The organism is Hyphomicrobium sp. B1 (assembly GCF_049532635.1).
Classification (GTDB): domain Bacteria; phylum Pseudomonadota; class Alphaproteobacteria; order Rhizobiales; family Hyphomicrobiaceae; genus Hyphomicrobium_B.
In genome coordinates, this window is record NZ_CP134871.1 from 4,211,012 (window position 1) to 4,266,052 (window position 55,041).

Genomic DNA, 55,041 nt, shown 5'->3' on the forward strand with positions numbered 1-55,041 from the left:
CATGGAGCGCGCGCTCTGCGGCCCCGATGAACGGCCCTATAAACGACGCGGCGCGGGACTGTCATCCCGCGCCGTCGTCACAGTCGTTAAACTTCGCTGAGCAATCTCAAGCCGCCGCCGATTGATCGGACGGCCCCGCCCCGCCGTCGACGTTGACCTGTCGCGGCGCGCCAAACAGCGGTCCCTGCCCTAACAGTATACCGGCGTCCAGCAGCCGCTTTTGCGTTGCTGCGTCTTGAATGCCCGCCGCAATGATCGAAAGCCCTGCCAGCGTCGCCCGCTGCAGAATTTCCTCGGCCGGCACAAGCCGCTCTGGTGTTGCCAGCCCATTGAGCAGTGTCTGAGCGTCAATGCGAACGAAGCGGAAGCCCGATCTCTGCAGCGCAGCGAAATCCGTCCCCACGTGACGAACCTTGTCGAGCGCAAAGCGGAACCCGAACGCGTGCATATCGCGCACGGCCTGCCAAGCCGCCGGTGAGAACGCGTCGACCGCACGCTGCGTAAACGTCAGTACGAGCTGTGCCGAAATTCGCTGCCGCGTTTCGTAGGCGTTCGCGAAGGTTTCAAGAAAAGCCCTGCTCGTCATCGAGGAGCCAAAAAATTCCGCGAGCAGCGAACCTTCTCGATCACGCGCATCCATCCGCGCCGCCAGCGCAGCGGCCCGATTGAGACGCGCAATATCAAATTTCGCATCGCGTTCACCATCGATCAGCGCAAAATCGTCCTCGCTGAAGGTGAGTGTCTCGCCCGTCGGCGAAACGAGGTTCGCCGTCATTTCGTAGTGGCTGACTGAATGCTCCGACAGCGTCACGATCGGCCCAAGCAAGACGTCGATGGTTCCATCGTCAACAGCACTGCTGATCGCAGCCGCACGCGGCGGTAGGGTCGGCCCCAACGGCAGCGAGAAATCGGGAAGCGGCAGCTCAAGGTTGGGAGGTGCCACATCGCGCTCAGCAGCATTTGATAGTTGAGCAGCAGAGGCAGATGCATCGGCATCCGAACCCGCGATTCTTTCTGCCGTCGCCGGAATGACGAGCTCGCCGAAACCCGTTGCGGGGTTCGCCGGAGCAGCAGCTGGCTGCGCAGGCATCGACTGCGGTTGGGAAGCGGGCTTCGGCTCGGCAGCCTGCGTTTCGAACTTCGGAATGAAATCGCCGAGAGACGGCCTACCGCGCATGCTCTTTGCAGCAGCGCGCAGCGCTCCGATGGAGTCTTCCAGCGGGCTCGACGGTCCACTCGGACGAGTCGCAACGAGCTGCGGCTTGGGACGCAATGCTTCTGCCGCGTTCACCTCGTCAGCGAGTTCCTTGATCTTACGCTGCACGAGTTCGAGATCGCCCTCGATGGTCGTCGCGACTGGTGCCTGTGCGTTGCCGTTCATGGCGTTGCTCGCGGCCGACGCGCCCTGCACGGACGCCTGGGCATCGGTACGAGGCCGGAACGACCACTGCTCGCGCGGCGCATCCCCTTGCGGCGGTTGCGGCCCCATGAACTGCGTGTCGGCAGGCGGCGCCGAAACCGGAGGCTTTACAGTCGGTCCCTGCAGAGACGGACCGGCGCCCGCTTCGCTTGCCGACTTCGCCGCTGCTTCACCGATAGATGGTAACGGCGCGCGCTGCGCCTTCCGCGGCCCCTGCTCGGGCGCGAGCGGACCGACGAACGGTTGCGTCGGACCCTGGGCGCCGGCTGGCGCCACATCCGAGCGCGGAACAAGGTTGCCGATGTCACGGCTCAATTCGCGAATCCGAGCTTCGGTCGCGCTCTGCGATGATTGAGGCTGCGCTTGGGCCTGCTGGGTAGCGGGGCCCGGACGCATTCCGCCTTTCGGCCGGCCGGCAAGGCGGCTTTGGGCCAGCTCCGCCTTCAGCTGAGCGATCTGCGCCGACTTCTGCATCTGCTTATGAATAAGCATCAACAGCGCCAGCGTTACGACGCCCACGGCGCCGGCAACAGGAAGCGCCAGCCCGAGCTGGGCAAAGCACATCACCGCCACGGCAACGGAAGCGATGACGATTGACGCCACGATCAGCCCATCCCGCGATTTAACCTCGCGAGGCGAATCCTGGGATGGTGCAGCGGCGCTTGGAGCAGGCGGCCCATTTGCCGGAGCAGGTCCTGGAGCCGGACCAGGTCCAAAAGCGGGACCAGGCACAAGAGCCGGCGATGGTGCAGCCGTGTCGGCAGGCGCGACACTGGCTTGCGGCTTCGAGTTGTCCTGTTTTGTCATCTTATCCAAGCAGCTAGTCGATTCGTCAGTCTCAACCTTCGCAGAGGCGTGAAACGCGGCGCAACGTGCGCGCCTCGAACTATCACCACCTTTTCCACCCTCCGCCCGCACTAAGGGCAGATGGATGCCTGTGCGGGGCGTCAGGGTCACAGCCTTATAACGCGTGGCGCGGTGCATAGTCTCAAAAGCGCCCTTGACCCGTCTCCCCCAAACCCGAATCGGCTGGCTGTTTAGGTCTCGTTAGGCGAATCGGCGTGCTATCATCCTGCCGACGGCGCCTCTCGCGTTCGCCGGTTCAGCGTGTTGTCAGGAGGGGAAGAGCGCCATGTACATGGATCGAGTTGGTACCAGCGTCGAAGAAGAAGTTTCGAGTGAGTTATCGCGGGCGCGCATCCTTATCACCGGCCTCACCGGAAACTCGGGCATCGACGTCGCCCGGACATTTGCCGATCTCAACGTCCGCCTTGTCGCCCATACCGCCGAGTTGTCGCCGGAACTCGTTGAGTTGTTCGCCTTCCTGTCCCAGAGCGCAAGCGAGATACGCCTCCATACTCTCGATATTTCGACTGCAAATTCCGCGGCGCGCTTCGCCCAGACCTCGGCTCAGGCTTTTGGCGGTCTCGACGCCGCCATTAACATGACGTCGATTTCGGCCGACGAGATCGATGCCATCGACGACGATGCCGATCTCGAAGCCCTTATAGAATCAAAGCTTGCACCCCTCGCCCAGCTTACCCGGGTGATCGCCAATCGCATGTGCCTCGTCATGAGCGAAGGCCTCGTCCTCAACGTCGTCAACATGCCAGAACCCCGCGATGCCCGCTCGGCCGCGATCTGCGGCGTCATCCGGACGGCACTCGCCGCGATGATCGCGCAGGAAGCCCGCGCCTGGGCCGATAAGGGCGTTCGCATCAACGGTGTTGGCCCCCGCGCCTTCTTCGACGGCCGCGGCGGAGCCTATCTCGCCAGCGAACCCGACGTCGCTTCTCTCGCGCTGCACCTGGCTTCCCGCCGCGGCCGCACACTTTCAGGCCACGTCTTCGACGCCACCGGAATTGACGTCTGAAATCCGGCCCTCAGTGCGCGATTTGCTTTTGCCCGGCGAAACCCCGATAACCGGCGCTCTCTCAAGCGAGAGCGTCGAAAATGGATATCCGCCAGCTTCAATATCTCGTTGCACTGGCGCGCGAAAAGCATTTCACGCGCGCTGCCCAGGCTTGCAACGTCACGCAGCCGACGCTCTCTGGCCGCATCCGCCAGCTTGAGCTTGAACTCGGCGTGCCCATCGTCGAACGCGGCCAACGCTATCAGGGTCTGACTCAGGAAGGCGAACGTGTCCTCAAGTGGGCGCAGCTCATTCTCAACAATTGGGCTTCGATGCATCAGGAGCTGGCGCAGCTTGCGATCAGCGATTTCGGCCTGACTGGCCGCCTGGTTCTCGGCGCCATTCCGTCGGCGCTGCCGATTCTGCCCTATCTGACGCGCGACGTGCAGCGCCTACATCCGCAGATCAACTTCACGATCATGTCGATGAGTTCCGAGGAAATCCTGCGCGGCCTCAACGAGTATACAATCGATGCCGGGATCAGTTACCTCGACAACGAGCCGATCAATGGCCTCGTCGCCACCCCGCTCTACGTCGAGCGCTACTGTCTTTTTATTCCGGAAGACCATCCGCTGGCCGACCGTGAGGCGGTGAGCTGGCGCGATGCCGCCGAGCTTCCACTCGGCCTGCTGACATCGAACATGCAGAACCGGCGCATCATCGACCATGCTTTCGAGGTCGCCGGCCGCCACCCGGAACCAGCGCTCGAAACCAATTCCGTGATCAATCTCTATTCCAACGTCCGCCTCATGGGGCTGGCGAGCGTCATGCCCCATTATCTGTTGAATCTCTTAGGCGACGATCCCGGCATCCGAGCCATTCCTCTTGTAGATCCTGAGGTGGCGCACAGCGTCGGCATGATCACACAGGATCGTGATCCCGTTGCACCGCTCGTACGGGCCTTCAGAGAGGCCGCGACCGGTCTTTCTGCAAAACGCATTTCCTGAAATTTTCCGGCTACTTAGCCCGAGAAAATGCTCAATACTATGCCATTCGGCCTAGTTTTTGCGCTGCATCATTGACGGCGTCTATAGAGATATCGACTATATCAATTTGAACCGAGGTGCGGATTGAACCACTTAACCGTTTATGCGGCAAAGTGCGCACTGCGGCACGAAAGACCGCCAACAATACCGAGGAAACGCCACGCATGGCGAAGAAAGCCAGTCAAAACAACGGCACTTCGACGGCGCCAACGCCAGTCATGGACCCCGCTGAGGTCGCAGCTTTGGCGGTATGCGCTCGTCACGGCAACAAACCCGACGAGCTCCTGGAGATTTTTCACGAGTTGCAGCATCAGCTTGGCTACGTGCCGGATGCGACGCTGCCGGTGATCGCCAAGGCACTGAATCGCTCCCGCGCCGAGGTCTACGGCGTGTTGACCTTCTATCACGAATTCAAACGCCATCCCGTAGGCCGCCACGTCGTCAAGATCTGCCGCGCCGAAGCCTGCCAATCGATGGGCACTGAGAAGCTCTGTCAGCACGCAGAGCAATCGCTTGGGACCAAACTCGGCGGCACCACCGCCGATGGTTCGGTCACCATCGAACAGGTCTTCTGCCTTGGGAACTGCGCGCTATCGCCGGCCATCATGGTCGGCGAAAAACTTTATGGCATGGTCGATTCTAAGCGTTTCGACGAAATTATCGGCGCCCTCGACAAGGAAGCTGCAGAATGATCAGGGTCTTCGTTCCAAGAGACGCTGCAGCGCTCTCCGTCGGCGCCGATGAAGTCGCAGCTGCGATCACCAAAGAGGCAAATTCTCGCAACCTCGATATTCAGATCGTCCGCAACGGCTCGCGCGGCATGCTCTTTCTTGAGCCGCTCGTTGAGGTCGAGTTGGCGGATGGCCGCGTCGCCTACGGTCCGGTGATGCCGGGCGATGTCGCCGGCCTTTTCGAAGCTGGCTTCCTCGAAGGCAAATCCCATCGTCTCGGCCACGGCCGGACTGAAGAGATTCCCTATTTCAAGAGCCAGGAACGGCTGACGTTTGCGCGTTGCGGCATTACCGATCCGCTTTCCATCGAAGACTATCGTGCCCACGGCGGCTATGAGGGGCTTGCAAAAGCCTTGCAGATGAAGCCGCTGGATGTCGTCACCGAAGTGACGGCGTCGGGTCTTCGCGGCCGCGGCGGCGCAGGCTTCCCGACCGGCATCAAATGGAAGACCGTTCACGACCTTCCGCCGGGCGAAAAGTACGTTGTCTGCAACGCCGACGAAGGCGACAGCGGCACCTTCGCCGACCGCATGCTGATGGAAGGCGACCCCTTCTGCCTGATCGAAGGCATGACCATCGCCGCCGTCGCGGGCGGTGCCCAGAAGGGCTACATCTACGTTCGATCCGAATATCCCCATTCGGTGCACGTGCTGCGCGAAGCCATCGAAATCGCACGCCAGGCCAATTGGCTCGGCAACAACATCCAGGGCACGAACTATTCGTTCGATCTCTTCGTCCGGATGGGTGCCGGCGCTTACATCTGCGGCGAGGAAACGTCGATGCTCGAAAGCATCGAGGGCAAACGCGGCATCGTTCGCTACAAGCCCCCGATCCCCGCCATTGAAGGCCTGTTCGGCAAACCGAGCATCATCAACAACGTGATGAGCTTCGCGGCCGTGCCGATCATCCTGTCGAAGGGCGGCGAGTTTTATAAGAACTACGGCGTCGGCCGCTCGCGCGGCACGCTCGCCTTCCAGCTCGGCGGCAACATCAAGCAGGGCGGCCTCGTCGAGAAAGCGTTCGGCGTCACCACGCGTCAGTTGATCGAAGACTGGGGCGGCGGCACCGCGACGGGACGTCCCGTCCGCGCTGTCCAGGTCGGTGGTCCGCTCGGTGCGTACATCCCAGCATCGAAGTTCGACGTGCCGATGGATTACGAAGAATTCGCCAAAGTCGACGCCATGGTCGGCCACGGCGGCCTGGTCGTTTTCGACGACACGGTCGACATGGCAAAGCAGGCACGTTTCGCGATGGAATTCTGCGCGATCGAAAGCTGCGGCAAGTGCACGCCGTGCCGGATCGGCTCGACGCGCGGCGTCGAGGTGATCGACCGCATCATCGACGACGTCGACCGCGACAAGAACTTGGCGCTGCTTGAAGACTTGTGCGTAACGATGACCGACGGCTCGCTCTGCGCAATGGGCGGCCTCACGCCGTTCCCTGTCATGAGCGCAGTGCGTGGCTTTCCGGAAGACTTCCACAAGCCGTCGCCTAATAAATTTCTCGCAGATGCCGCAGAATAAAGTTTCAGGATCAGCTGACCTCCAAGAGGACGCTCGATGAACCAGCATATCAAGCCGATGACTCTCATCAAAGAGACCGACTTCGGCACGCCTACGCCCGATGTTCACGAAGCCACCAAAATGGTGACGCTCGAAATCGACGGCAGCGAGATCACGGTGCCCGAAGGCACGTCGATCATGAATGCCGCGATGCAGCTCGGCATTCAAATTCCGAAGCTCTGCGCCACAGACAGCCTCGACCCGTGGGGTTCGTGTCGTCTCTGCTTGTGCGAGATCGAGGGCCGCAAGGGAACGCCTGCGTCCTGCACGACGCCCGTCGCGCCCGGCATCAAGGTCACGACGCAAAATGCTCGTCTCGCCAACCTCCGTCGTGGCGTGATGGAGCTTTACATCTCCGACCATCCGCTTGACTGCCTGACCTGCGGCGCCAACGGCGACTGCGAGCTGCAGGACATGGCGGGTGCAGTCGGCCTGCGCGAAGTCCGCTATGGCTACGACGGCGAGAACCACGTTTTCGCCAAAACGAAAGACGGCGAAGCCAACGACCGCTTCAAGGCGAAAGACAAGTCGAATCCCTACTTCCAGTTCGATCCGTCGAAGTGCATCGTCTGCTCGCGTTGCGTTCGCGCTTGCGAGGAAGTGCAGGGCACGTTCGCCCTGACGATTGATGGCCGCGGTTTCGCTTCTCACGTTTCTGCCGGTATGGACGAAGAATTCCTGTCGTCGGAATGCGTCTCCTGTGGCGCCTGCGTCCAGGCCTGCCCGACAGCAACGCTCATCGAGAAGTCCGTTCTTGATCACGGTCAGCCTGAGCATTCGCTCGTCACGACGTGCGCTTATTGCGGCGTCGGCTGCTCGTTCAAGGCCGAAATGCGTGGCGAGGAAGTCGTCCGCATGATGCCCTACAAGGACGGCGGCGCCAACGAAGGCCATTCATGCGTCAAGGGCCGCTTCGCGTTCGGTTACGCGACGCACAAGGATCGCGTGTTGACGCCGATGATCCGCGAAAAGATCACCGATCCGTGGCAGGCCGTGTCGTGGGATGAAGCCATCAGCTATGCCGCGAAGCGTCTCAAGGATACGCAAGAGAAGTACGGCAAGGATTCCATCGGCGGCATCACTTCCTCGCGCACCACGAACGAGGAAGTCTACGCCGTGCAGCGTCTGGTTCGTGGTGCCTTCCGCACCAACAACATCGACACCTGCGCCCGTGTCTGCCACTCGCCGACGGGCTACGGCTTGAAGCAGACGTTCGGTGAATCCGCCGGAACACAAGACTTCAAGAGCGTCGATAAAACGGACGTCATCATGGTCGTCGGCGCCAACCCGACCGACGGTCACCCTGTCTTTGGTTCGCGCATGAAGAAGCGCATCCGCGAAGGCGCCAAGCTGATTGTCGTCGATCCCCGTCGCACAGATATCGTGCGCTCGCCACACGTTGAGGCGGCCTACCATCTTCAGCTTCAACCCTCGACCAACGTCGCGGTCATGAACGCGATCGGTCACGTGATCGCGACCGAAAATCTGATCGACACCAAGTTCGTCAAACGTCGTTGCGAACCCGCTGATTTCTATCGCTGGGAAGAATTCATCAAGCGCCCTGAAAATTCCCCCGAGGCGACCGAGCACATTACTGGCGTTCCGGCGCAAATGGTTCGCGAAGCCGCGCGCCTTTTTGCGACCGGCGGCAACGCTGCGATTTACTACGGCCTCGGCGTCACCGAGCACAGCCAAGGCTCGACGATGGTCATGGCCATGGCCAACATCGCAATGGCGACCGGCAACATCGGCCGCGAAGGCGTTGGCGTGAACCCGTTGCGCGGCCAAAACAACGTGCAAGGCTCATGCGACATGGGCTCGTTCCCGCACGAGTTCCCCGGCTACCGCCACGTCTCGAACGCCGAAGTGCGCACGATCTTCGAAAAGGAATGGAACACCAAGCTTGATCCGGAACCGGGTCTGCGTCTTCCCAACATGTTCGACGCGGCCTCCGACGGCACGTTCATGGGCATGTTCATACAGGGCGAAGACATCGCCCAGTCGGATCCAAACACGCACCACGTCGAGCACGCGCTGGAATCGATGGACATCGTCATCGTGCAGGACTTGTTCCTGAACGAGACGGCCGCCTTCGCGCACGTCTTCCTGCCCGGCACGTCGTTCCTCGAAAAAGACGGCACGTTCACGAACGCTGAGCGGCGCATCAACCGCGTACGTAAGGTCATGCGCGAAAAACAGGGCATGGCGGAATGGGAGGTCATCTCGCGCCTCTCAACGGCGATGGGTCATCCGATGCATTACAATTCGGCGTCGGAAATCATGGACGAGATCGCCCGCGTCACGCCGACCTTCGAAGGCGTCTCGTTCGACCGCATCGACGAACTGGGCTCCATCCAGTGGCCGTGCAACGATGAACATCCGGTCGGCACGCCCGTCATGCACACGGATGAGTTCACGCGTGGCAAGGGCCGCTTCATGCTGACGGGCTTCGTCCCGACCGCCGAGCGCACCAACCGCAACTTCCCGCTGATCCTGACGACCGGACGTATCCTGTCACAGTACAATGTCGGTGCTCAGACCCGGCGCACGGAGAACGTCGCGTGGCACCCGGAGGACATCCTCGAACTTCATCCGCACGACGCGGAGGTGCGTGGCATCAAGAGCGGCATGAAAGTGTCTCTTGCAAGCCGCGTCGGCGCCACCACGTTAACGGCGAAGGTCTCGGATCGCATGCCGCAAGGCGTCGTCTATACGACCTTCCACCACCCCGTGACCGGCGCCAACGTCATCACCACGGAAAACTCGGACTGGGCGACCAACTGCCCCGAGTATAAGGTGACGGCGGTACAGGTTCACGTCTCCAACCACCCGTCCGAGTGGCAGGAGGAATGGCAGGAGCGCGAGTTCGAGAACAAACGCATCTCCAAAGACAAGAAGCTGGAGCCGGCGGAGTAATTTCCTCTCAGCCGACCCTCCCGGAGTTGACTGCAATGAATGTCATGCCCAAAGCCGTATCTCAGCCAGCGAGCGGCGCGGGCCTGTGTTCGCGCCCCGCCTCCGGCGAGCAGACGACGGCGTCAGGCACGCACACGATCACGTGGCAACTGCCGGAGGAAACGCCGGTTGCGTTGCAGATTAACTCGTCGCCGTACACCGTGATGATGTCGACGCCGGCAAACCTGCGCGACTTCGCCATCGGCTTTCTCGTCGGCGAAGGCATCGTGCCGGATCCGAGCAAAATCCAGGGAGTCCTGGTGATGCCGGTCGACGGCGGCATGGCGGTTGATGTCGCCGTGCCGGAAGACGCGATCGACTCGACGCGCCTGTCGCGACGCACGATCGAAGCCCGCACCGGATGCGGCCTTTGCGGCGTCGAAGAAATCGAGTCCGCCGTTCGTCCGCTGAAACCGGTGCATCGCTCATGGTCGCCATCGCCGGATGCCATCTGCCGCGCCGCGCAGAACTTATCGGATCAGCAGCCGATGAACCGCTTCAACCGCTCCGTCCACGGCGCGGCTTGGGTGTCGAAGGACGGGGAGATCAAGCTCGTCCGCGAAGATGTCGGCCGCCACAACGCCCTCGATAAGCTCATCGGCGCGCTTTACACGCAGAACGTCGACCGCAGCGAAGGCTTTGTGCTGATGACCAGCCGCTGCAGCTTCGAGCTTGTGCAGAAAACCGTCACGGCAGGCATCGGTGCGCTCGTCACCGTCTCGGCGCCGACCGCACTCGCCCTCGAACTGGCGACGAACGCCAATCTCTTCCTCGCCGCACTCGGCCCTGGCGGCCCTGTCATCTTTAATCGTTGAACGCTTTCCCATCCAACAACCAGAAAATTACCTGACGATGCAAAGCTCCGACATCATCCGCATGACCAATCAAATTGCCGCTTATTTCGAGTCATATCCGAAGCAGGAAGCGATCGACGGCATCGCGATGCACATCCACAATTTCTGGGAACCGCGGATGCGCAACGAGTTGAAGTCCTACATCGACGCTGGTGGAAAGGACCTTTCGCCTCTCTTCCTCGAAGCCATGGCTGCTTATTACAAAGGCCCGAAATCGCCGGTGAAGCAGGCCGTCGTGCAGAACAAAGACAAAGTCGCGCCGAAAGGCGCTATGCCGAGCACCGCCAGCGGCGGCGGCGACGCGGGCTGAGAAGCCGCGCCACGATTTGGGAAGCGATTATGCCCTCTCCAAGACCCAGCACTAAAAAAGGCGGCGTGGAACGACACGCCGCCTTTTGAGTTTTAAACGTGGCAATTCACTCTGCAGCGGCCCGGCTTGCAGCCAGCACCTGATCGCGCAGCCGCCCGGACACTTCCGCCAGATGATCGAAACCGAACGTGAACGAGCCGACGCCTGCCGTCGCTGACCTCAGGTCGATGATCAGGTTGTCCATTTCCGCTTCCGGAATATGCGCCTCAATCACATCCCATCCCGGCCAGCCCGAACGCGCATCGAACCCCAGGATCTGCCCGCGCCGCTGCGAGATGATGCCGTTGATCCGCGCGTTTGCTTCCGACGGCACCGCAATCGACACGGCCATAATCGGTTCGAGCAGCACGGGATTGCACTTCGGCATGCCTTCCGTCATCGCCAATCGTCCGGCCTGACGAAACGCCATGTCGGAAGAATCGACCGAATGGAATGAGCCGTCAGTTAGCGTCACCGCGACATCGACCACCGGAAACCCGAGCGGCCCTTCGCTCAAATAATCGCGTACGCCAATTTCGACCGAAGGAATGAAGTTCTTCGGAATGACGCCGCCCGTGATCTTGTCGTCGAACGCAACTCCACTTGATCGCGGCATCGGTCGGATGTCGAGTTTCACGTCGCCGAACTGCCCGTGTCCGCCGGATTGCTTTTTGTGCCTCGCCCGCACCTCCGTCGCCGTGCGGATTGTCTCTTTGTAGGCGACGCGTCGCTTCTCGCGCGTAACGTCGATGCCGTACTTGCGCATCAAGCGTTCGAGCGCCACGCGCAGATGCATCTCGCCCTGACCATGCAGCAGGATTTGATGCATGTCGGCGTTGTGTTCGAGCGTTAGTGAGGGATCTTCGTCCGTCAGCTTCGCAACGGCCGATGACAGCTTCACTTCGTCCTTGCGATCCTTGAGTCCGAGACCAATCGCCAATGCCGCCTGTGGAGCTTTCGCAACCGCCACCTGCGCCGCCGCCGACTTCCCAACCGCAATCGTCTCGCCGGACCTGATGGAATCGAGCCGCCCCAGTGCCACCGTTTCTCCGGCTTTCGCCGTACCACGCTTAGAAGTTTCTTCCCCGCGAATGCTGAAGACGCCGGCGACACGCTCCTCCTGCCCTTGCGCACCCGTCACGGTCGCTCCGTCGGCGATCTCACCGGCAAAAACGCGCGCGAACGACAGCTTACCACCCGCCTTCGTATGCACGCTCTTGAACACGTAGGCCGCAGATTTCGCACCATCGAGCTTCAGCCGTTTGGCGGTGTCTTCAACGGTCGGGCATTCGTGCCGCAACACTTTCAAAAGCCGGAGAATGCCGTGCCCATGCTCCGCTGAGCCGAGCAGCACCGGACAGATCAATCCGTCGCGCAATTCCTTCGTCAGATCCTCAAACACCCGATCGTTGGGCGGCGGAATATCAACGAGCAACTGCTCCATCAGCTCATCGTCGTAATCGGCGAGCTTTTCAAGCATCTGGAACCGCGCCTCCTTCTCGCGTGCGGCGACGGCTGACGGCAGTTCGATAATTTTGCTTTCGGCATGCTCGCGATAGACGTAGGCACGCTCGGACGCGAGGTCGACGAACCCCGTCGCGATGCCGTTTTCCCAGATCGGAATCTGGCGCAGAACCAGGGGCTTGGCGCTTGCAGGCTGAAGACTTGGAATGACATCGCGGACCGGCACGCTCGAGGCGTCGATCTTGTTCAGGAACAGCAGATGCGGCACCCCGGCGTCGTCGAGCTGCTTCAGGATCACCTGTAAGGCTGACACGCGCTTCGGGTCCGGCTCGCACACCACGACTGCCATGTCGCAAGCTGGAAGCGCCAGCGCGCCCTCGTAGGCGAATTCGACCGAGCCTGGACAGTCGATGAAAGTGTATTGCTCTCCGAGAAACGAAGCTTCCGCAACATTGAGCCCAACGCTCATTACGTGGTCGCGAGCCTCCGGGGTACTGTCTCCCACCGTCGATTTCGCTGAGATCGATCCGGCCCGAGAAATCGTACCGGTTCGCGCCAGGATCGCTTCGAGAAGTGTGGTCTTACCACTTGCAAAGGGTCCGATGAGCGCCACGCATCGCGCGCCCCGGACCCCGCCTCTGCCACTTTGAGTGCCGTTTCCGCCTTTTGGGCCATCTGAGCTTGTCATGATTGCCTCCGATTGCGAGGCGCGCGACCTTTACCGGCCGCACCCCGCACCTCGGAAGGGAGCGGCTCTGGCGATGCTCGCTCCAAAGATCGGACAGCACAACGATCTTCGCCGCACAGTTTTGTGAAGGCTTCTATTGCAACGCGATATAAAGACAATTCGAGGGAGATTTATTTTGCGCTGCCAAACCTACTTTGCGGCGCATGTTTGTCGAACGGAGTTCGAAAGCGAAAAATAACTTGAATAACTTTATATTCGTCGCATTGTGAACTCTTCCGGTGTTTCGCGCGTTCTAGGGGTACTGGCGAGAGATGCGGGATGGGCCAGAGGGATTTTGGCCCAGAAATGCGAGGCAAGGTTATGAGTATCGAAACACTGATGTCCGCGGCTAACGCCGCCGGATACGTCATGGCCGCCGAGGAACAACTCCCCGAGACCTTCGGCGCCGAGCCGACGGTTTTCGAATTTAAAGCGCAGCCAGCGACAGAAATTGCAATCTGGCGGCCGGTCGTCCCGGCAGTCGATGGCAAACCGATTACGAGCCAGCTCGCCCATGCTTGGGATTGGTTCGCAGAACGGTTCATGCCGCACGGCGCGACTCCGGCGTAAGGCTTCGGCACGCCACCAAGTTGCCGATCGAATTTTCAAGCGCGCGACCGAAATCGCGCGCTTTATGTTTTTTAGCTGAGATTTCCGCAGAACCGCTGGATACGGGTGCAGGCGTCCTTCAAGGACTCGGTCGAAGCCGCGTAAGAAACGCGGAATGATGGCGAGCCTTCAAACGCCGCACCGTGAACCACGGCGACGCCCTCTTCTTCTAAAAGGGCCGTCACGAAAGCTTCATCGTCCTTGATGACCGTGCCGCCCTTGCTGGTCTTGCCGATCGTCGCCTTGATGCTCGGATAGACGTAGAACGCGCCTTGCGGCTTCGGACACTGGATGCCCTTCGCCTGGTTGAGCATGCTGACGACGAGATCCCGTCGCTCGACGAAGATCTTGTTGTTGGCAGCAATGAAGTCCTGCGGCCCGTTCAGAGCTTCGACACCCGCCCACTGCACGATCGACGACGGGTTCGAGGTCGACTGCGACTGCAGCTTGCGCATGGCGTTGATCAGTATTTCCGGACCGGCGGCATAACCGAGACGCCAGCCGGTCATGCAGTAAGCCTTTGACAGGCCATTCATCGTCAGCGTCCGCTCATAAAGCTTCGGCTCGACCTGCGCCGGCGTTGCGAACTCAAGCCCATCATAAAGCAGGTGCTCGTACATATCGTCGGTCAGCACCCAGACGTGCGGGTGACGAAGAAGAACGTCCGTAATGATCTTCAGATCGGCAGCCGAATAGGCGGTGCCGGTCGGGTTCGACGGCGAGTTGAAGATGAACCACTTCGTCTTCGGCGTGATCGCCTTTTCGAGCGCATCCGCCGTCAGCTTGTAGCCGTTTTCGAGCGTCGTCTCGGCAAAAACCGGCTTGCCGCCGCCGAGCAGCACGATATCGGCGTAGGACACCCAGCATGGCGCCGGAATGACGACCTCGTCGCCCGGGTTGAGCGTCGCAAGCAGCGCATTATAGAGCACCTGCTTGCCGCCCGTGCCGACCGAAACTTGGCTCGGCTTGTAGTCGAGACTGTTGTCGCGCTTGAACTTGGCAACGATGGCCGCCTTCAATTCGGGGATACCGTCGACGTCGGTGTACTTTGTTTTACCCTCGTCGAGCGCCCGCTTGGCGGCGTCCTTGATGTTCTGCGGCGTATCGAAATCCGGCTCGCCCGCGGACAGCGAGACAATGTCCCGACCCTGCGCCTTGAGCTGGCGCGCTTTGGTCGAAACGGCGATGGTTGCGGACGGTTGGATGCGGTTCAAACTGTCGGCGATGAAGCCCATGATCGAAGCGACCTGTAAACGAGGTGAGGAAACGGACAAGACTTCCTATTTCGCAGCGGCGAGATAAGCGGCGCGGACCCTAATTGCAATGTATCCGCGCCGCAAGTCGCGCTTTTGCAGGGCTCTTATCGCCATCGTGAGATCATGATGCAGGCGGGACACGAAGTGCGGGCGAATTCGTGAGAACCAACTAATTGATCCACCGGCGCCACAATCCGAACCCACGTCCGCCCAGATGCAAAGGTCAACTTTGCTTTAATGGAATGTCATTACCAAGTTGATGCTGAGCGGGAGGTCTTGAGACAATGAGTGTGAGTGCTGATCCGGAAACGCCTCCGCGCGCGAAAACTCGCGCTCATCCGAAATATCGCCGCCTCGTGCGTCCCCTGGTGGACGCCGTCGCGGCAGGTCTCCTCTTCACGATCGTCAGTTCGACACTGATCTGCAATCACGCCAAGGCCGGGATCGTGCCCGCAGCCTTCACCGGCGTCGCCCAGGCGGCTCAGAAATCCGCGGCTGAAAAGGCCGTCGCCCAGCCTGGTCCGCAGCCCATTGTCCAGATCGCGACCGCAACCTCCTCGGCCGACGCCGTTTATCGCCAAACAAGCGTAATGGCCGCATGGGGCCTACTTGGAGTTGCATTTTCTCTGATGACAGCGCTAAACTTGGCTATTCTGCGGCATCTGAAGCGCGCTTATGCGGTCCCTGCCCGGCGTTTCCCACTCACGAAATAGAGTTATTGGCTGATGAGGCGAGCAGCGCTATTGAATTGCCGTAATCTCGCCTGTACGTCTGAGGATAGCAACAAGGTTGCATTTGGACCGGTTGTTGCCCTGATAGGAATGCTGGAGACGGAAGCATGACGAAGCAGGAAGTAACGCGCCCTCTTTGGTTGGGTTTGGCGGCTGGTTCCACAGTGGCCTTCGCCGGGTTGGCGTTATTTTTCGCTAGCAGCGAGTCGGTCCTCCGCTCGAGCTTTCAAACGGCTCTGAACGACCGCGCCGAAATTCACACCAAACAAGTCAGACAGGTCGCATCTCTCGCACCGACGACGCCGGTTTCTGGCTCCGAAGACTTCTGGCTTTCGGCCATGCGTGACGGCACCACGCCCGTCACCAAGGCGGTCTCGGTCGGGGATCAGATTTCGCTGGATCTTGGCGGCGTCCATCGCACGCTCGAAGTTTCGACCGTCTCCGATTTCACGCCGCAGATCACCCAGATCGACACCTCGACGACGACCCCGACGCACCTCGTTCTCGTCACTGCCCGTGATCTGAACGATTCAGGAGCCCGGCCCGTCCGTTTCGTGATGGAAATTCAGCAGGGCGGATTGCCGGTCGTGGCTGGCGGACGCAGCGGGCGCACGCTCTGATTTTCGTGCTGTAATTCTGACCGCTCAGGTTGGTCGCGAGACAGCGCTTACCAAGCCAACGCCTTCTTATCTTCGAAAAATCCGCCATTCGGGCCGTCGCTCGCAAGCGTCGCCAGCCAGATCGCAGTTTCCGCACCTTCGGCTGGCGAGCGCGGCGCTTCCGCTCCACCCATTCCGGTCCGCACCCATCCCGGCGAGCACGCATTGATCTTCACATCCGCGCCCGACGCAGCCGTTTCAGCCGCTGCAATGCGCGTCAGCGCGTTGAGCGCCGCTTTCGAAACCCGATAAGCGGGAAATCCGGCGCTCATCCCGTTCAGTTGCCCCGCCCTCGACGATATGTTGACAACCCGCCCGAACCCTCGAGCAATCATGCCTGGAACCAGCGCGCGAATGGTTGCTGAAGGCCCCAAGACATTCGTCTCCCACGTTCGCCGAAAAGCATCGTCGGTCATGTCGAACAGGCTGGCGGCAAACCCGCCGGGGCCGTCGATGAGAACGGCGGCGTTGTTGACGAGAATGTCGATCGGACCGTGATCGCGCGCGATGCCGTCAAGCGCCTCTGGAATGCGCCGCGCATCTGCCACGTCGAGCACAGCGGGGGTGACCGCCGCGCCGGCCTTGCGGAACGCGTCGGCTGCCTCGCGGGCTTTCTCAGTGGAACGCACACCCGCCAGCACACGCACCCCGCCCGCCGCAAGCCCGCACGCTATCGCAAAGCCGATGCCGCGATTTGCGCCCGTTACAAGTGCGAGCTTTGCGTCCTTGCCCATCACCATGAGACCTCTGCCCAGCGTTTTCGCAACCGAACATAACGCCGGACGAGCGACCAAACAAAAACCCCGCCGCAAGCGACGGGGTCTCTCACCTAGACGTATCAGAAGAAAAAGCTTTTTTAGCTCTTCTTGGCCTTCTTCATCTCGGCCTTGCAGTGCGCGCGGAACGTCTTGCGCTCTTTGCCGTGCAGACCCTTCGCGTCGGCCTGCTTCGAGCATTCGATCGATTCCGGCGTACGCGTCTTCTCGGCAGCAACCGCTGCGCCTGCGCCAATAACGAATGTGGCCGCAACGGCTGCAGCGATCAAACGTGTGGTGATCATTGTGGTCTCCATGTTTTTTTCAGGGTCGCCCCGATGAACCGACAAAGCCCAGCTTGGCAGGTTCATCGCCCCCCGCCGGACAGACGCGCATGTAACGCCCCTTCCCGGTTTCCGTTTCGCTATCACGCCACTTGGCACGACCGAACATACTGTTCCGTAAGGAGAACATTTTTGCGGACAGCGAGGCTCGCAATTTCGTACTATTGCTTGGCCGTGACACTGTGGCGTGAAAACAGCATTTATGGACCGCTAGGCATTTCCTATATTTACCCCGTGTCGCCCCCATCGAAAGCATCCGGCCGCAAGGCCCCCCGCCCCTCCCGCGGCAAATCGGGAAAACCGACTGCTCCGCCCATCGAGACGGAAGCAGGCACGCCGGGCTTTGCGGAATCGAGCGCCTATTTTGCGCCTGCCGACTTCTCGGGCCACAAATCGGCCAACGGCCTTCCTAGCCTGCCCGCCCTGCGCCAGTCCGGACCGCGTCCGCCCATGGGCAGCGAGAGCCTGACCGACAGCCTGACGGCCCTCCTCACCAAACCCGAGGAGCGAACCGATCGTGCCCGCGAAATCCTCGCCCGCCAGCCGCTCATGGCGACGCATCCGATCGTTTCCGGCGGCATGCCGACGTTCGTTCCGCACCGCCCCGACCGGCCGGAAAAGAGTGAAGGCGGTGTACGCTTCAAAATCGCGTCCGAGTTTCAGCCAAGAGGCGACCAGCCGCAAGCCATCGCCGAACTCGTTGAGGGCGTCAGCAAACACGAGCACAATCAGGTGCTGCTCGGCGTGACGGGCTCCGGCAAAACGTTCACAATGGCACACGTCATCGAAGCGACGCAGCGCCCGGCCCTGATCCTTGCGCCGAACAAAACGCTCGCCGCCCAGCTCTACGGCGAGTTCAAGAGCTTCTTTCCTGACAACGCGGTCGAGTATTTCGTCTCGTATTACGATTACTACCAGCCCGAAGCCTACGTCCCGCGCACTGACACCTACATCGAGAAGGAATCCTCGATCAACGAACAGATCGACCGGATGCGCCACTCCGCGACCCGCGCGCTGCTCGAACGCGACGACGTCATCATCGTCGCGTCCGTCTCATGCATCTACGGTATCGGTTCGGTCGAAACCTACACTGCGATGACGTTCACGGTGCGCCAGGGCGAACAGCTTTCGCGCGATCAATTGCTGGCCGACCTCGTCGCGCTTCACTATCGCCGCAACGATCTCAATTTCGTCCGCGGCTCGTTCCGTGCGCGCGGCGACACCGTTGAAGTCTTTCCCGCCCACTTAGAGGATCGCGCGTGGCGTTTCTCGATGTTCGGTGACGAAATAGAGAGCATCGTCGAATTCGATCCGCTGACCGGCACGAAGACCGACGAGCTTGCGCTCGTGAAGCTTTACGCCAACTCACACTACGTGACGCCGAAGCCGACGCTGCAGCAGGCCATCAAGTCGATCAAGGCTGAGCTGAAGCAGCGCCTCGATGAGCTTTACAATGCCGGCAAGCTGCTCGAAGCCCAGCGCCTCGAACAGCGCACGACCTTCGACATGGAAATGATGGAAGCGACGGGTTCCTGCGCCGGCATCGAAAACTATTCGCGCTATCTGACGGGCCGCAATCCGGGAGATCCGCCGCCGACACTGTTCGAATATCTGCCCGATAACGCCCTCGTCTTCGCCGACGAAAGCCACGTCACGGTCCCACAGATCGGCGGCATGTTCCGCGGCGACTTCCGGCGCAAGGCGACGCTCGCCGAGTACGGCTTCCGCCTGCCGTCCTGCATGGACAATCGCCCGCTCCGCTTCGAAGAATGGGACGCGATGCGCCCGCAGTCGGTGTTCGTCTCGGCGACGCCCGCGAGCTGGGAACTGGAACAGACCGGCGGCACCTTCGCCGAACAGGTCATTCGCCCGACGGGACTGATCGACCCTGTCGTCGAAGTGCGTTCCGCGAAATCGCAGGTCGATGATCTGTTGGATGAAGTGCGCCAGGTTTCGCAAAAGGGCTATCGCACGCTCGTCACGGTGCTGACGAAACGCATGGCCGAAGACCTCACCGAATACATGCACGAGAACGGCGTGCGCGTCCGCTACATGCACTCCGACATCGAAACGCTGGAGCGTATCGAGATCATCCGCGATCTCCGTCTTGGCGCGTTCGATGTGCTCATCGGCATCAACCTGCTACGCGAAGGTCTCGACATTCCAGAGTGTGCGCTCGTCGCTATTCTCGATGCGGATAAGGAAGGCTTTCTACGTTCGGAAACTTCCCTTGTGCAGACCATCGGCCGCGCTGCGCGTAACGTTGACGGCAAAGTCATTCTCTACGCCGATCAGATCACCGGCTCTATGGAGCGCGCGATTGCCGAGACGACGCGCCGTCGCGAAAAGCAGATGGCATGGAACGAAGCCAACGGCATCACGCCGGAAAGCGTGAAGAAGAATATCGCCGACGTGCTGCAGTCTGTTTACGAGCAAGATCATGTGACAGTCGATGCCGGTCTGGCGGACGGCGACAAAGTGCAAACGCTCGGACACAACCTGCAGGCCGTCATCGCCGACATGGAACGGCGCATGAAAGAAGCCGCCGCCGATCTGGAATTCGAAACCGCCGCGCGCTTGCGCGACGAGATCAAACGCCTGCAGCAAACGGAACTCGCAATCTCCGACGACCCGCTCGCGCGCCAGTCGGAGATCGAGGACAAGTCCGGCGGCTTCAAAGGCGAACGAAAATACGGCGCGAAAGCGAATGTGCCGCCGGCGGCCGGTTCTTCACGCGTAAAGAACGAATACGAGCCGGTTCAGCCGACGCATGCTCAGTCCACATCACGCATCAAGAAACCTTCGCTCGACGACATGGGTCCAGGAACAGATCGCCCTGTGCCTGCTCGCGCGCCGACCGTCGACAGCCGCGCGAAAGCTGGCGCATTCGGCGAACGCATTTCCGGGCCGCACAAGCCGACGCTCGACGAGATGGGCCCGCACGCATCGCTGCCCGTGAAGTCCGGAGAGAAGCCGTCGCGCATTACGACGCCGACACGTACGCGGGAATTCGACGACGATAGCGAGAAAAAGAAACGCCGCGGCCGCCCACGTAAAACTGGCCGTCCTGGCCAATAAACACGCGACAATAACGGCGTTCTTCGCACTGCGGGGAACCTCGCCTGATGCACATGGTTGTCCCTCAGTTGTACAGCAATCGAGGAACCTCCAATGCCAAAGATCTCGAAAGCGAAAATTCTCATTCTAGCGACTGATGGCTTCGAGCAATCCGAACTCGACGTGCCGCGCGAGAAGCTGAAAGCCGTCGCGCAGCTTGTGCATGTCGCAGCACCGAAGGAGCGCAAACAGAAAGACTCGATCATCGGTTGGGAGAACAAAGACTGGGGTAAGCCCGTCAAAGTCGACGTCGAACTCAGCGAAGCTTCAACATCGCTCTACGATGCGATCGTACTTCCTGGCGGGCAGATGAATCCCGACACGCTCCGGCAAAATCCTGAGGCAGTAAAACTCATCAAAGCATTTTTGGCGGAAGGCAAAGTCGTCGCTGCGATCTGCCACGCTCCGTGGCTGCTGATCGAAGCCAACGCCGTCCGCGGCCGCAAAGCGACATCTTACGCCTCAATCAAAACCGACATGCTGAATGCTGGAGCACAATGGGTCGACGAACCCGCGGTATCCGACCAAGGCATTGTGACGAGCCGCAACCCCGGTGACCTCGAAGCCTTCGTCGCCAAGATCATCGAGGAAATCGAGGAAGGCAAACACGACCGCGCCGTTCTCGCGGCCTAGCGTCGTCTCAAATTTTGCAAAACGCGATGATACGAAGTGGCCGCTGCGTTAGCGGCCATTTCTACTTTTGCAAACCACCTCACCCCGCGAGTGCGCGCGGCGGCTTCTTCGGCGAAATCTGCAGGCTCTTTAAGATCATCAGCAGCGTCTGGCGCAGCGCTTCGTCCACCGTCTCGACGATGTGACCCGGCTCCGTCAGGTTCGCCGGAACCCAGACGAGCTGCGTATCGACGGTCCGCCAGCTGCCGAAATAGTCCCGGCCCTTGAGAACTGTCACACCGGTGCCAGCCAAGCCTTCCCGGACGGAAAAGCCGCTGAGTGTCACCTCCGGAATATCTGCAAGCTGCTGCAGCAGTTCGCGATCAGGCGTTGCCCATTTCATCGTGCGGTCTCGTTTTCGAATCGAAAAGAACGGTTCGACTGTCGAAATTAGGCAACGAAGGTTGCACAAGGGTTGACGCCATACCGATTTCGGACATGGCCTTTTAGACCGCGCCCGTCCGGCGCATAGCCCCGGCGGCCAAGTCCGGATATTTGTTCAGATGACATTCGTAATGTGACGTCGCGTGCCGGGAAGCCGCGAAACGCTTCAAAAGAGGGGTCGCGGACATGAAAGATGAAAAACCCGACGCCAGCCAGAACCCGACGGCTGCGGATATCACGACGCCGTCTGGCGACCCGGTCATTCGCACGATCGCCATGCCCGCCGACACCAATCCGGCAGGCGACATCTTCGGCGGCTGGATCATGTCGCAGATGGACCTTGCGGCAGGAAACGCCGCCGCCCGGCTCAGCCAGGGTCGCTGCGTGACGGTCGCCGTCGAAGGCATGAGCTTTCACTCCCCCGTCAAAGTCGGTGATGAAGTAACGGTTTGGGCGCTCCTCACGAAGCGCGGCCGCACATCAATGACGTTCGAGGTCCAGGCATGGCGGCGTCCGCGTGACGGCGAAGTTCAAGCCTGCGTGACGCGCGCGCATTTCACGTTCGTCGCGCTCGATGACAACGGCCGGCCGCGCCCCCTGCCCGACCCGCGCAATGGCTCAACCTGGGTCTAATCTCCCGCTGAAGGGAAAAAACATGAGACATGGTCTCGCCTACCGGCACGTACTTCCCGCGGCCGTTTTAATGGCGGCGCTCGCGACAGCAGCATTCGGCACTGACTTTGCCGATATTGCTGATGGCCTTCACGTCGGCCTGCTTGCGCTCGGCTTTCCGAAAACCGACGCGGCACGCGTTTGCAGCGTCTGCACGCCTGCGCGCGAAAAGGCGAGCGACCTTGCGCCGATTGATCACTTCATGGGCGGCCCGAAGCGCATCATCCTGATGCGTCACGCCGACAAGACCGACGACCCCGATAACGAAGACCTTTCGGATGCCGGCGTCGAGCGCGCCAAGCGCCTGGCGACGTACATCCCCGAAACCTTCGGCAAGCCCGACATCATCGTCGCGACTGCGGGATCGAAACATTCCGACCGGCCCCACGAAACGATGGAACCGCTCGCGGACGCACTCGATCTCAAAATCCAGGATTATTTCAACAAAGATGAGTTCGGCGATCTCATCGATGAAATCCTGAATGACCCAGACTTCAAGAACAAGACGGTCGTCATCTGCTGGCACCACAAGGAATTGCCCGCCATCGCCGCGCTGCTCGGCGCACCGGCCGGCAGCTATCCCGATCCTTGGCCGAAAAACGCCTACAACATTGTCCTCGACCTCCAATACGATCCCTTTTCCGGCAAACCTCCGAAGGTGTCGCGCGTCATCGAACCGTTTTGATCGCCGTGCGTAACTGCCGGATTGAAACGCCGGCAGATCGTCGTCGCATTGACGCTTCCGGCATCTCTGACTACACGCGGGCGCATGCTTAGTTGGGGCCGGGCGCCGATGCGGATATGCGCCGCGATGACACCGTTGAGGGACACGACGTGCTGAGTTCTGAGGAAAAAAGTGCCGACGGCAACAGCGGCTGGCTTGGCGCGCTTTGGAAAGCCTGGTGTGGGTACAAGGAAATAACCGCGACGTGCCACCCGGATGGCGGTCCTGGCCGCATCCTGTTGATGCGCCACGCCGAGAAGACCGGCAAAACCGACGACATTTATCTTTCGACAGACGGAATGAAGCGTGCCGAACGGCTGGCGACCTACATTCCGCAAGTCTTCGGTAAACCAGACTATATCTATGCAGCCGCGCGCTCGAAGCGGTCGATCCGCTCGATCGAAACGGTAAAACCGCTCGCCGCCACCCTCGGCATTGAGGTTCAATACCACATCGAAGACAAGCAGTTCCGTTCGCTCGTCACAGAGATTTTCTCGAAGCCCGAGTATCGCAGCAAGACCATCGTCATCTGCTGGCATCACGGCAAGCTGCCGGAGATCGCGTCCCTTCTGGGCGCGCAAAAAGGGTCTTATCCTGATCCCTGGCCTCAGGACTGCTTCAATCTCATCCTGGATTTCCGCTACGACCCCAAAACGGATGCGCCACCGATCGTCGCACAGATCGTCAATCCGTTCTAAAACCGGCATCAAAATGAAACCGGAGTACTGTAGAATCGCCCCCATATACGGGGGGCTGCGCCGGCCATTACCCTTTTAGTGTCGCCTCGCGGCCACACATTTCGGTGTGAACGCGAACTACATGCATACGGCTCGCAAAACGGCGAACATCAGACAATAATGCGCGCCGCTTGTGCAGCCCGCATTCTGGGAAGGAAGGCTTTACGTGATGCGCAATCTGAGACGTGCAACGTCGGTGTCGGCGTGGACCTCCGCCATCGCCGTGGCTTTAGCAGCTTCGGCGGCACCGGCATGGGCCGCATCGGACAACCCATTCGTCACCCTCGCAGGAACGTGGGGCGGCTCTGGCACGGCCCGCTTCGATGACGGCAAGACCGAAAGCCTGCGTTGCAAGGGATACTACACCAACAACGGCAACCCGCATAACCTCGGGCTCTCGATCCGCTGCGCCAACGCGTCTGCCAAATTGGAACTGCGCGCCAATCTCGTCGATACCAACGGCGCCGTCAGCGGCAGTTGGGAAGAGCGGACATACAATCAGTCGGGCACCGTGCAGGGACGCGCGACGGCCAGCCGGATGACGCTCGCCATCAGTGGCGGCATCACCGGTACGATGACCGTCTCGATTTCGGGCGGCACGCATTCAGTGACGGTCGCTTCCAGCGGTCCGTCGTTCAAGGGCGTGCACATTTCCATGTCGCGTTAACGGGAATCTGCCACACTTCCGGAAATTGGAGATTTCGATGCGCGCACGACTGCTGGCTCTCGTACCCGCCCTCGCCGCTATGCTCGGCACGACGGCACTTGTTCCGGTTGCAGATGCCGGCGGCATCGGCCGTCTGAAAACAAACTATAAGCCGGGCCAGATCATCACGGCCTATAGCCGCTACGGCAACGGCTCGATCAGAAGCGTCGTTCGACCGACGCAGGTGGGCTGGCAGGTGAAGCTGCCGAGCGGCAACTGGACCTACTGCCGTCGCAGTTGCGAAGAAACATTGCGCGTGCAGACGATCGACTACTTTTCGGGCGGCAACTCGATCGACGATGGCGGCTATGGCTCGCTTGCCCGCGAATGCGGCATCTTCGGCTGTCTGGGCGGCTCTTACGAATTCTCGTTCTGAGCGGCTTCTGATCTCTAGCGGCAGCGGCCTCAAGCTCTGCCCTATACGAGAAACGGATTGCTCGTCCGCTCGTGCCCGAATTGACTGGGCGAACCGTGCCCACAAATGAAGGCGACATCGTCGCCGAGCGGTAGCAGCTTCGTCTTGATAGCGGAAATCAGCGCCTCATGATCGCCATACGGAAAGTCCGTACGTCCGATTGAGCCGCGAAAGATGACGTCGCCGACGAGCGCAAACCGCTGCGGCTGGTTAAAGAATACGACCGAACCGGGCGAGTGCCCCGGACAGTGAAAAATCTCGAACGTATGCCCGGCGACCGTGACCGTCTCGCCTTCGTCGAGCCAACGGTCCGGCACAACGTTGCGGACACCGGAAAAGCCGTACATCTCGCCCTGCTTTTCCAGTGCATCGAGCAGGATCGAGTCGTTCTTGTGCGGGCCTTCGATCTTGACGCCGAGCCTGTCGCGCAATTCCGCCGCGCCACCCGCATGATCGATGTGCCCATGCGTCAGCAGGATCTTCTCGACCGTCATGCCGGTCTCTTTGATCGCGGCTTCAATACGATCAAGATCACCACCCGGATCGATAACCGCGCCGACCTTCGTCGCCTCGTCCCAGATCAAGGTGCAATTCTGCTCGAACGGCGTGACGCGAACGATCGCGGCCTGCAGCGGGGATGAAACGTTCGCGCGCGGTTCGCTCATGAGATTTGCTCCGTATTGCCGACCTGGGTCTTAGCGCATCTTGCGGTGCAGGTAGCAGCGTCGCATTGGCGCAAATATCGGCACAGCAGCGGCCTCTGCCCAACCACCCCCAGATAATCTGCCTAATTAATAATCATGGTTCATTGCCTTTCGGCATCTCCGCGCCAAAGCCGAATCGCACGATCGTCCGCATACGCTCAATTTTTGCTCAATACGGGAAGAAGCAACAATGCCGAACACAATCAGTATTGCACTAAGCATCGCTGTTTCGGCTGCTGCGTTTGGGCTCGCCTCTCACCCGGCACACGCCAACGACTGGAATGGGTTTTCGGTCGGAATTGGAGGCGGTTACGGGGTCACCAACAATGAAATGAAGATCGGTCCCGGTCCCGACGTGACGGGAATAAGCGGCGGCCTGGATATCAACGGGCTCAGCGGCACCGGCGGTTTTTTCACCCTCGGCGCTGGTTACGACCGCGTTCTCTATAACAAACTGCTCGTCGGCGCATTCGTCGACTACGATTTCGCCGACATCGAGACAAAGGTCTCGCTCGGCATCCCGCCCGCCGACGATCTGAACGCGAGCGCTAAATTCAAGATCGATAACCAGCTCTCGGTCGGTGGCAAGGTCGGATATTTGGTTTCACCGACGACGGTCTTCTTCGCGACGGGCGGCTACGCGCACGCCGAAACGAGCGATGTGGATGCCTCGGTTTCAACGGCCAGCGGCGGCGGCAGCGGAACGCTCGCGAGTGTCGGAAGCTTCAACGGCTATTTCTTCGGCGGCGGCGCCGAGACGCTGATCGGCAAGGGATTCAGCGTCAAGGCCGAGTATCGCTATACCTCACTTGAGGCCGAAAACGCGACGGTCCTGCCTGGCAGTGGTGCCAGCGACTTCATATCCGCGTCGATCAAACCGCAGATTCAAACGGCGCGACTGTCGCTCAATTATCGCTTCGGCGATGACAGCAACGACGCCGCGACCAATCCGCAGCCGCCGATTGTCAACAGCAATTGGACAGGTCCCTATATCGGCATCGGTGCGGGCTACGGCGTCGCGAACAATAAGGCGACGGTTGCAGATCGCTCATCGCCGCCGGGATCCATCTTCAACGTCGCCCTTGATGGCCTCGGAAGCGACGGAGGACTGATATCTGGCACGGTCGGTTACGACCTCCAGCTCCACACACGCTATGTCATCGGCGCATTTTTCGATGCCGACTTTGCCAATCTCAAAAACCGCAACACCCTCAGCCTGACAGACGGCATCGATACTCTTGGCGCCGGCACGATCTCGAAGTTCGACAACATGCTGATGGTCGGCGGCAGGTTCGGATATCTCGTTACCCCCGACACGCTGGTCTTCGGAAGTGTCGGCTATGCCAACGTCGGAATGGATCCGATGACGCTCAACGCGGGGTTCTCCGGAGCGAGCACTGGTATAGTGCTGATCGACGGCCAGCGATTTGACGGCTTCTTCGTCGGCGGCGGTATCGAAACGAAAATCTGGGAGTCGCTGTCGCTTAAGGCCGAATATCGCTATGTCGATCTCAGCCGCGATGAGGTGACGTTATTGCCGAACGACCTTCCTCAAATCAATCAGTTCATCTCGACCAAATTCGATCCCACCATCCAGATGGGCCGCCTCTCGCTCAACTATCGCTTTGGCGCTCGCGAAACGCCCGACGCTCCGTTGAAATAGCGCGGTGGGAAGCTTGCTGCACTCCGCATGCCTCCCAAAAACACGACAAGGGCCGTCATGGCCCCTGTGCGCGTGATCGCAATGACGCTCTGGCCTACGCGGCCTCGGAGCCTTCATCACTCGGATCGCGAAGAACGTAGCCGCGGCCCCACACCGTCTCGATGTAGTGCTTGCCGCCGGTCGCTGCCTGCAGCTTCTTACGAAGTTTGCAGATGAACACGTCGATGATCTTGAGCTCGGGCTCGTCCATGCCGCCGTAGAGATGATTAAGGAACATCTCCTTCGTCAGCGTCGTGCCCTTGCGCAGCGAGAGCAGCTCGAGCATCTGATATTCCTTGCCCGTCAGATGCACGCGCTGATTATTGACGTCGACCGTCTTGGTGTCGAGGTTAACGCGAAGATCGCCCGTCTCGATGACCGATTGCGCATGACCTTTCGAACGGCGAACGATCGCCTGGATTCGCGCGACGAGTTCGTCCTTGTGGAACGGCTTCGTCATATAGTCGTCGGCGCCGAAGCCGAGACCGCGAACTTTGTCGTCGATGCCGGCAAGGCCCGATAGAATGAGAATTGGCGTGCCGACCTTTGCCACGCGCAGCGTCTTCAGAACTTCATAGCCGCTCATGTCGGGAAGGTTCAGGTCGAGGAGAATAATATCGTAATCATAAAGTTTGCCGAGATCGACGCCCTCTTCCCCAAGATCCGTCGTGTAAACGTTAAAACCTTCCGACTGCAGCATAAGCTCAATGCTTTGCGCCGTGGCACTATCATCTTCAATGAGTAGAACCCGCATGACCGTCCCTCTGGTGCCCTATCCGATCCGTGTCCGCGCTATGTCTGCTCTTTGCTCAAAGTGAACGCACTACAGTCGAGCTAAGCGATCGTTAGGAAGTTAGCGACGAGAGGTTAACAAACCCTAATCCGCGTTAGCTATTTCACCATACTGTCGGAATGCCGAAACACGTCAGCGTCCGCAGCCGATGATACGGCTTTCACGATCTCGGGTCACGCGCCGTCGATAACGGGACAAAGTAATCCCGTTCGCGCCGGACAACGGCCCGCCACAAGTTTCGATGTATTAGAACTTGCCCCTCTCGACCCGCTAACAGACCCTAAGCGAAACCTCTCGCTGGGGCGCCCACCCCATTGATTGGCCTATACAATCGCCTCGCAATCCATATACGGCTCGAATCAAGAGCTAACAGAATTCGCGTCATTGCCCTAGATGGGTTATGGCCAAAATCTGCCCCCAAACGAAACGACCGATCAGAATTAGTTACGCGTTGCTTTACCGCAACTTAAGTGCAGAATGTTATTTAGAGTATTGAGGGTCCTAAAGAGCTGTTGCAATGCAGCCTCTTGCCGGATTTAAGGTATTTCTTCCTGGTTGCTGTAGCAGCAAAGCCTTATCAATGATCTGGCATGCTTCTTGGATACCAGGGTTCGAATGTGTTTGGGGTATCGAACGATGAAGTCACGTGACCTGGCCATCCGCCTGAAGCGTCGAGAAGTGGAAGAGAAGTCCAGAAAGGTTGACGATCTCGAGCGCATTATTCGCGAATTTGATCAAATGGCTGCTGATTTGGAACGCCAGATCCAGCTCGAAGAGGATCGCACCGGCATTCGCGATCGCGGGCATTTCTCCTACTCGACCTTTGCGAAGGCCGCCGCCCAGCGCCGCGACAACCTCCGACAGTCGACGGAAGGCCTCCGCGAGAAGCTTACCGCCGCCGTCCGCGAGCGCGATGACACCGTCGAACAGTTTTCCCGGGCCTCCCAGCAGTCCCAGAATATGGACGATCCGCGTCCCGGCCGCCGCGACCGTCCGCTCGGCTTCACGGCCCTTCGCTGAGCCTTGCGCTCCGGGCGAACTTGGGTTGTGTAGGCCGTCAGAAAAAGGCAGGCTTCAAGGCGGTGCCCGAAAGGCGCCGCCTTTTTCATTCCAAATTCTGTTGGCGGTGCGGCTGAAAGTGCTCCGCCCCCTTGCCCAAACGTAACGCGGCGGGCAGGAGTCTGTGCCGTTGCAGTGCTCAGAATGACGATTCGATTGGACTGCACTTTGGGGGAAGATGTCGCTTCGCCGTCCATCATGCATGGCCGCTTCAGCGCTGCTTTTGGCTGCGTCGCTATCGGGTTGCGCAGGCAATACCCCTGAACTGCCGTCGCTCGGCGCGCAATCGACGGCTGCAACAGCACCCACGCCCGTCACGATGCCGACGTCGCCAACGACAGCACCCGGCGACCCTGAAGCACCTCCCGGCACTCCCATTCGCGGCGCTGTTGGATCGGCAACCACGATCTATTCGCACATCGCGACCGGTGCGATGGCCTGCTGGTTCTCGGCGAATGGACCGCTCAAGAAAGATTATATCTTCCATGCCGCGGCCGACGCGCCATCGCGCGGCACCGGCGGCAAGGCCGTGATCACAATCCACGTGCGTGATCCGTCGCAGGCCAACCCGCGTGGGCTCAAAGCCTATCTGGTTCAAATCGAGCCAACCGGCGAAGAAACCGCCAGCGTCACCGTCGAAAACCGCAAGATGTCGGACGCCTACGCCGCCGCCATGACCGACGACATTTCCCGGTGGTCGAAAGGCGAAGAAGGCTGCCACGGCCCGACGACCGTCGCCGCATGGCCTCCGCCACCAGGCGACGCCGTCGCGTCCGCAACAAAACCGGCAAAGACCGCGAAGAAGCCCAAGACAAAGGTCAAGGCTGCGCAGGCGAAACCTGCCGCGCAGTCTGCTTCTCAACCGTAAACACAGTTGGACACGGCCAAACGGCCCGCAAGCGCGAGCCGCCGCGTTCACCTCACGAGGATCGCGAAGTTATTCGCGATAGTCCTGCAGGCGCGTCGCCCGAAGACCCGGAAGACCATGCTTGTCGATCGAACGCTGCCACGACAAAAACTCGTCGACGGTCAGCGTATATCGCTCGCAGGCCTCCTCAATGCTGAGCAGTCCGCCGCGCACGGCAGCAACCACTTCAGCCTTGCGGCGAATAACCCAACGTTTCGTATCCCGCGGGGGAAGATCTGCGACTGTAAGCGGAGACCCATCGGGTCCGATCACATAGCGCCCGCGCGCTCTCATCTGCTGTTCGGTCATGATACTCGATACACACTCTTGACCACGGATCAGTTATAACCGGTTTGCGATTAAATTAGCACTAACCCATTGAGTAAAAAAGACTTAAATAGGCGTGCCAATTCCAACATTCCGGCCACTGAAATAGGGCGCCGATGAGGCGAACTGTTCCATTTTGACCCAATCGCTAACCGTAAGTCTTTCTCAGCGAAAAATGGGCCAACGACAGCTTCCGGATGACACACAGCCTTGCCGATGGCAGATTTGAGAACTATTGATTACACGCTATTCGAATTGGCGGTGGCGCCATCCAGGCTGCGTCACGGTAGTTGTCTGAATCTGTTCAATCTTTTGAAGGATAGCGGCACAGGGATAGCGTTGCAGGGGCCGACCGATGGCCCGCTTTGAGTTACCCTAGCCTCTGCTTGATCACCATGACTCAGTCTGAAACGACATTTGCCAGCCGCGGCACGATGACCAATCCCGCCAACACGCCCATCGCGGTGCCGGCCGCTCGCAAGCGCGTGGTCGTCGCCATGTCCGGCGGCGTCGACAGCTCAGTTGCTGCGGCAATCATGAAGGCAGCCGGCCACGACGTCATCGGCGTCACACTCCAGCTTTACGATCATGGGTCAGCCACCGGACGCAAGGGCAGCTGTTGCGCCGGCCAGGACATCCACGATGCGCGGCGCGTCGCCGAAGCTCTCGACATCCCCCATTACGTTCTGGACTACGAGACGCGCTTCGCCGCCAAGGTGATCGAGACGTTCGCCGAGAGCTACGTCGCCGGTGAAACGCCGATTCCGTGCGTCACCTGCAACAACGAGATCAAGTTCCGCGATCTTCTCGACACCGCCAAGGATCTCGGCGCCGACGTACTCGTCACGGGCCATTACGTGCAGCGGCTCGACACCGAGCACGGCCCCGTCCTCGCCCGCGCCGTCGATACAGATCGCGACCAGAGCTATTTTCTGTTCGGGATCACAAAGGAGCAGCTTGCGTCCCTGTGGTTCCCGATCGGCGGCATGCGCAAGGCCGACGTGCGCGAGCTTGCCCGCTCGTTCAATCTGCCCGTCGCCGATAAGTCGGACAGCCAGGACATCTGCTTCGTCCCGACCGGCAAGTACACCGACGTGATCGAACGCCTGAAGCCGACCGCGCTCGATTCCGGCAACATCGTCCACCTCGACGGTCGCATTCTCGGCCGTCACGACGGCATCGTTCACTATACGGTCGGTCAGCGTCGCGGCATCAAGATCCCCGCCGCCGAGCCGCTGTACGTCGTGCGCCTCGACGCCGCCCGCAACGAAGTCATCGTTGGGCCGCGCTCGGCGCTGACGACGACCGGCCTGATGCTCCGCAACGTCAATTGGCTCGGGGAAAAACCGCTCGAAGACGTCGGTGCATCTGGACTTTCGCTGTATGTTCGCATGCGTTCGTCACAGAATCTTCGGCCCGCACTGCTGCAAATCGAGCAAAATGCTGCGGTCAGAATTGAACTTCATGACGGTGAGGAAGGTATTGCGACCGGTCAGGCGTGCGTGTTTTATGCCGATAACGGTACGGAAGGACGCGTTCTCGGCGGGGGCTGGATTGCCAAGACGATCAAGGCAAACGGTGCCGAGCCTCGCGTTGCGACGACGATGGCCGAGTTGGGACGCTAGGCGCATCGAGCAAGATTGTTTGCGGACTGATGGAGATCGGCAGTGAGTGATAACAAGCCTTCGAGCTTCCGCTCCGCGACAGCGCGGTCGGAAGCACAGAAAGGGCGTTCTGCAACGAAGGTTCTTCAACTCGATGAAGGGCAGGTTCGCGACGCTTACCGCCGATGGGCGCCTGTCTACGACTATACCTTCGGAGCCGTTTCGACGGCTGGCCGCCGACATGCCGTCGAGATCATCAACTCCGGGTCTGGGCGCGTTCTCGAAGTTGGCGTCGGCACCGGCTTGTCACTTCCGAACTACAAGAAACACCTCGACATCGTTGGCATCGACCTCGCGCCTGAAATGCTTGAGAAGGCCCGCGAGCGCGTCAAAGCCGAAAAGCTGACGAACGTTTCCGGCCTCCACGAGATGGACGCCAGTAATCTCACTTTCCCCGACAACACCTTCGACACGACGGTTGCGATGTACGTCATCACCGTCGTTCCCGATCCCAAGAAGGTGATGCTTGAACTCGCACGCGTAACCAAGCCCGGCGGCGAGGTCATGCTGGTCAATCACTTCAGCCAGGACGAAGGCGTCCGCGGCTGGGTCGAGCGCCAGATGGCACCGTTCGCCGACCTCGTCGGCTGGCATTCCGTCTTCGACGTCTCGCGCGTCATGGTCTGCCCGGACCTGAAGCTGATGGACCGCAAGGCACTCCGACCCTGGGGCATCTTCACGATGATGCGCTTCCGCAAGGACGAAGGCTCGGCCTCGCTCCGCCCCGAAGCGGCGGAATAGCCGCCAGCCTTCAACCAATTGCCGAGATAAGCGGTTCGGCGGCATTTTGAGACGGCGCGCCGTGTTGACAGAAAGGCACGGCGCTCCCTATAGACGGTCCCTCGACGGCGCAGCGCGCCGCGTGTGGCGGGATAGCTCAGGTGGTTAGAGCGGCGGTCTCATAATCCGCAGGTCGGCGGTTCAAGTCCGCCTCCCGCTACCAATAAGCCAGCCTTAGCGCGACAAAATTTGTCTCCCCTCATCTGGCTTACCTTCGCCAGCGCGAAGCATGGGCGCGATCAATCAGCGTGAAAGGTGCATCCAACGCACATTTCTCGCTCGCTTTCCTGGCATCGTGAAGAAAATGATCATTGCCCCGCGCGGCAATCGCGCGCGGTCATTATGCCTGCGTTCCAATCTTAGGACGAACTCGGCGGCCGGCACTCCGTTGCAAAAATCACCATATCGGATTTGCCGAAAAATTGGGACGGTTCGGCCTTCTCCCAGCGCAGACGATGCAAGGCGCCTTCGATCGCAAGCTCAATTCCGCCCGGCGCTTCAGTGCGCCCATTGTTGATCTCATCTACTGAACTGAATAAACTATCGAAAAATTTTTTTATTGATCGATTGGGGGATATTTTATCCATGGATTGGACGCCGAGTTCGCGACTTGTGGCGTATTTGAAGAACATGGACGCGGAAGTCGAGGGATGGTTTGCAGTCGGGGACGGCCTCGCCTTCAGCGAATGCCTCAAAATTCAAGAGAAAGAAGGTATTGCTGGCGATATCGCCGAGATTGGCGTTCATCACGGAAAATCATTTCTCGCCTTGGCTATCGCGGCACGCCGAGACGAAATTCTTTATGCGATCGACATTTTCGGACGACAAGATCTGAACATCGACAGATCTGGTCTGGGAAATTTCGATGTATTCAAGTCGAACTGCGAGAAATTTGCGCCGCACCCCGAACGGGTGAAAGCGCTTGAAATGTCATCGCTCGAACTCAAGGGGGAAGGAGAAAGAATTCCTTACCCCGCTTCGCTTCCTATCCATCGACGGCGGCCACACCAGCGCCATTACTCTTAACGATATCGAGATCGCTGAGCGGATCCTCGTCCCCGGCGGCATGTGCTGTATCGACGATATTATACACATGCAGTGGACGGGCGTTCTCAGCGGGGTTTTCGCCTACTTTTATAAGCGCCGCTTCTTCAAGGGGCCGAGCTTGGTACCGTTCGCGATGCTGCCAAAGAAGCTCTATATGTGCCGCCCTCAGTTCCGTGATCTCCGGCGTCTACAATTCGCAGAGGCCTTCGGTGCGTTCGTAGTCAAAAAGGATGCCGAATTCGGCCCTTATGTTATCGATATTTACAAGCCGGGGCTGCAAGAAGCATAGAAACGTCAGATGTCTCATTGAGAAAATTCAAGGGACACATCCGCGACTATCCTGGCCGCAAATGATCAAACGCGCGATGTCGGAAACAGTCTCCTCCTAGCAGATTTCAGAACACCGATTTCATTTCGTCAGCACGCTGGTCCTGCCTCATCACCCCCCCATGAATGCACGGCCGCCTTTTCTCAAATCGATGACAATGTCAGCCTCGGGCGAGGTTCGCGGGTTAGAAAACGCTGTTTCATCGGCGGCGGCTCGTCCGCATGTGCTTACCGCAGCCGATAGGCCATCAACGGCCCTCCTTTATGCACCCGCCCCATAGGAGACCGCATGTCCATTTCATCCGTCGGCAACTCGGACGCCTACGCACGCTATCGCCAGCAGGCGCTCGATCTCCTGGCTTCGCCCGGCCAGCAGATGCAAGCAGGTCAGACGGCAGCCCTGTCCTACATCACGCCACCGGCCACGACCGACCCTTCCGACACCAATCCGTTCGCGACCAAGTTCAAAACCGATCTTTCGATGCTCAACGGCTCGAATGACGGCAAATCGCACGCTCATGGTGCGCACGGCCACCACGGCAAAGCCGACGCGACATCGCAGACGAGCGACAGCACGGCGACTACCGATACGGCCGCGACCGACCCGCTCCAGCAGACGCTCACCGAATTCGCCAATCTCCTGAAGACAGCCGCCGGCATTGCTGCGGTGATCGCCTGATCCAACAGGCGACAAGACGGTTACTCGCGAAGCCGCACAGCGGTCTCAGTCGAAATCGACTTTACGGCTTCGCATTTTCTTCACCTGCCCGCGCACGGTCTTTGCTTTGATGCGCTCTTCACGGGCCCCGCGCGACGGCTTGGTTTTGATCCTGAGCTTCGGCCGCACTAGCGCTTCGGCAATCAACTCAGCGAGGCGCGCACGCGCATCCGCCCGGTTCTGCTCCTGACTTCGAAACCGGTCCGCCTGGATGACGATCACGCCATCAAGCGTCAGCCGCCGCCCCGCAAGCCGCTTCAGGCGCTCGCGGGCGTAAGGCGGTATCGAGGTGTTGGCTTGCAGGTTGAACCTCAGTTCGACTGCCGTCGACACCTTGTTGACGTTTTGGCCACCCGGTCCCGACGCCCTGACGAAGCGCTCTTCGAGTTCCGCTTCGTCGATGTCGAGCGCATCGGAAACGCGCATCGCGCTGCTAGTCCTTCTTCGCGGGCGAGAAGAACATCAGGCGGTTGAAGAACGGATCGATGACTTTGATCTCGCGCGTCCCCCACGGCATCGCTTCGATCCCCGGCCGCATATACTTGTAGCCCTTCTCCATGATCTCAGCGTGATAGCCGTCAATATCGTCGACGGCAATTCGAACTGCGCTGCCTGGGGCTGCGTCCCCATGATGCTCGGAGAGATGGATGATGCAGGCGCTCCGCTTGATCTGCGCATAAAGCGGCATGCCCGGCTCGAACCGATGTCCCCAGTCGAGCGTGAACCCCAAGAAGCCAAGGTAGAAGTCTTTGGCCTTCCCCTCGTCGAATATCCTTAATATCGGCACGGCCGGAGAGATGTGCATAATCATCAATCGAAAATTGCAGCCCGATGAAAACACCACTATTGATTGCGAAAAACTGCGGCATAGTATTCGCGATTGCGAAATTCGGGAACAACCCTCAGGAGGAGATCGTAAGGCAGTTAGTGCGCATACGGAATATAGCCCCATTTCGCCCTACATTGCGCCCTATTTGTAGCATTTTAGCAGCAGCATTTACCATTTGTTGAATGCCGCAACATAGCCTTGGTCGAGGAGCTGCAACCGACCGTCAGCTTAGGGGTCGAATCATATTACTGATTTAGGGCTGAGGAGCCGCTATGCGAACTGCGACGACATCGACCGCGATTCACGCCATTGAGGAGACCACGCATGTGGCTCGTCCGTCAGGCTTGTCGCGCTTCGCTGGTCTCGCGATTGCGTCCCTCGTTCCAGCCGTCTTCTGGAGTGCCATTCTCGCTGTCGGCGCGTTGTGGCTCGACAAGCCGCTGTCCTCGACAACGATCCTGATGGTCGGCGCGGCGATTGCTCTCTTCCTCTTCGCGATTTGCGCTCCGCTGATGTTGCGCCGGCCGGCTGCCGACACCGACGCCAAAATCGAAGCCCGCAAGGCGTAGAATTCCAAAACCTGCATTCACCGCGGCATGCCATACGCGTCTCGGCCAGAGCGCAACAATTGCGCGGCATCCGCCCGATCGCTCTCCAATACGAATGCAAAGCCCAATGAAAAACGGGGCGCCGTCGAAACAGCACCCCGCTAATTTCTGCCGAACAGTTTCGAAACGTGGCTTACTCCGCAGCGACACGCTTCTTCGGTTTCACCAGTTCCATATAGTCGTTCAGGAGCGTCTCGGTGACTTTGGCCGGCTTGTATTTGTGCTCGCCAATCTCCGAAACCGGCGTCACTTCCGCCGCCGTACCGGTGATGAAGCATTCCGAGAACGACGCCAGCTCGTCCGGCATAATATCGCGCTCGATCACCTGAATTCCGCGCTTTTTCGCAAGCTCGATGACCGTCCGACGCGTGATGCCGTTAAGGAAGCAATCGGCCGTCGGCGTATGAATAACGCCGTCCTTGACGAAGAAGATGTTGGCGCCGGTGCATTCCGCCACGCGGCCCTTCCAATCGAGCATCAAAGCATCCGAATAGCCCATGCGCTCGGCGCGGTGCTTTTCGAGCGTGCAGATCATGTAGAGACCGGCAGCCTTGGCGCGCGACGGCGCGCAGGCCGGATCTGGACGACGGTAAACGGCATTGGTGATGCGAATACCCTTCAGCCGCTGTTCCATCGGGAAATAGGAACCCCAGTCCCAGGCCGCGACGGCGAGATGGATCTTCGAGTTCTGCGCCGAAACACCCATCTGCTCGCTGCCGCGCCATGCCACAGGCCGCACGTAGCAGTCCGACAGCTTGTTGGCGGCAATGACATCCCGGCAGGCTTGGTCGATTTCAGCGACGGTGTACGGAATTGTAAAGTCGAGGATCCGGGCACTTTCTATCAGCCGCTCGCTATGCTCGGTCAGCTTGAAGATCTCGCCGTCGTAGGCGCGCTCGCCCTCGAACACCGAGCTGGCGTAGTGCAGCCCGTGCGTCAGGATATGAACGTTCGCGTCGCGCCAGGGAACGAGCGCTCCATCCATCCAGATGAACCCGTCGCGATCGTGAAACGGAATAAGGTCGGCCATGCCAGCGTAATCCTTCCTGGTCTTTATCATTGGCGAATTTGAAGTGGTGGTGTATGTCGCGCGGTCCGTTACGGACGGGCCAGGCAGGCTGAAACGCTCGGAAAACCGATATTTCAGTGCGCCGCGTGCAAGACTATGGACCTGCGGGACAAGCCACCAAATTGGCTTGCAACAGAATACAATCGAGGCCAATAAGTCAACATGACTGACATAACGTCAGAAGGCCCGTCAGAACATCGCGGCGCACCGGGACAGCCCTCCCACGCCCAGGACGCTGGCCGACGCTCTCCGAATGCCGACCTGATCGCCTGTATCGAGCTGTTTTACTTCGCGTATCGCGGCTTTACATGCGACCCGGATACGATACTTGAGCAATACGGCTTCGGGCGAGCGCACCACCGCGTCCTGCACTTCGTGCACCGCAATCCCGGCCTGAAGGTCGCGGAACTGCTCGATATTTTGCAGATTACAAAACAGTCATTAGCGCGCGTCTTGAAACAGCTCGTCGATGAGGGCTTCATCATCCAGAAAGCGGGCAACGAGGATCGCCGAGAACGCCGCCTCTATCTGTCGGCAAAAGGCGCGCGTTTGACCGATAAACTGACACAAATCCAGGCCAAACGGATTGAAGGGGCTCTTGCCGGGCTCGGCGAAAACGCCGACACCGTTGCAAGGAATTTTCTCTTCGCGATGATTTCCGAAAAGGACAAGCATCGTGTCGAAAGCCTTATCCGTAGCGAGCACGGCGGACTGCCCTCGCCCGAACCTGGTTGCAACCCACGGGAACCATGATGGCACCGGACCGAACTGAACCTTTGGCCGATAATGCCCCGCACATCCTCGTCGTCGATGACGACCAGAAAATCCGCGGACTGCTCGGCCGCTTTCTTTCGAGCAACGGCTTCCGCGTCACCGAAGCGTCTGACGCTGCCTCCGCGCGATCCTACATGCGTGGCCTTGCGTTCGACCTGGTGCTGCTCGACGTCATGATGCCTGGCGAAAGCGGCTTGTCTCTCGCCCGCGACCTGAAGCTAACGCGCCCAGTGCCGATCTGCATGCTGACCGCACTCGCCGAAGCCGAGGATCGCATTTCAGGTCTCGAAGCCGGCGTCGACGATTACGTCTCGAAGCCCTTCGATCCACGCGAGCTGTTGCTCCGCCTGCGCAACATCCTTCGTCGCGGCCAGACGCAAACCGCCCAGCGCGATGAAATCCGCATGGGTGGCTGCGTCTTCAACATCACGCGCGGCGAACTCAAGCGCGATGACGAAGCCATCAAGTTGACCGAGCGTGAGCGCGATCTTTTGCGCCTCTTCTCACAACGCATTGGCGTCGCCGTTCCGCGCCATGAACTGTCGAGTGACGACAGCACGGGCAGCGAGCGCGCCATCGACGTCCAGATCAACCGCCTCCGGCGCAAGATCGAAGCCGACCCTTCGAACCCGGTCTATTTGCAAACGGTCAGAGGCAAAGGCTACATCCTCTACACCGATTGACCGTAACAGCGCGCTCGGGCCGACCGGCGCAAGGCGGATAGCATCCCATGGCCGTTGTGCCCGAAACGACCCCGGAGACCGGCAGCCTCGCCGCGCGCTATCAGCGCTTTCGCGAGCACCCGATCGTCATGCGCATCCTGGGTCTCGGCTCCGAGATGCTGCCGAAAGGGCTTTATGCCCGCGCGCTGCTGATCATCATCACGCCCATCGTCGTCCTTGAAGGCGTGATCGCATTCGCGTTCATGGAACGGCACTGGCAAGCCGTTACGCGCCGGCTTTCGGAAGCAACCGCGCGCGATATCGCCGCCGTGATCGAAGTCTATGAGGACATGGCGAAACGCGAAGGTCCGCAAAAGATCATCGACCTCGCGCGCGATCGCCTCAACCTGCAAATGGAAGTGCTGCCGAGCGGCGACCTGCCGCCGCCTGGTCCGAAACCATTCTTTCGCCTGCTCGACCGCGCGCTCTCGAACGAACTGCGCAAGCACGTACAGCTGCCGTTCTGGATCAACACCGTCGGCGACCAGAACGTCGAGATCCGCGTGAAGCTCGACGATGCGATCCTGCGTTTCGTCGCCACCCGCAGCCAGACGTATGCCTCGAACTCGCACATCTTCCTGCTGTGGATGGTCGGCTCGTCCGTTATTCTGCTGACGGTCGCGATCCTGTTCCTGCGCAACCAGATCAGGCCCATCCTCCGTCTTGCGGACGCGGCGGACGAATTCGGCAAAGGTCGCGGCATCCCGGAGGATTTCCGCCCGCGCGGCGCACGCGAGGTGCGCCAGGCCGCGCTCGCCTTCCTGCAGATGCGCGACCGCATCAAGCAGCACGTCGAGCAGCGTACGACGATGCTGGCGGGCGTCAGCCACGACCTGCGCACCGTCCTGACCCGCTTCAAGCTTGAGCTTGCCCTACTCGAAGATACGCCGGAGACGCGCGCACTCTCCGCCGACGTCGACGAGATGCAGCACATGCTCGAAGACTACCTCGCCTTCGCGAAAGGCGACGGCGGCGAGGAAGCCAAGCCGACGAACCTCAAGGAGCTGCTGGAAGAGATCGTCGACGATGCGTCGATCTACGCTTGCTCGATCGAACTCAAGATCCGCAAGAGCAAGGGCGACATCATCCTGCCGTTGAAGCGGCAGGCCCTGAAACGCGCCATCATGAACCTCGTCACCAACGCTGCCCGCTTCGGAGACCGCATCATCATTCGTGTGGCACCCGAAGGCCGCTGGGTTCGCATCGAGGTCGACGACGACGGCCCTGGCATCCCCGAAGACGAACGCGAGAACGTCTTCCGGCCTTTCTATCGTCTCGACCACGCCCGCAATCAGGACGAGGGCAACAGCGGCTTGGGGCTCGTCATCGCCCGCGACATCGCCAAAAGCCACGGCGGCGAGATCGCATTGGGCGAGAGTTCGATGGGCGGCCTCCGCGCCATTATCTCTTTGCCGCAATAGAGAAATTTGACTGTCGATCACAAATTTGGCGCGCGGGGCACACGCCCTTGTGATTTGACTGTAACGTTATGAAGTTACAATTCTTGGACATCGGTTCCGGCACGATTTCCCGTCCGACTACGGCGAAGGTGTCCTCCAAGGCTGCAGTCGCCGGAACCGAAGTTCCACGCTGTGGGTCGCCAACCCACGGGAACGCCAATCGAAGGTCGCGAACCTCGGGCGAGACCAATTTCCCAGCCCTGGTCAATGCCCGAGTTCGCGGCCTCGTTTTTCCGCCGCCAGCACCGCTTCCGTCATCAGCTCTTTGAGGCCGCTACCGTCGCGCATCAACACGCCCAGCGCAGCCGCCGTCGTGCCGCCCGGTGAAGTCACGTTCTGGCGCAGCGCAGCCGGATCGGCCTTCGACTGATGCAAAAGCTCACCGGCGCCTGATACCGTGGCAGTGGCGAGCCGCTTCGCCGTCGCCGCATCGAGCCCCGCCGCAACGCCAGCGTCCGCCAGTGCTTCCGCCAGCAGGAACACATAGGCAGGTCCCGACCCCGACACCGCCGTTACCGCGTCGATCAGATCTTCTTCCGGAACCCAAACGACATCACCAACCGCGCCGAGCAGCGCTTCGCAGGCGGCCTTTTGAGACGGCGTTGTATGAGCGCTCGCGACGGCGCCCGTGATGCCGCGCGCGATGGCAGCCGGCGTATTCGGCATGGCCCGCACAACGGCAATACCAGCCGGCAGATGCCTCTCGAAGCTCGCAATCGTCTTGCCCGCCGCAATCGACACGACGACCGTCTGAGGCCCCGCGATCTTGGCCAAGGCCGGAAAGACGTCATCCATCACTTGCGGCTTCACCGCGACGACGATGACAGCGGGTGGCGTCGACTGCGGTTCCAGAACCGGTTGCGACGCGATCCCGTGCTTCTGCGCGAGTTCAAGCGCAGCGCCGGAAAGCTGCGGTTCCTGGATGATGACCTGAGCCGGATCGAGGCCCCGCTCAAGCCAGCCCGCGAGCATCGCTGCGCCCATTTTGCCCGCGCCGGCAAGCACGACGGAACCATCTAATTTCAGAGACATAACCCGGACACCTTGGAAAGTGGCCGGGCGTGGGTCGAGACGTCGCCCGATGGACCCGGCTTAAGCCTGCCCCTGCGTCTCGAACATCGTCGAAACCAGGGCTTCGCGGCTTTCCTTACCTGCCCACACCACGAACTGGAAGGCCTGGTAATACCGTTCGCAGCCTTCGAGCGCCGCTTTCAGCATCGCTTCGCACTGCCGGACCGTCGCGACGGCGCCGTTAAGCAGCAGCGCGTGACGGAACATCACGAGCCCTTCCTGGGTCCACAGATCGAAGTGGCCGAGCCATAGCTGCTCGTTGATCTGGGCAATCAGGCGATACATTTCCGTCAAGCGGTTTTCTGGCACCCGGAAATCGAACGCGCACGCCAAGTGCAGGGCTTCGAGATCGTCACGCCAGTTGATCGAGATGTGATAGTCGGCCCAGGAGCCCGCAACGATCAACGTCAGCTCTTCATCGCTCGCGCGCTCGCACGGCCAGTCGTGGGCGTGCGCAAGTTGTTCGATGAGATCGATCGGATTGAGAACGCGGTCAGAACCCTGTTCCGCAACTGCCATTTGATATCGCTCTCCAGTCTGCCGCGCGCCGGGATGGCCACGAAGCAACCACGCGATTGGGATTTCCCAAATTGCGCCGCTTTCGTGCTGCTGCGCCGGACAAAACCAGACGGCCCTGCGAGTCGCAAGCTGACCCGGCGGGCCAGGAAATCTTGTCCACGATCAAAGTGGCAAAGCCCAGGCGAAACAGGGGCCAAGGCCGCCTTGGGCCACGATTGCTGGTGAAAAGCGCTCGAACCTGTGGATGCCTTCAGGCAGCGGTGCCGCCCTGCGGCGAAAGCTTCGAGAGCTTGGCTTCCAGCTCCGCAATGCGCGCCGCCAGCGCCTCGTTTTCCTGCCGCGCCTTCTGCGCCATTTCGCGCACCGCTTCGAAATCTTCGCGCGTCACGACATTCATGTCCCGCAGGAACTTTTCGGCTTGGCCCCGAAAAACGGCCTCGGTTTCTTTCTTGAAGCCCTCTGCCGCACCAGCGGCGTCTGTCATGAGCTTGGCAAAGTCGTCAAAGAGTTTGTTGGTCGTCTGGGTCATTTCGAGATCTCGGATTGGAACGGTCATTCAACTATGGCGATAGGCAGGCATGGCTGCAAGCTTACGACATTCTCATCTTGGGTCTGCCGGATGCCTGCTTGACATTAAGACGGTGTTACTCAAACAACGCGGCCTAAGACCGGCCTTCCCTGGTAACTCGATACGGCCATTTGCGAAACCTCGCCCGGAGAGCCGATGACACCCCTCGCCCTTCTCACCTACCCCGATATCGACCCCGTCGCGATCCATCTCGGGCCGGTAGCCGTCAAATGGTATGGCCTCTCATATATGGCCGGCCTTTTGCTCGGCTGGTGGTATATCCGCAACCTGGTCTCGACACCGAAGCTCTGGGCGGGCAACAAAGCGCCGATGACGCTCGAACGCATCGACGACCTTCTGCTCTTCATGACCTTTGGTGTCATCATCGGCGGCCGCCTCGGTCAGATCTTCCTCTACGATCCCGACTTTTACTTCTCGCATCCTCTGGAGATGGTGAAGGTCTGGAAGGGCGGGATGAGCTTTCATGGCGGCGTCATCGGCTGCGCCATCCTGATCTTCGTATTCGCCTACATCTACAAAGTGTCAGCCCGGTCCGTGGCGGACCTCGTCTGTGCGTCCGTACCCTTCGGCCTTTTCTTTGGCCGGATCGCCAATTTCATCAATTCCGAGCACTGGGGCCGCGTGACCGACGCCTGGGTCGGCATGGTCTTTCCCAACGGCGGCGACAACCCGCGCCATCCGAGCCAGCTTTATGAGGCGGCGCTCGAAGGCATCGTGATGTTCATCATCTTGCGGATCGCCACCCACCACTTCTCCTCGCTGAAGCGCCCCGGACTGACGACCGGCATCTGGATGATCTGGTACGCCATTGCCCGCAGCTTCTCCGAGATCTTCCGCGAACCCGAGCCCTATAACATTATGAACATCGGTCCCTTCACGGCCGGCCAGATGTACTGCGTGCCGATGGTTATTCTCGGAATCTACCTGATCTGGACCGCCTGTCATAACAAGAGCGAGCCCGGAAAGGCTGCGGTGTGATCGATAACGGCCTGCGTCGCGATACACCGCTCGCCCGGCGGATCAAGGAACGGATTCGCCGCGACGGGCCGATAACAGTCGATAGCTACATGTCCGCCTGCCTTTGGGATGCGGACTACGGCTACTATCGCCGTCAGCAGGTATTCGGCGCATCGGGCGACTTCATCACCGCCGCCGACGTATCGCAGGTCTTCGGCGAGCTTCTGGGCGTCTGGGCCGGCGTCGTCTGGCAGGGCGTGCTCGGCGCTCCTAACCCGATTACCATCGTCGAATACGGCCCCGGACGCGGCACCATGATGCGCGATATTCTTCGCGCCGCCCGCATTGTCCCCGGCTTCTCGAACGTCACGCGCGTGCATCTCGTCGAAGCCAGCGAATCCCTGATCGAGTTGCAAACTGCAACTCTGTCGGAATTCCGCAACGTGCTGAGCTGGGGCCGCGAACTCGACGAGATCAACCCGCCGGCCATCATCTTCGCCAACGAATTTCTCGATGCCTGGCCGGTCGCCCAATGGGTCAAGACCGCATCGGGTTGGCACATTCGCGCCGTGACCCTCGATGCCCGCGGCGACCTGCAATTCACCGCAATCGACGGCGAATGCCCGCGCGATGCATTCGAAGCTCTGCTGCCCGGCGCCCCGCCCGGGGCCGTCATCGAAAGCCAGCGCCTCGACCAGCTTGCCGACGCCCTGCAAGCACTCTCCGAACGCGGCCCCATCGCCTTTCTTATGGTCGACTATGGTCACACCACACCAGCCGCCGGAGACACGCTGCAAGCGGTCCGCGCGCATAAGTATGAATCTCCACTGACGTCGCCGGGCGAAGCCGACCTGACGGTGCACATCAACTTCTACGATCTCGCCTCGACGCTGCATCGCGCCGGTCTGGCGCTCGATGGCCCTGTCACGCAGGCGGAGTTCCTCGGTGCTCTCGGCATTGTCGAGCGCGCCTCGCGTTTGATGGCGGCCAATCCGGCCCGCGCGACCGAAATCGAAACGGGCGTCGCCCGCTTGCTCGCCCCCAATGGAATGGGAGGGCGCTTCAAGGTCCTCGCAGCCCGCTCCCCCGGTCTACCGTCGCTTCCGGGCTTCAGCGCGGCCCGCGAGCAGAGCGCCGCGCCCGGACCAGCATGAAGACCCGCATAAAGGGAAAGCGCGCCCGATGTCCTTGAAACCCATCGAAGCCCGAAATCTCTCCAGCTGGAACGGCATCCGCCACGGCTTCTTCACCCGCGAAGGCGGCGTCTCGACGGGTCTCTACGCCAGCCTCAACTGTGGCTGGGGCTCAAGCGACGATCAGAACCTCGTCGCCGAGAACCGCAACCGGATCGGCCGTTTCCTCGGCGGCGACGAAAAACTCGGCGGCGGTGTCGTCACGCTCTATCAGGAGCACGGCACGATGGCGCTGCACGTGACCAAAGCGCCAAACCGCGCGGCCCTCCCCCACGCCGACGCCGTCGTCTCCAACACGCCCGGACTTGTCATTGGCGTTCTGACAGCGGATTGCGCTCCGGTCCTGATGGCCGACGCAGAGGCCGGCGTCATCGCTGCTGCTCACGCCGGCTGGCGTGGCGCCATTAACGATGTTGTCGGCAGCGCCGTCGCGGAAATGGAACGTCTCGGCGCCAAACGCGAACGGATCACTGCGGCCGTTGGCCCCTGCATCAGTCAGTCAGCCTACGAGGTCGGCCCTGAGTTCGAGGCGACCTTCCTTGAGCGTGATCCAGCGTTCAGCACGTATTTCACGCGCGCGAACCCGAACGCGCGTCCGCATTTCGATCTACCGGCCTTTGTGACAATGCGATTGCAGGCAGCCGGCGTCGGCAGCATCGAGGATCTGGCGCTCTGCACCTGCAAGAACGAATCGCTTTTCTTCAGCTACAGGCGTAAAACTCTCCTCGGGGAAGTGGACTATGGCCGTCAAATCTCCGCCATCGTCGTGGCGTAACGGCATAATCCACAGGGAAGTCCGAGCCGACGCCAACGTTTACACCGGTCGATAACAGTTTCGCCGAACTCCCGTCTGGACGGGTCGTTCAGGGCTGATCTACAGGGATAAGGGTCGGTTCCGGTAGTAATCACAGGAGTTCAGGCCGCGGAGGTAATGTGTTCCGGCCGCCGGGGAAGTCGCGGTTGGATAAGGGGGGACGTCGAGTGGCGACCTTTTGCTCTGCTCGGGTACGCGAGCGCCGAACACGTCTTTGGACGATCGGGTCAATACTTTTGGCTTCGCTGGTAACGGCAGGCCTGGGCGGCTGTGGCTCATCATCAAACCTCCTGGGCGGCATGGGCGGCGGAACGCCCTCGGCACAAAACTCGATCGCTCTCCCGACAGGCGCGTCACCATCGGGACCCGTTACACAGAACGCCAAATTCCAGATCGCGCCGGTTATCGGATCGCCCGAAAACGTCGCTCATGAATTGCAGTCGCAGCTTGCGTCTGCCATCGGCCGAGAGGGCCTGAGCGTCGGCACCTCAAACAATGCGACTGGCGAATATGTCGTCCGCGGCTACATCGTAGCTGCTCGCGAAAAATCGAAAGCGAAGATCTCCTACATCTGGGACGTGACCGACCAGAGCGGCAAGCGCGTCCATCGCGTTACGGGTGAGGAAGTCATCGCAAGCGCCGGGAAAGACCCCTGGTCAGCCGTGACGCCGGCCGTGGTAGAACGGATCTCCGGCAAGACCTCGAAACAGATCGCTAGCTGGATCGCGAGCGGCGGCGGTGTTCCGATGGCTTCGAACATCAACACGCAGTCGACCAACGCTCCGTCGAGCCCGCCGCGGCCGACGACGTACGCCTCGGCTGCATCGAGCCCGGCTTCGCCGACGACCGGCAGCATCACCCACTCGGGTCCTGTCACAGCCGTCGTGCCGCTGGTGACGGGAGCGCCCGGCGATGGCAGCACCACGCTCACCACCGCAATTCAGCGCGAATTGTCGAAGAGCGGCCTGAAGCTGGCGACCACGCCCGACTCCCAAGCCTACAAAGTTGTCGGCAAGGTCGCCATGGGCACCAGCAAAGACGGCAAGCAGCCGATCCAGATCGACTGGAACGTGATCGACCCGAGCGGCAAGAAGCTCGGCACTGTGTCGCAGAAGAACGAGATCCCAACCGGCTCGCTTGACGGTTCCTGGGGGCAGACCGCGGACGCCGCAGCCGCTGCTGCCGCGCAAGGCATTATCAAGCTCTTACCGCCAAAGAGCGTCGAATAATCAGTAGCCGGTCAGGTTAACCTCGATCGGCAACACTGTGACAACAGCTTGGGCCCGGACGGTTGAATCGTCCGGGCCCAATTGCTACAAGCCCGCAAATGAAGAGGTTTCTGGAGCGCAAATGCCTTTCGATTCCAAGGGTGACGCCCGGAACAATGACGGCCGAGGGAAGCTGGGCGTGAAAATCATCGCGGGAAACAGCAATCGCCCCCTCGCCGAGGCGATCTGCACCTATCTGAAGCTGCCGATGGCCAAAGGCCAGGTGAAGCGCTTCGCCGATATGGAGATCTTCGTCGAGATCCAGGAGAACGTCCGCGGACAGGACGTATTCGTCATTCAGTCGACGTCGTTCCCCGCCAACGACAACATGATGGAGCTGCTGATCCTGCTCGATGCGTTGAAGCGCTCGTCTGCGCGCCGCATCACAGCCGTCATCCCGTACTTCGGTTACGCCCGGCAGGACCGCAAGCCGGGTCCGCGGACGCCCATTTCTGCCAAGCTCGTCGCCAACCTGATCGAGCGCGCCGGCGCCGACCGCGTTCTGACGCTCGATCTCCATGCCGGCCAGATCCAGGGCTTCTTCGACATCCCGACCGATAACCTCTTCGCCGCGCCGGTCATGACGCGCGACATCGAAGAGCACTATGGCAACACGGACGACATCGTCGTCGTGTCGCCCGACGTCGGCGGCGTCGTCCGTGCCCGAGCGCTCGCCAAGCGTATCACCGCGCCAATCGCCATTTGCGATAAGCGGCGCGAACGTCCAGGCGAAAGCGAAGTGATGAACGTCATCGGTGACGTCGACGGTAAACGCTGCATTCTGATCGACGATATCGTCGATTCCGGCGGTACACTCGTCAACGCCGCTGAGGCCCTGCTGAAAAACGGCGCGACGGAAGTCTCTGCCTACATTTCGCACGCTGTGCTGTCTGGCGGCGCCGTCAGTCGCATCCAGAACTCGCGCCTGAAATCGCTCGTCATCACGGACTCGATCCTGCCGACCGAAGCCGTTAAGGCCGCGCGCAACATCCGCGTCATGTCGATCGCGCCACTCATCGGCGAAGCGATCCTCCGCACGAGCCGCGAAGAAAGCGTCTCAAGCCTCTTCTACTGATACACTTTCCAGAAGCCGGATTTTCCGATCCCTAGCGGTGCTGTTTCGCACTGTTCGGGAAAAACTCCCCATGCCATAAGGAAATTTGAGAACAATAACGGGAAGCAAATTCCCGAGGGGGAGGCGTGGGGCAAATCCCGTTTCACACGCGAGCGGCAGGCTGCGTTGTTGCCTTGCTCATGGGCATCTCGATGCTCGCGTTCTCACAGGCGGCAATGGCGGGACCGTCACTCGACCAGTTCGAAATCAAAGACCTCGACACCGAACCTGGCGCGATCGAGATCGAAAGCCAGAATGACTTCTCATCTGGCAATCCGAGACGCGGCGTTGTTTCCAATGGCGCGGGCGGCATCATTGCCGACGACAATACGGTGACACGCCAACGCGAAGGCCTGGAAGTTGAGATGGGCCTCACGACCTTCGTCAAACTTCGCCTTGGCGTCGAGTTCGAGCAGCAGCGCCTGGACGATCCCAAGACCTTTAACGAAGCCGACCGGATGGGACCGCTCGAATTCGACAGCTACGGCGCCGAAACCATCTGGACCGTCATCAAACGCAAAGGCGACGGCATCGGCGCCGGCTTTCTCGTCGAATGGGATCAATCCGCACACGAAGACGAAGCTTCGACGCTGACGATTGGTCCGATCATCGAATGGCAATCCGGACGTTGGAGCGCAAACATCAATCCGACCGCCATTCAATACTTCGGCGGTGGCTTCGAAAATCAGGGCAAGCTCGATTTCGGCTACGCCGCCCGGATCATGTATCGCACATCCAAGCAGCTCGCTCTTGCCGTTGAATCCTATGGCGGCATCGAAGGCATCAGCGGCGGCAACACGAACGAGTCGCAGCAAATCTTCGGAACGTTCAATCAGTATCGTCTCGGTCCTATCGCCTACTGGACGTTCGGCGACGACAATGATGACGACACGCTCTCAAAGAAAGATGACGCTGAAGACGAACGAAAAGTCGAAACGACAGTCGGCTTCGGCGCGCTGTTCGGTTTGAATAGTGCGACGCCTGCAACCACACTGAAACTCAGTCTCGATATCGATTTTTGACGAAAGCCCACGTCACGCAATCCATTCTTTGCGGAAAATAACCTACCGTGGTGTTCAAAGCGCGCTTTCTCGACAAGTGTACTACACTGTTGCGATCGTGGGACGAAACCCACGGCGCCGCGCCAGCGACCCATCCATTGCCCGTACCACGGATTTTCGATCACCAGAATTTCGCGTCCCGACAAGCGTGAACTTCTAACACGCGCAAAAGCTACGTGACGGCCTGATAATTGGTGAACAGCTCGACCGCGCTTTGAGGCGCCCTGTCGTTGAAGAACAGCTTGAGGTTCCGGTCTGCTTCCGCAGCAGCAGCGGCGCTGCGGGAAAAGAGATCTTTTTCATACGCGATGAGTGCGGTTTCAACGTCGCCAGGATGGTCCGCGATCGCCTTGCCGAGTTCAGACCCGTCGTACATCGCGAGGTTGGCCCCTTCGCCTGCGAAGGGTGACATCAGATGCGCCGCATCACCGACCAGCGTCACGCCGGGAATTCGGTCCCACCTGTGCTCGATCGGGAGCGCATAGATGGCGCGAGGAATTGGGGCGGTCTCACTTTCTGTAATGAGCGCCGTCAGCTCCGGCGCCCATCCGTCAAATTCTTTGGCGATAATAGCCAACGCGTCCGTACGGTTGGAAAAATCGATGCGCGCAATCCAGTCCTCCGGCTTGTTCAACGCGACATAAGTATGCATCGTGCCATCGGCCTCTCGATGCCCCAGGATACCTTTGCCGGGAGCAATTGCCATCAGCGTGCATCCGCCGATCGCCTCCGCACTCGCCTTGTACCGGTTGTCGATATCGAACAGGTACGTCTCGATGAACGACGTGCCGACATAGGCCGGTGTGGCTTTGGAAAGAAGCGGGCGCACTCTCGACCAGGCACCGTCCGCCCCCACCAGGACATCGGTCGTCACCGTCGAGCCATCGCTAAAGGTCACCAAGTGCAGCCCGCCGCCGAGCGCAGACACCGCAGTAACCTTATGCCCCCAGCGGATCGTGCCGGCGGGCAGTGACTCGAGCAAAATCCGACGAAGCTCTCCGCGAGGGACCTCTGGCCGGCCGCCGTTACCCTTGTCGGTCTCGTCGAGCAGCACGTTGCCGTGTTTGTCGAGGACCCGCTGCGCCTCGGCGCCGGGAAGGATGATTTTGCGAAACTCCTCGAAGAGCCCTGCGGCCTTGAGCGCGAGCTGACCATTGTACGTGTGGATATCGAGCAAGCCGCCTTGAGGACGCGCATCCGCAGAGGCTTCCGCTTCAAAGATCGTCGCCGCGATACCGTGAAGATGCAGAACACGCGCAAGTGTCAGCCCCCCAAGGCCGGCACCGACAATCGCGATCGGAATGTGCATCTCTGCTCCCCCCCACAAATCCTCCGTCACAACAGCAAATGGAACGTCGTTCCATACTTGGAACGTCGTTCCATTAATGTCAAGATAAGGTCATGGCCAAAAAAGCTCACAGCAGCAAACGACGTGAAGAATCGCTCTCGCGGGACCGCATCATCGATGCGTCGATCGCGCTCTTGGACGAGAGCGGAGAGAGCGGGCTGACGTTCCGGGCGTTGTCGGAACGGCTCGCCACCGGCCCTGGAGCGATCTACTGGCACATAGAAAGCAAGAATGAGCTGCTCACCGCGGCGGCCGACGCCATCATCTCGCGCTCAACAAATGCTCCCGTAGCCGAAGCCACGCCCGAGGCTGCGATCCGCACGCTTGCTCTCGGCATATTCCACGCAATCGACGCGCATCCATGGGTGGGGTCGGCACTCTCGCGAGCGCCGGGGCGGCCGCCGATGGTCCGCATTCTCGAGCGCCTGGGCCAGCAGCTTCGCGCTCTCCGCATTCCGGCGGAAGTACAGTGGGACGCAGCATCAGCGTTGGTAAGCTACATTCTCGGCGTTGCGGGGCAGAACGCGGCCAATGGGCAATTCGCCCGTACGCATAACCTTGATAGATCCGAATTTCTGAATGCAGTCGCAGCGGAGTGGTTGAAGCTCGACCCGGACGATTTCCCATTTACACGCAGCCTAGCGGGGCGGTTGCGCACTCATGACGACCGGACCGATTTCCTCGCCGGCATTGATCTCATCCTGAAAGGCATTTGCTCGCGGAAACAGCGCTGAGACGGAGATCACACGTCAATCGTGGCCCGTTACGCAGTCCCCGCAGCGTCCGCGAATTTCCATCGTCATCGAACGGATGTTGAAGTCGTTTTTGCCGGCCCAGGTCTGCAGGCTCTTCACAGCGGTCGGACTATCGAATTCCTTCACCGTGCCGCAGGAATCGCAGATCGCGAAGACAGCCTTTCCGACGTGATGAGGATGATCGCAAGCGACGAAAGCGTTGAGGCTTTCAAGCCGATGCGCCAAGCCATCGTCGATTAAACGTTGTAGAGCCCGATAGACCGTTGGTGGCGCGCTGACACCCTTCGCGCGCACCTGTTCGATAAGCTCGTAGGCGCTCACGGGCCGCCCGACGCCCCTCAGCGCTTCGACAATGATCTTGTCCTGATCGGCCGCGCTTCGGCGTTTGGTCGTCTTCTTCGTTATCACTTCGGGCATCTCCACACCCACAATTGCAGGTCACAACGCAGGGTTTCCAGTAAATCACCTCTTAATATGCTGATTTTCTCAGCAACTTTCCAGTCCGACCCAAGTATTGTGCGCCTATTAGGGGCCGTTTCCGACCGTTGCGCGCGGCGGCAACCCCAGGTATATACCCGCCATCTCAAGAAGATTTTCCTGAGACGCCGCCCGGCACCCTTGGAGGCCGGCAAGCGGCTTTTTGGCTCTTCTGATAGGCAGAAGAGCCTTTAACACTCGGAGACGATGCCATGGCTGAGCTCATTACGCTCAAGGCTACGGCGCGCCCGCGTGCCGGCAAGGGGGCCGCACGCCAAGCACGCCGCAATGGAAATGTGCCCGCCGTCATTTACGGCAACCACGAAACCCCGGAAACGATCAATCTCGAATACAACGAGCTGTGGAAGCAGGTCCTGCGCGGCCACTTCACCTCGACGGCTATCGAGATCGACGTCGAAGGCACGAAGCACATCGTGCTCGCCCGCGACGTCCAGGTCGACCCTGTCCGCGACACGCCCCTTCACGTCGACTTCCAGCGCGTCGGCAAGGATGGCGTGATCCGCGTCTCGATCCCCGTGCACTTCACGAACGAAACGTTGTCGCCGGGTCTGAAGCGCGGTGGCGTTCTCAATATCGTCCGCCACGACGTCGAAGTGTTCTGCCCTTATGACAAGATCCCCCGCGCGTTCGAGATCAATCTCGAAGGCATGGAGATCGGCCGTTCGATCCACATCTCGGCCGTCGAGATGCCGGAAGGCGTTTCGCCCGTCATCAAGAATCGCGACTTCACGATTGCGACGATCGCCGGCGCTCTGAAGGGTGACGACGAAGCTGCAAGCACGACCGCAGATGCCGCTGCCGCTCCCGCCGCTGGCGCCAAGGCTGCTCCGGCCGCCGCTGGCAAGGCAGCCCCGGCTGCTGCAGGTAAGGCCGCTCCGGCCGCCAAGCCCGCCGCGAAGAAGTAAGACGTTATATACCGGCGCGATCTGCCGATTGCGCCGGTCTCTCTTTTACCGCGTGATAAACTCAGTGCCGGCTTCCCGACAATGTCCCGCGCCTTCCGGCCGGCTCCCCGGAGGGGAGTCGGAAGGCGCAACGAAAAGGCTCGGTCGGAAGGCACAGTTGAAATGAAGCTCTTCGTCGGTCTTGGCAATCCGGGCGATAAATATCGCGCCAACCGTCACAACATCGGCTTCATGGCGCTCGACCGCATCGCGGAACGCCACAGCTTCGCGCCCTGGCGCAAGAAATTTCAGGGCCTCATCTCGGAAGGCTCGATCGGCGGCGAGCGCGTGGCGCTGCTGAAACCCGAAACCTACATGAACGAGAGCGGCCGCTCTGTCGGCGAAGCCCAGCGTTTTCTAAAAATTCCAATGTCGGACATTTACGTCTTTCACGACGAGTTGGACCTTGTCCCCGGCAAGGTGAAACTGAAAACGGGCGGCGGCAACGCCGGTCACAATGGCTTGCGCTCGATCACCGCGCACATTGAAAACGAGTACAAGCGCGTGCGCCTCGGCATCGGTCATCCCGGCTCAAAAGATGCCGTCGTCTATTATGTTTTGAACGACTTCGCGAAATCGGAGCGCGAATGGCTCAATGCGCTGCTTGATGCCATCTCCGACGCCGCCCCCTATCTCGCCAAAGGCGAAGACGACCGCTTCCTGAGTGACGTCGCCCGCACGACGCAGGAAGATCACGAAACGCCTGCGCCCAAGGCTGAGCGCGCGCCACAAGAGTCGCCGCGCCCGCCGAAGGCATCGCGGCCACACCCTGCCGGTGAACGCGCGTCCAAACGCCAGTCCGCCCTCGCCGACAACTTGAAAAAATGGCTGAGCGCGCGAAAATCCGGCGGCGAGGACGCCTAGCATCCTCGCGAAGTTTGGCGAGTTGTGGGGTTGAGCCGATGTCTGAGTATCAGGAAGAGAGCCGCGCGGACTCCGGATCGCGATCTCTTTTCGATCTGGCTATCGGCGCGCTCATTCTCCTTTTCACCGTCGGCGTTTTCGGCAGCGTGCTGAATGACGCTTATTTCGCACGCGATAAAGACAAGACCGGCGTCCGGCGCATTTTCGCCCACCGCTGGAATGATCGCACGCTGGTCTTCCCGATCGAAGGCACCGACCGCCAGGGGCGCCGCGCCGTGTTCGACGTCGTTGTGCTGACGAAGAATTACGGCTGGGTCCGCGCCTCGACGACGGAACTTGAGAAGGACGACACCATCCTGTCGCCGCAAGAGATCCAGGACGAGGTTCTCGCGCCGCAATTGCGTCAGGGCCTGGGCACCGCGCTCGGTCTGATCGCCGTCGGCCTTGCGAGCCAGGAAGGCGACGTCGCCCGCGAGGAGCAGCGCGGTGGTCTCCGCGCCGTTCGCACCGCACAATGGGTGCGCGGCGCCATCGGCAATCGCATCCCGATGTGGACGCTCAATCTCGGCCGCTACATCGATCCGTGCGCCGATTGCGAAGATATAGATACGAGTTGGCAGCGCCCGTTCATCGTCATCGCGGTCCGCAGCGTCGATCAGGGCACGCACATTTCGGAGGCGCTTGCAGACGCCATGTCCGGCACGAGCAATCTTCCCGCACCCTCGCGCTACTCGACATTCGCCTTTACCAAGTACCAGCGGTGAGCCATACGGCCGCACATTGGCCCGATAAGGCTTCACATTAAGGCCTGGGTCGCTTAACCCACGGACCACAACCTAAACGGATATTTCCCCACCATGGGCTTCAAATGCGGCATCGTCGGCTTGCCGAACGTCGGCAAGTCAACCCTCTTCAATGCGCTCACGCAAACGGCACAGGCCGAGGCGGCCAACTATCCCTTCTGCACCATCGAACCGAACGTCGGCGAGGTTGCCGTTCCCGATAAGCGCCTCGACACGCTCGCTGGCATTGCTGGTAGCAAGGAAATCATTCCGACGCGCCTGACGTTCGTCGATATCGCCGGCCTCGTCCGCGGCGCTTCGAAGGGCGAAGGCCTCGGCAACAAGTTCCTGTCCCACATTCGCGAAGTCGATGCCGTGGCCTACGTGCTGCGCTGCTTCGTTGACGAAGACATCACCCACGTCGAGAACCGCATCGACCCGCTCGCCGACGCTGACGTCGTCGAAACGGAATTGATGCTCGCCGATCTCGAAAGCCTCGAAAAGCGCATCTCGCAAATCGAGAAGAAGGCAAAGTCCGGCGACAAGGAAGCCAAGGCGCAGTACGCCGTCATGGAAAAGCCGCTGGTGCTTCTGCGTGAAGGCAAGCCCGCTCGCCTCGCGCAGATGACCGCCGAAGAGATGCCTGCCTTCCGTGCGCTGCAGCTTCTGACATCGAAGCCGGTCGTCTACGTTTGCAACGTCGAGGAAGCCTCAGCGGCCAACGGCAACGCCTATTCGAAACAGGTCGAAGAGCGCGCGAAGGCCGAGAACGCGGCTGTCGTCGTCATCTCCGCCAAGATCGAAAGCGAATTCGCAGGCCTCGCGCCGGAAGACCGTGATGCCTTCCTTAGCGAGATGGGCCTCGACGAACCGGGCCTCAATCGCCTGATCCGCGCCGGCTACGACCTGCTCCACCTCGTGACCTACTTCACCGTCGGCCCGAAGGAAGCCCGCGCCTGGACAATCACGCGCGGCACCAAGGCCCCGCAGGCGGCCGGCGTCATCCATACCGACTTCGAAAAAGGCTTCATCC

Annotated in this window: 58 protein-coding genes and 1 tRNA gene (1 of these 59 running past the window's edge); 41 read left to right on the top strand and 18 right to left on the bottom strand. The window is 60.3% G+C overall.

The features are described from left to right. Positions 1 to 106 precede the first annotated feature (106 nt). Complete coding sequence (locus tag RLW55_RS20100) at positions 107 to 2,023, bottom strand: EAL domain-containing protein (protein WP_423415186.1); 1,917 nt, start codon at positions 2,021 to 2,023, stop codon at positions 107 to 109. Positions 2,024 to 2,552: 529 nt separating this feature from the next. Here RLW55_RS20100 and RLW55_RS20105 point away from each other — a divergent pair. From RLW55_RS20105 to RLW55_RS20135, 7 genes are all read left to right on the top strand, one after another. Further along, positions 2,553 to 3,293 carry an SDR family NAD(P)-dependent oxidoreductase gene (locus tag RLW55_RS20105; RefSeq protein ID WP_409562508.1) on the top strand — a complete coding sequence of 247 codons (741 nt, stop codon included), beginning with the start codon at positions 2,553 to 2,555 and terminating at the stop codon, positions 3,291 to 3,293. Positions 3,294 to 3,373: 80 nt separating this feature from the next. Then, positions 3,374 to 4,279 carry a LysR family transcriptional regulator gene (locus tag RLW55_RS20110; protein WP_423415187.1) on the top strand — a complete coding sequence of 302 codons (906 nt, stop codon included), beginning with the start codon at positions 3,374 to 3,376 and terminating at the stop codon, positions 4,277 to 4,279. 203 nt (positions 4,280 to 4,482) lie between these two features. Further along, on the top strand, positions 4,483 to 5,010 hold the full coding sequence (locus RLW55_RS20115; RefSeq protein WP_013946617.1) for a formate dehydrogenase subunit gamma: 528 nt from the start codon (positions 4,483 to 4,485) through the stop codon (positions 5,008 to 5,010). Continuing rightward, positions 5,007 to 6,572, top strand: coding sequence for a formate dehydrogenase beta subunit (locus tag RLW55_RS20120; RefSeq protein ID WP_423415188.1), 1,566 nt, complete (start codon positions 5,007 to 5,009; stop codon positions 6,570 to 6,572). Before RLW55_RS20115 ends, RLW55_RS20120 begins: the two co-directional genes overlap by 4 nt. Positions 6,573 to 6,629: 57 nt before the next feature. Further along, positions 6,630 to 9,527: a formate dehydrogenase subunit alpha gene (gene fdhF, locus RLW55_RS20125; RefSeq protein WP_423416438.1), complete on the top strand. Its 2,898-nt coding sequence runs from the start codon at positions 6,630 to 6,632 to the stop codon at positions 9,525 to 9,527. Positions 9,528 to 9,562: 35 nt separating this feature from the next. Continuing rightward, positions 9,563 to 10,381 carry a formate dehydrogenase accessory sulfurtransferase FdhD gene (gene fdhD / locus RLW55_RS20130; RefSeq protein ID WP_423415189.1) on the top strand — a complete coding sequence of 273 codons (819 nt, stop codon included), beginning with the start codon at positions 9,563 to 9,565 and terminating at the stop codon, positions 10,379 to 10,381. Positions 10,382 to 10,418: 37 nt separating this feature from the next. Further along, positions 10,419 to 10,730 carry a formate dehydrogenase subunit delta gene (locus tag RLW55_RS20135; RefSeq protein WP_409562504.1) on the top strand — a complete coding sequence of 104 codons (312 nt, stop codon included), beginning with the start codon at positions 10,419 to 10,421 and terminating at the stop codon, positions 10,728 to 10,730. Between the two features lie 106 nt (positions 10,731 to 10,836). Here the strand turns inward: RLW55_RS20135 and RLW55_RS20140 are convergent, their stop codons facing one another. Further along, on the bottom strand, positions 10,837 to 12,921 hold the full coding sequence (locus RLW55_RS20140; protein WP_414462025.1) for an elongation factor G: 2,085 nt from the start codon (positions 12,919 to 12,921) through the stop codon (positions 10,837 to 10,839). A 360-nt stretch (positions 12,922 to 13,281) separates the two neighbouring features. On the opposite strand from RLW55_RS20140, the gene RLW55_RS20145 reads away from it, so the two are divergent. After that, complete coding sequence (locus RLW55_RS20145) at positions 13,282 to 13,530, top strand: hypothetical protein (RefSeq protein ID WP_024275499.1); 249 nt, start codon at positions 13,282 to 13,284, stop codon at positions 13,528 to 13,530. A gap of 71 nt (positions 13,531 to 13,601) precedes the next feature. Here the strand turns inward: RLW55_RS20145 and RLW55_RS20150 are convergent, their stop codons facing one another. Then, positions 13,602 to 14,804 (bottom strand): pyridoxal phosphate-dependent aminotransferase, encoded by a 1,203-nt coding sequence (locus RLW55_RS20150; RefSeq protein ID WP_423416439.1) that lies wholly within the window; start codon positions 14,802 to 14,804, stop codon positions 13,602 to 13,604. A gap of 305 nt (positions 14,805 to 15,109) precedes the next feature. Here RLW55_RS20150 and RLW55_RS20155 point away from each other — a divergent pair, with 305 nt between their 5' ends. Together RLW55_RS20155 and RLW55_RS20160 are read left to right on the top strand one after the other, a co-directional pair. After that, positions 15,110 to 15,538, top strand: a complete 429-nt coding sequence (locus RLW55_RS20155; protein WP_423415190.1) for a hypothetical protein — start codon at positions 15,110 to 15,112, stop codon at positions 15,536 to 15,538. 125 nt (positions 15,539 to 15,663) lie between these two features. Continuing rightward, entirely contained in the window at positions 15,664 to 16,176 is a 513-nt protein-coding gene (locus RLW55_RS20160; RefSeq protein WP_423415191.1) for a hypothetical protein, read from the top strand. A gap of 47 nt (positions 16,177 to 16,223) precedes the next feature. On the opposite strand, the gene RLW55_RS20165 is transcribed toward RLW55_RS20160, so the two are convergent. Both RLW55_RS20165 and RLW55_RS20170 read right to left on the bottom strand, forming a co-directional pair. Next, on the bottom strand, positions 16,224 to 16,949 hold the full coding sequence (locus tag RLW55_RS20165) for an SDR family NAD(P)-dependent oxidoreductase (RefSeq protein WP_423415192.1): 726 nt from the start codon (positions 16,947 to 16,949) through the stop codon (positions 16,224 to 16,226). 122 nt (positions 16,950 to 17,071) lie between these two features. Beyond that, positions 17,072 to 17,275: a PsiF family protein gene (locus RLW55_RS20170; protein WP_035576045.1), complete on the bottom strand. Its 204-nt coding sequence runs from the start codon at positions 17,273 to 17,275 to the stop codon at positions 17,072 to 17,074. A gap of 489 nt (positions 17,276 to 17,764) precedes the next feature. On the opposite strand from RLW55_RS20170, the gene uvrB reads away from it, so the two are divergent. Further along, complete coding sequence (uvrB, locus tag RLW55_RS20175) at positions 17,765 to 20,392, top strand: excinuclease ABC subunit UvrB (RefSeq protein WP_423416440.1); 2,628 nt, start codon at positions 17,765 to 17,767, stop codon at positions 20,390 to 20,392. A 93-nt stretch (positions 20,393 to 20,485) separates the two neighbouring features. Beyond that, positions 20,486 to 21,064 carry a type 1 glutamine amidotransferase domain-containing protein gene (locus RLW55_RS20180; protein ID WP_024275495.1) on the top strand — a complete coding sequence of 193 codons (579 nt, stop codon included), beginning with the start codon at positions 20,486 to 20,488 and terminating at the stop codon, positions 21,062 to 21,064. 79 nt (positions 21,065 to 21,143) lie between these two features. Here the strand turns inward: RLW55_RS20180 and RLW55_RS20185 are convergent, their stop codons facing one another. Further along, on the bottom strand, positions 21,144 to 21,446 hold the full coding sequence (locus RLW55_RS20185; protein WP_409562498.1) for a hypothetical protein: 303 nt from the start codon (positions 21,444 to 21,446) through the stop codon (positions 21,144 to 21,146). Between the two features lie 227 nt (positions 21,447 to 21,673). Here RLW55_RS20185 and RLW55_RS20190 point away from each other — a divergent pair, with 227 nt between their 5' ends. The 5 genes from RLW55_RS20190 (at position 21,674) to RLW55_RS20210 (ending at position 24,702) form a co-directional block, all read left to right on the top strand. After that, the gene (locus RLW55_RS20190) at positions 21,674 to 22,120 is read left to right on the top strand and encodes an acyl-CoA thioesterase (RefSeq protein ID WP_409562497.1); all 447 of its coding nucleotides are present in this window, start codon (positions 21,674 to 21,676) and stop codon (positions 22,118 to 22,120) included. Between the two features lie 22 nt (positions 22,121 to 22,142). Continuing rightward, positions 22,143 to 22,844 (top strand): SixA phosphatase family protein, encoded by a 702-nt coding sequence (locus tag RLW55_RS20195; protein ID WP_409562496.1) that lies wholly within the window; start codon positions 22,143 to 22,145, stop codon positions 22,842 to 22,844. Between the two features lie 116 nt (positions 22,845 to 22,960). Then, the gene (locus tag RLW55_RS20200) at positions 22,961 to 23,581 is read left to right on the top strand and encodes a histidine phosphatase family protein (protein WP_423415193.1); all 621 of its coding nucleotides are present in this window, start codon (positions 22,961 to 22,963) and stop codon (positions 23,579 to 23,581) included. A 208-nt stretch (positions 23,582 to 23,789) separates the two neighbouring features. Then, entirely contained in the window at positions 23,790 to 24,287 is a 498-nt protein-coding gene (locus RLW55_RS20205; protein WP_423415194.1) for a hypothetical protein, read from the top strand. Between the two features lie 37 nt (positions 24,288 to 24,324). Next, positions 24,325 to 24,702, top strand: coding sequence for a hypothetical protein (locus RLW55_RS20210; RefSeq protein WP_409562493.1), 378 nt, complete (start codon positions 24,325 to 24,327; stop codon positions 24,700 to 24,702). Positions 24,703 to 24,743: 41 nt separating this feature from the next. Here the strand turns inward: RLW55_RS20210 and RLW55_RS20215 are convergent, their stop codons facing one another. Beyond that, complete coding sequence (locus RLW55_RS20215) at positions 24,744 to 25,406, bottom strand: MBL fold metallo-hydrolase (RefSeq protein WP_423415195.1); 663 nt, start codon at positions 25,404 to 25,406, stop codon at positions 24,744 to 24,746. Positions 25,407 to 25,635: 229 nt separating this feature from the next. Between RLW55_RS20215 and RLW55_RS20220 the strand changes: the two genes are divergently transcribed. Continuing rightward, positions 25,636 to 27,108 carry an outer membrane protein gene (locus RLW55_RS20220; RefSeq protein WP_423415196.1) on the top strand — a complete coding sequence of 491 codons (1,473 nt, stop codon included), beginning with the start codon at positions 25,636 to 25,638 and terminating at the stop codon, positions 27,106 to 27,108. 94 nt (positions 27,109 to 27,202) lie between these two features. Here the strand turns inward: RLW55_RS20220 and ctrA are convergent, their stop codons facing one another. Then, positions 27,203 to 27,901, bottom strand: coding sequence for a response regulator transcription factor CtrA (ctrA, locus tag RLW55_RS20225; RefSeq protein ID WP_013946595.1), 699 nt, complete (start codon positions 27,899 to 27,901; stop codon positions 27,203 to 27,205). 675 nt (positions 27,902 to 28,576) lie between these two features. Here ctrA and RLW55_RS20230 point away from each other — a divergent pair. Together RLW55_RS20230 and RLW55_RS20235 are read left to right on the top strand one after the other, a co-directional pair. Continuing rightward, positions 28,577 to 28,960: a hypothetical protein gene (locus tag RLW55_RS20230; protein WP_035575737.1), complete on the top strand. Its 384-nt coding sequence runs from the start codon at positions 28,577 to 28,579 to the stop codon at positions 28,958 to 28,960. A gap of 217 nt (positions 28,961 to 29,177) precedes the next feature. Beyond that, positions 29,178 to 29,867, top strand: coding sequence for a hypothetical protein (locus tag RLW55_RS20235; RefSeq protein ID WP_409562490.1), 690 nt, complete (start codon positions 29,178 to 29,180; stop codon positions 29,865 to 29,867). A 69-nt stretch (positions 29,868 to 29,936) separates the two neighbouring features. On the opposite strand, the gene RLW55_RS20240 is transcribed toward RLW55_RS20235, so the two are convergent. Further along, complete coding sequence (locus RLW55_RS20240; RefSeq protein WP_013216444.1) at positions 29,937 to 30,215, bottom strand: DUF1153 domain-containing protein; 279 nt, start codon at positions 30,213 to 30,215, stop codon at positions 29,937 to 29,939. Between the two features lie 413 nt (positions 30,216 to 30,628). Here RLW55_RS20240 and mnmA point away from each other — a divergent pair, with 413 nt between their 5' ends. From mnmA to RLW55_RS20255, 3 genes are all read left to right on the top strand, one after another. Then, positions 30,629 to 31,858 (top strand): tRNA 2-thiouridine(34) synthase MnmA, encoded by a 1,230-nt coding sequence (gene mnmA / locus RLW55_RS20245; protein WP_414462013.1) that lies wholly within the window; start codon positions 30,629 to 30,631, stop codon positions 31,856 to 31,858. Positions 31,859 to 31,900: 42 nt separating this feature from the next. Beyond that, a complete protein-coding gene (locus tag RLW55_RS20250; protein ID WP_013946590.1) occupies positions 31,901 to 32,638 on the top strand; it encodes a class I SAM-dependent methyltransferase in 738 nt (245 codons plus the stop codon). Positions 32,639 to 32,763: 125 nt separating this feature from the next. Beyond that, positions 32,764 to 32,840 (top strand) — tRNA-Met (locus RLW55_RS20255). 196 nt (positions 32,841 to 33,036) lie between these two features. On the opposite strand, the gene RLW55_RS20260 is transcribed toward RLW55_RS20255, so the two are convergent. Further along, a complete protein-coding gene (locus RLW55_RS20260; protein WP_423415197.1) occupies positions 33,037 to 33,309 on the bottom strand; it encodes a hypothetical protein in 273 nt (90 codons plus the stop codon). Between RLW55_RS20260 and RLW55_RS20265 the strand changes: the two genes are divergently transcribed. From RLW55_RS20265 to RLW55_RS20275, 3 genes are all read left to right on the top strand, one after another. Beyond that, positions 33,308 to 33,703, top strand: a complete 396-nt coding sequence (locus RLW55_RS20265; RefSeq protein WP_423415198.1) for a hypothetical protein — start codon at positions 33,308 to 33,310, stop codon at positions 33,701 to 33,703. The genes RLW55_RS20260 and RLW55_RS20265 overlap by 2 nt on opposite strands. Next, on the top strand, positions 33,600 to 34,013 hold the full coding sequence (locus tag RLW55_RS20270) for a class I SAM-dependent methyltransferase (protein WP_423415199.1): 414 nt from the start codon (positions 33,600 to 33,602) through the stop codon (positions 34,011 to 34,013). The genes RLW55_RS20265 and RLW55_RS20270 overlap by 104 nt, the downstream gene beginning before the upstream one ends. 327 nt (positions 34,014 to 34,340) lie before the next feature. Further along, a complete protein-coding gene (locus RLW55_RS20275) occupies positions 34,341 to 34,730 on the top strand; it encodes a hypothetical protein (RefSeq protein WP_409562487.1) in 390 nt (129 codons plus the stop codon). 45 nt (positions 34,731 to 34,775) lie between these two features. On the opposite strand, the gene arfB is transcribed toward RLW55_RS20275, so the two are convergent. Both arfB and RLW55_RS20285 read right to left on the bottom strand, forming a co-directional pair. Then, positions 34,776 to 35,195 (bottom strand): alternative ribosome rescue aminoacyl-tRNA hydrolase ArfB, encoded by a 420-nt coding sequence (gene arfB / locus RLW55_RS20280; protein ID WP_423415200.1) that lies wholly within the window; start codon positions 35,193 to 35,195, stop codon positions 34,776 to 34,778. Between the two features lie 7 nt (positions 35,196 to 35,202). Further along, a complete protein-coding gene (locus RLW55_RS20285; RefSeq protein WP_423415201.1) occupies positions 35,203 to 35,574 on the bottom strand; it encodes a glyoxalase superfamily protein in 372 nt (123 codons plus the stop codon). A gap of 296 nt (positions 35,575 to 35,870) precedes the next feature. On the opposite strand from RLW55_RS20285, the gene RLW55_RS20290 reads away from it, so the two are divergent. Further along, positions 35,871 to 36,167, top strand: coding sequence for a hypothetical protein (locus RLW55_RS20290; protein ID WP_409562484.1), 297 nt, complete (start codon positions 35,871 to 35,873; stop codon positions 36,165 to 36,167). A gap of 172 nt (positions 36,168 to 36,339) precedes the next feature. On the opposite strand, the gene RLW55_RS20295 is transcribed toward RLW55_RS20290, so the two are convergent. Then, positions 36,340 to 37,236: a branched-chain amino acid aminotransferase gene (locus RLW55_RS20295; protein WP_409562483.1), complete on the bottom strand. Its 897-nt coding sequence runs from the start codon at positions 37,234 to 37,236 to the stop codon at positions 36,340 to 36,342. Between the two features lie 201 nt (positions 37,237 to 37,437). On the opposite strand from RLW55_RS20295, the gene RLW55_RS20300 reads away from it, so the two are divergent. Genes RLW55_RS20300 through RLW55_RS20310 form a run of 3 tightly spaced genes read left to right on the top strand, consistent with a single transcriptional unit; the run spans position 37,438 to position 40,192 of the window. Continuing rightward, the gene (locus RLW55_RS20300; protein WP_013946583.1) at positions 37,438 to 38,028 is read left to right on the top strand and encodes a MarR family winged helix-turn-helix transcriptional regulator; all 591 of its coding nucleotides are present in this window, start codon (positions 37,438 to 37,440) and stop codon (positions 38,026 to 38,028) included. Next, on the top strand, positions 38,025 to 38,732 hold the full coding sequence (locus RLW55_RS20305) for a response regulator transcription factor (protein WP_409562482.1): 708 nt from the start codon (positions 38,025 to 38,027) through the stop codon (positions 38,730 to 38,732). Before RLW55_RS20300 ends, RLW55_RS20305 begins: the two co-directional genes overlap by 4 nt. A 47-nt stretch (positions 38,733 to 38,779) precedes the next feature. Continuing rightward, positions 38,780 to 40,192: an ATP-binding protein gene (locus tag RLW55_RS20310; RefSeq protein ID WP_409562481.1), complete on the top strand. Its 1,413-nt coding sequence runs from the start codon at positions 38,780 to 38,782 to the stop codon at positions 40,190 to 40,192. A gap of 243 nt (positions 40,193 to 40,435) precedes the next feature. Here the strand turns inward: RLW55_RS20310 and proC are convergent, their stop codons facing one another. The 3 genes from proC to RLW55_RS20325 all read right to left on the bottom strand — a co-directional run bounded on the left by proC (position 40,436) and on the right by RLW55_RS20325 (position 42,350). Beyond that, positions 40,436 to 41,263, bottom strand: coding sequence for a pyrroline-5-carboxylate reductase (gene proC / locus RLW55_RS20315; protein WP_423415202.1), 828 nt, complete (start codon positions 41,261 to 41,263; stop codon positions 40,436 to 40,438). Positions 41,264 to 41,323: 60 nt separating this feature from the next. Continuing rightward, a complete protein-coding gene (locus RLW55_RS20320) occupies positions 41,324 to 41,821 on the bottom strand; it encodes a YbjN domain-containing protein (protein ID WP_013946579.1) in 498 nt (165 codons plus the stop codon). A 250-nt stretch (positions 41,822 to 42,071) separates the two neighbouring features. Next, complete coding sequence (locus RLW55_RS20325; protein WP_409562479.1) at positions 42,072 to 42,350, bottom strand: accessory factor UbiK family protein; 279 nt, start codon at positions 42,348 to 42,350, stop codon at positions 42,072 to 42,074. 195 nt (positions 42,351 to 42,545) lie between these two features. On the opposite strand from RLW55_RS20325, the gene lgt reads away from it, so the two are divergent. The 6 genes from lgt to RLW55_RS20355 all read left to right on the top strand — a co-directional run bounded on the left by lgt (position 42,546) and on the right by RLW55_RS20355 (position 48,778). Further along, entirely contained in the window at positions 42,546 to 43,388 is an 843-nt protein-coding gene (lgt, locus tag RLW55_RS20330; RefSeq protein ID WP_409562478.1) for a prolipoprotein diacylglyceryl transferase, read from the top strand. Then, positions 43,385 to 44,521 carry a class I SAM-dependent methyltransferase gene (locus RLW55_RS20335; protein ID WP_423415203.1) on the top strand — a complete coding sequence of 379 codons (1,137 nt, stop codon included), beginning with the start codon at positions 43,385 to 43,387 and terminating at the stop codon, positions 44,519 to 44,521. Before lgt ends, RLW55_RS20335 begins: the two co-directional genes overlap by 4 nt. 28 nt (positions 44,522 to 44,549) lie before the next feature. After that, the gene (gene pgeF, locus RLW55_RS20340) at positions 44,550 to 45,335 is read left to right on the top strand and encodes a peptidoglycan editing factor PgeF (RefSeq protein WP_423415204.1); all 786 of its coding nucleotides are present in this window, start codon (positions 44,550 to 44,552) and stop codon (positions 45,333 to 45,335) included. A gap of 275 nt (positions 45,336 to 45,610) precedes the next feature. Beyond that, on the top strand, positions 45,611 to 46,603 hold the full coding sequence (locus RLW55_RS20345) for a hypothetical protein (RefSeq protein ID WP_409562477.1): 993 nt from the start codon (positions 45,611 to 45,613) through the stop codon (positions 46,601 to 46,603). A 178-nt stretch (positions 46,604 to 46,781) separates the two neighbouring features. Further along, on the top strand, positions 46,782 to 47,717 hold the full coding sequence (locus RLW55_RS20350) for a ribose-phosphate pyrophosphokinase (protein ID WP_024275475.1): 936 nt from the start codon (positions 46,782 to 46,784) through the stop codon (positions 47,715 to 47,717). Between the two features lie 125 nt (positions 47,718 to 47,842). Then, positions 47,843 to 48,778, top strand: coding sequence for a hypothetical protein (locus RLW55_RS20355; RefSeq protein WP_423415205.1), 936 nt, complete (start codon positions 47,843 to 47,845; stop codon positions 48,776 to 48,778). A gap of 211 nt (positions 48,779 to 48,989) precedes the next feature. Here RLW55_RS20355 and RLW55_RS20360 read toward each other — a convergent pair whose 3' ends face one another. Continuing rightward, entirely contained in the window at positions 48,990 to 50,126 is a 1,137-nt protein-coding gene (locus RLW55_RS20360; protein WP_423415206.1) for an FAD-dependent oxidoreductase, read from the bottom strand. Positions 50,127 to 50,218: 92 nt separating this feature from the next. Between RLW55_RS20360 and RLW55_RS20365 the strand changes: the two genes are divergently transcribed. After that, positions 50,219 to 50,899 carry a TetR/AcrR family transcriptional regulator gene (locus RLW55_RS20365; RefSeq protein WP_423415207.1) on the top strand — a complete coding sequence of 227 codons (681 nt, stop codon included), beginning with the start codon at positions 50,219 to 50,221 and terminating at the stop codon, positions 50,897 to 50,899. Positions 50,900 to 50,914: 15 nt separating this feature from the next. Here RLW55_RS20365 and RLW55_RS20370 read toward each other — a convergent pair whose 3' ends face one another. Beyond that, a complete protein-coding gene (locus RLW55_RS20370; protein ID WP_409562473.1) occupies positions 50,915 to 51,337 on the bottom strand; it encodes a Fur family transcriptional regulator in 423 nt (140 codons plus the stop codon). 272 nt (positions 51,338 to 51,609) lie between these two features. Between RLW55_RS20370 and RLW55_RS20375 the strand changes: the two genes are divergently transcribed. The 4 genes from RLW55_RS20375 to ychF all read left to right on the top strand — a co-directional run. Next, positions 51,610 to 52,323 (top strand): 50S ribosomal protein L25/general stress protein Ctc, encoded by a 714-nt coding sequence (locus RLW55_RS20375; protein WP_409562472.1) that lies wholly within the window; start codon positions 51,610 to 51,612, stop codon positions 52,321 to 52,323. 162 nt (positions 52,324 to 52,485) lie between these two features. Next, positions 52,486 to 53,226: an aminoacyl-tRNA hydrolase gene (gene pth, locus RLW55_RS20380; RefSeq protein WP_423415208.1), complete on the top strand. Its 741-nt coding sequence runs from the start codon at positions 52,486 to 52,488 to the stop codon at positions 53,224 to 53,226. A 38-nt stretch (positions 53,227 to 53,264) separates the two neighbouring features. Continuing rightward, on the top strand, positions 53,265 to 53,990 hold the full coding sequence (locus tag RLW55_RS20385) for a hypothetical protein (protein ID WP_414462003.1): 726 nt from the start codon (positions 53,265 to 53,267) through the stop codon (positions 53,988 to 53,990). Between the two features lie 93 nt (positions 53,991 to 54,083). Further along, positions 54,084 to 55,041, top strand: partial view of a redox-regulated ATPase YchF gene (gene ychF / locus RLW55_RS20390; protein ID WP_013946567.1) — the 5' portion only. Its footprint extends 140 nt past the window's final position; 958 of the gene's 1,098 nt are visible here — the first part of the coding sequence; it begins with the start codon at positions 54,084 to 54,086; the stop codon falls past the right edge of the window.

What these genes read in the sequence shown, in the direction of transcription:
- RLW55_RS20105 (WP_409562508.1), top strand. Translation starts at nt 2,553, where the DNA reads ATGTACATGGATCGAGTTGGTACCAGCGTCGAAGAAGAAGTTTCGAGT.
- pth (WP_423415208.1), top strand. Translation starts at nt 52,486, where the DNA reads ATGAAGCTCTTCGTCGGTCTTGGCAATCCGGGCGATAAATATCGCGCC.
- uvrB (WP_423416440.1), top strand. Translation starts at nt 17,765, where the DNA reads ATGGGCAGCGAGAGCCTGACCGACAGCCTGACGGCCCTCCTCACCAAA.
- RLW55_RS20365 (WP_423415207.1), top strand. Translation starts at nt 50,219, where the DNA reads ATGGCCAAAAAAGCTCACAGCAGCAAACGACGTGAAGAATCGCTCTCG.
- RLW55_RS20190 (WP_409562497.1), top strand. Translation starts at nt 21,674, where the DNA reads ATGAAAGATGAAAAACCCGACGCCAGCCAGAACCCGACGGCTGCGGAT.
- RLW55_RS20115 (WP_013946617.1), top strand. Translation starts at nt 4,483, where the DNA reads ATGGCGAAGAAAGCCAGTCAAAACAACGGCACTTCGACGGCGCCAACG.
- RLW55_RS20200 (WP_423415193.1), top strand. Translation starts at nt 22,961, where the DNA reads ATGCGCCGCGATGACACCGTTGAGGGACACGACGTGCTGAGTTCTGAG.
- proC (WP_423415202.1), bottom strand. Translation starts at nt 41,263, where the DNA reads ATGTCTCTGAAATTAGATGGTTCCGTCGTGCTTGCCGGCGCGGGCAAA.
- RLW55_RS20375 (WP_409562472.1), top strand. Translation starts at nt 51,610, where the DNA reads ATGGCTGAGCTCATTACGCTCAAGGCTACGGCGCGCCCGCGTGCCGGC.
- ctrA (WP_013946595.1), bottom strand. Translation starts at nt 27,901, where the DNA reads ATGCGGGTTCTACTCATTGAAGATGATAGTGCCACGGCGCAAAGCATT.
- RLW55_RS20230 (WP_035575737.1), top strand. Translation starts at nt 28,577, where the DNA reads ATGAAGTCACGTGACCTGGCCATCCGCCTGAAGCGTCGAGAAGTGGAA.
- RLW55_RS20265 (WP_423415198.1), top strand. Translation starts at nt 33,308, where the DNA reads ATGGACGCGGAAGTCGAGGGATGGTTTGCAGTCGGGGACGGCCTCGCC.
- RLW55_RS20160 (WP_423415191.1), top strand. Translation starts at nt 15,664, where the DNA reads ATGACGAAGCAGGAAGTAACGCGCCCTCTTTGGTTGGGTTTGGCGGCT.
- RLW55_RS20275 (WP_409562487.1), top strand. Translation starts at nt 34,341, where the DNA reads ATGTCCATTTCATCCGTCGGCAACTCGGACGCCTACGCACGCTATCGC.
- RLW55_RS20215 (WP_423415195.1), bottom strand. Translation starts at nt 25,406, where the DNA reads ATGAGCGAACCGCGCGCGAACGTTTCATCCCCGCTGCAGGCCGCGATC.
- RLW55_RS20185 (WP_409562498.1), bottom strand. Translation starts at nt 21,446, where the DNA reads ATGAAATGGGCAACGCCTGATCGCGAACTGCTGCAGCAGCTTGCAGAT.
- RLW55_RS20165 (WP_423415192.1), bottom strand. Translation starts at nt 16,949, where the DNA reads ATGGGCAAGGACGCAAAGCTCGCACTTGTAACGGGCGCAAATCGCGGC.
- RLW55_RS20320 (WP_013946579.1), bottom strand. Translation starts at nt 41,821, where the DNA reads ATGGCAGTTGCGGAACAGGGTTCTGACCGCGTTCTCAATCCGATCGAT.
- RLW55_RS20370 (WP_409562473.1), bottom strand. Translation starts at nt 51,337, where the DNA reads ATGCCCGAAGTGATAACGAAGAAGACGACCAAACGCCGAAGCGCGGCC.
- RLW55_RS20260 (WP_423415197.1), bottom strand. Translation starts at nt 33,309, where the DNA reads ATGTTCTTCAAATACGCCACAAGTCGCGAACTCGGCGTCCAATCCATG.
- RLW55_RS20325 (WP_409562479.1), bottom strand. Translation starts at nt 42,350, where the DNA reads ATGACCCAGACGACCAACAAACTCTTTGACGACTTTGCCAAGCTCATG.
- RLW55_RS20195 (WP_409562496.1), top strand. Translation starts at nt 22,143, where the DNA reads ATGAGACATGGTCTCGCCTACCGGCACGTACTTCCCGCGGCCGTTTTA.
- RLW55_RS20300 (WP_013946583.1), top strand. Translation starts at nt 37,438, where the DNA reads ATGACTGACATAACGTCAGAAGGCCCGTCAGAACATCGCGGCGCACCG.
- RLW55_RS20140 (WP_414462025.1), bottom strand. Translation starts at nt 12,921, where the DNA reads ATGACAAGCTCAGATGGCCCAAAAGGCGGAAACGGCACTCAAAGTGGC.
- RLW55_RS20295 (WP_409562483.1), bottom strand. Translation starts at nt 37,236, where the DNA reads ATGGCCGACCTTATTCCGTTTCACGATCGCGACGGGTTCATCTGGATG.
- RLW55_RS20285 (WP_423415201.1), bottom strand. Translation starts at nt 35,574, where the DNA reads ATGCACATCTCTCCGGCCGTGCCGATATTAAGGATATTCGACGAGGGG.
- lgt (WP_409562478.1), top strand. Translation starts at nt 42,546, where the DNA reads ATGACACCCCTCGCCCTTCTCACCTACCCCGATATCGACCCCGTCGCG.
- RLW55_RS20220 (WP_423415196.1), top strand. Translation starts at nt 25,636, where the DNA reads ATGCCGAACACAATCAGTATTGCACTAAGCATCGCTGTTTCGGCTGCT.
- arfB (WP_423415200.1), bottom strand. Translation starts at nt 35,195, where the DNA reads ATGCGCGTTTCCGATGCGCTCGACATCGACGAAGCGGAACTCGAAGAG.
- RLW55_RS20170 (WP_035576045.1), bottom strand. Translation starts at nt 17,275, where the DNA reads ATGATCACCACACGTTTGATCGCTGCAGCCGTTGCGGCCACATTCGTT.
- RLW55_RS20180 (WP_024275495.1), top strand. Translation starts at nt 20,486, where the DNA reads ATGCCAAAGATCTCGAAAGCGAAAATTCTCATTCTAGCGACTGATGGC.
- pgeF (WP_423415204.1), top strand. Translation starts at nt 44,550, where the DNA reads ATGTCCTTGAAACCCATCGAAGCCCGAAATCTCTCCAGCTGGAACGGC.
- RLW55_RS20150 (WP_423416439.1), bottom strand. Translation starts at nt 14,804, where the DNA reads ATGGGCTTCATCGCCGACAGTTTGAACCGCATCCAACCGTCCGCAACC.
- RLW55_RS20290 (WP_409562484.1), top strand. Translation starts at nt 35,871, where the DNA reads ATGCGAACTGCGACGACATCGACCGCGATTCACGCCATTGAGGAGACC.
- RLW55_RS20210 (WP_409562493.1), top strand. Translation starts at nt 24,325, where the DNA reads ATGCGCGCACGACTGCTGGCTCTCGTACCCGCCCTCGCCGCTATGCTC.
- fdhD (WP_423415189.1), top strand. Translation starts at nt 9,563, where the DNA reads ATGAATGTCATGCCCAAAGCCGTATCTCAGCCAGCGAGCGGCGCGGGC.
- RLW55_RS20110 (WP_423415187.1), top strand. Translation starts at nt 3,374, where the DNA reads ATGGATATCCGCCAGCTTCAATATCTCGTTGCACTGGCGCGCGAAAAG.
- fdhF (WP_423416438.1), top strand. Translation starts at nt 6,630, where the DNA reads ATGACTCTCATCAAAGAGACCGACTTCGGCACGCCTACGCCCGATGTT.
- mnmA (WP_414462013.1), top strand. Translation starts at nt 30,629, where the DNA reads ATGACTCAGTCTGAAACGACATTTGCCAGCCGCGGCACGATGACCAAT.
- RLW55_RS20385 (WP_414462003.1), top strand. Translation starts at nt 53,265, where the DNA reads ATGTCTGAGTATCAGGAAGAGAGCCGCGCGGACTCCGGATCGCGATCT.
- RLW55_RS20155 (WP_423415190.1), top strand. Translation starts at nt 15,110, where the DNA reads ATGAGTGTGAGTGCTGATCCGGAAACGCCTCCGCGCGCGAAAACTCGC.
- RLW55_RS20305 (WP_409562482.1), top strand. Translation starts at nt 38,025, where the DNA reads ATGATGGCACCGGACCGAACTGAACCTTTGGCCGATAATGCCCCGCAC.
- RLW55_RS20360 (WP_423415206.1), bottom strand. Translation starts at nt 50,126, where the DNA reads ATGCACATTCCGATCGCGATTGTCGGTGCCGGCCTTGGGGGGCTGACA.
- RLW55_RS20205 (WP_423415194.1), top strand. Translation starts at nt 23,790, where the DNA reads ATGCGCAATCTGAGACGTGCAACGTCGGTGTCGGCGTGGACCTCCGCC.
- RLW55_RS20310 (WP_409562481.1), top strand. Translation starts at nt 38,780, where the DNA reads ATGGCCGTTGTGCCCGAAACGACCCCGGAGACCGGCAGCCTCGCCGCG.
- RLW55_RS20135 (WP_409562504.1), top strand. Translation starts at nt 10,419, where the DNA reads ATGCAAAGCTCCGACATCATCCGCATGACCAATCAAATTGCCGCTTAT.
- RLW55_RS20120 (WP_423415188.1), top strand. Translation starts at nt 5,007, where the DNA reads ATGATCAGGGTCTTCGTTCCAAGAGACGCTGCAGCGCTCTCCGTCGGC.
- RLW55_RS20240 (WP_013216444.1), bottom strand. Translation starts at nt 30,215, where the DNA reads ATGACCGAACAGCAGATGAGAGCGCGCGGGCGCTATGTGATCGGACCC.
- RLW55_RS20145 (WP_024275499.1), top strand. Translation starts at nt 13,282, where the DNA reads ATGAGTATCGAAACACTGATGTCCGCGGCTAACGCCGCCGGATACGTC.
- RLW55_RS20235 (WP_409562490.1), top strand. Translation starts at nt 29,178, where the DNA reads ATGTCGCTTCGCCGTCCATCATGCATGGCCGCTTCAGCGCTGCTTTTG.